This is a genomic window from Paenibacillus athensensis (assembly GCF_004514475.2).
Lineage (GTDB): Bacteria > Bacillota > Bacilli > Paenibacillales > NBRC-103111 > Paenibacillus_AL > Paenibacillus_AL athensensis.
The window spans coordinates 1-57,508 of sequence record NZ_MYFO02000008.1 but is presented as its reverse complement, the minus strand read 5'-3'; the positions used below and the strand labels follow the sequence as shown (position 1 = coordinate 57,508).

Genomic DNA, 57,508 nt, shown 5'->3' with positions numbered 1-57,508 from the left:
GCAGATTCAGGCAGGCAAGGAAGCTTAAAGGTGGCGGGTTGTGGGGGGGGCCGCGGGAACAGGGATGCCGGACGACTCGCCGTCGGGGACGGACGGAAGAACGATCCTCGTGAGTGGACGCGCGCAGGAGCGTGGGGCATGGAGCGTCGCGCGCGCAGTACAACGCTGGGGCCGATGCGGCGCAGGCTACAGCGGCCGGCTGGCGCGGCCCAGCCGCCAGCGTAGCTGCCGCAGCCGCTGGCGGCCGCCGGCAGAGCCGGCCGCGCGGCTCCCGGCGCGCTCGGACGCACGCGCCGCGACGGAGGCTGGGCGACGCCGTGCGCCCAGCGCCAGCCCCGCGGCGGCGAGGCCACAGGCCGCCGCCGCGTAAACCAGCGCCCCGCCGGAGGCGAAGCGGGGCGCAAGGATCGGCGCTGCGCCTTGCAGCAGCGCCATCGCCGCCGCTGCGCAAAGCGGCGCGGCCAAACGCGGCTGCGAAGCAAACGCCGCGTAATCGCCACGAACCGCGCGTAGCGGTTCGTCATAGGGCAGCGCCGCGAGCAGACGCACGCGCGGCCAAGCCCACACCAGCACGGCAGCGGCTGGTGCCAGCAGCAGCGGGAAAGCGGCGGCTCCGGCCGCTTTCCCGAAGGGCTCGGCGGCGTGGCTCCACAGCCAGCCGAGCCGGGCGGCGTCGGCGGCGAGCAGCAAGCCGCCCAGCCGTAGCCAGCCGCCCAGCGCACGGGCTGCGCGGCGGCGTCGGCTCCACGTGCGGCGATGCGGCAGACGCACGGCGTGCCAGCCCACGACAGCGCCTGTGGCGACTATACATAAATGAAGCAACAGCGAGAAGCCGATTGGACCGTGGATCATGGGGCCGCCTCCGTTTTTCCGTCAAGATTTTTTCCACGAGGATGGTCTTCCACCTGGATCTGCTTCTATGCTACCAAGCCCTGCCGTTTGCGGAAAGCGGCCCTGGACCAGTTGCAGCCACGACCTTGGTCGGGGAGCCGCACCCGCCACGAGTCTGACCAGCCTGCAGACGCAAGTACGCACGGGGCACTGGCCTGTCCTTTCCGCCCTTTTCCAAATACAGGCACAACGATCGAAAAAAGCTCGCAGCAAAACCTTTTCCAGCTAACACACGCTTTTGCGTTAACATGATTCCTCAACGCGCTTCTGACTTAGTAAAGCCGCTAAGCCTCGCTTCCTCCACGTACTGGGACCGACTCCGCCCTACCCAATCCCGCAACCTGAACCTCACTTTTTAGAGCCCACACACTTGTATCCACACCGGCGCCATCCTGCCCTCTGCCCAATCTCACTGGCAGCTATATACCTGTTGCAACCGCTGCGCCACTGCTCCTGTCCACAGCTGCAACCTGCTCGCTGCTCCCCTCGCTTATCCTCGTGTCTTTCTCGCCGCCTTTGAAGACAACTGCTTTTTGCCTCCGCGCCGCCCGCCTTCCTTCCAAATAAAAAAATCTGCCCCGGAAGCTCCGGCAGGCAGATCGTTGCTGGTGTATGTGGGTTAAATCCACGGTTGGATCGCTTTGCTGTATGCGACCAGCTCTTCCGGACGGAAATAGTTGCCGATTTCGCGTTCGGCGCTTTCCGGGGAATCGGAGCCGTGAATCAGGTTGAAATTCGTATGTACTGCGTAATCGCCGCGAATGGTGCCGGCAAGGGCCTCCAGTGAATTGGTTTTGCCGATCATGGCCCGCGAGAGCGCAATCACCTGATCGCCCTGCCAAACCATCGCAAACACCGGACCCGAAGTAATAAAGCTGAGCAGCGCATCATAAAACGGTTTGCCCTTATGCTCTGCGTAATGGAACTCGGCCTGCTCCTGGCTGACGGCAAGCAGCTTGGCGCCAATCAGCTGGAACCCTTTTTGCTCGAACCGCTTTACAATCTCGCCTACAAGCCCGCGTTGTACGCCGTCCGGCTTCACCATCAAAAATGTTTTCTCCATGCAGGAATGCCTCCATCTCTCTGTAGTGTAATCCGATTCCCCCCTAGTTTACACTTGTTGGAATCATTTCACAAATCGATTGGGCCTCAAGATCAATACGAACGATTGCCGATAAAATGCGCAACCTCGACCAGATCCTTTTTGGCCTGCATGTCGGGCAATGTCTCCAGCGCAGCAATCGCTTTGTCGATATAAGCCTGCGAAAGCGCGTCCGCTTGGCGAATCGCATCGCTGCCGCGAATATAACCCAGGAAACGGCTGACGTCCGTCTGGCCGTCCAGTTCATGAATGCGGGCCAATTCCGCGAGCAGCTTGTCCTTCAGCTCCGGCTGACGCAGCGCCAGCAGCACCGGCAGCGTGATGTTGCCTTGCTTGATGTCGCTGCCCGGCGGCTTGCCGATCTGCTTCTCGGTACCCGTCAGGTCGAGAATGTCGTCGCGAATCTGGAACGCCATACCGACATTATAGCCAAACGCGTACAGCCGATTGCTAACCCGGTCCGGCGCTCCAGAAGCCATCGCCCCAAGCTGGCAGGAAATCGCGATCAGCAGCGCGGTCTTGCGCTTGATGCGCAGCAAATAATCGCGGATCGTTTGCTCCGTTTCAAAAAAGAAGCGGATTTGCTCCATTTCGCCGATGCACATCTCGACAATCGCCTTGGACATGATTTGATGCACCGCCGGATTCGGAATCCGCGTCACCACGCCAAGCGCTTTGGCAAAAATATAATCGCCCGTATACATCGCAATCCGGTTATCCCACTTCGCCCGCACCGTCAGCTGGCCGCGCCGCGTGTCGGCGTCGTCGATCACATCGTCGTGTACCAGCGTCGCCATGTGAATCAGCTCCAGCGGAACGGCAACGTTTTGCATCGTATCGAGCCGGTAGGTGCCGAATTCGCCGGAAAGCAAAACAAAGACAGGGCGAATCCGCTTCCCGCCTGCCTTCAGCAAATGCACCGACGCTTCGCGCAGCAGGGAATGGTCGGAGTAGACGCTTTCCTCCAGCACCCGTTCGATCGCGGCGATATCTCTTTTTTTCCTCGCATAAATCTCCAGTAGGTTCTTCATTCCGTCACCCGTGCTATTGTATTCTCGGACCAGATCTCAATGGCCGCCGGCTTCGGCAGGAAGCCGAGCTCATGGCAATAGCGGTAATACAACTGTAAGCCTTGCCACTGCTCACGGCCAAAATCGTAGCATAATGTATGAAAATAATGTCGCCAGTACGTTTTTTCGCCGCCAATCGTGCGGCAAGCCTCGTGGATCATCGCGCTTGGATCGTCATGAGCCTTGGCCTTGCTTTGCACGAACGCGCGGAACGCTTCCTGCACAAGCTCGGGATGGCGCTTGGCGGCGTCGCGGCGCAAAGCCCATACGGCAAAGGACATCCACTGGCCTGTCCATTTGGCCCATTCTTGCCCAAGATCGGTGATCATATACTTGCGGTTGCGCCAGCTTTCGCGAATCGCATCGTCGCCGATCAAAAGCGCAGCGTCGTGACCTTCCATCATCGTCTCCAGGACCGGAGCCGCGTAGCTGTAGGTCGGCTGACCGCCGTGGAATTTTTCCAAAATGATTTTCAGTAGATTGACCGAGGTTGCCGACGTTGTGGGCAGCGCGATCGAGCCGCTGGCGATTTCGCGCAGCGGTTTTTCGTGGAACAGCAGGATCGAATTGACTTCGCCGTACGCGCTTACCGACAAGTCGGGGTACAACACGTAATCCTCAAAGCATTCACCGTAAGCAAACGACGAAATCGGCCCCATATCGATCTCGCCAGCCGCCATCGCGCGGTTGAGCCCTGTCGGCACCATTTTGACGATAGCGACCTTGCTGCTGGCGACGAGCTCGGGAAAATAATAATAAATGGGCCACACATTCGTAAAATCGATCCGGCCTATACGCAGTTTAGCTTCCTGGTTGTTCATCTTGTTCTCCCCATCTTCGGTACAAGGGAAGGTCAAGCTCGATGTGCATGCTGTCCAGCACCTTCCCCACCAGAAAATCGACCATCTCGGCGAGCGTCGCCGGTCGGTTGTAGAAAGCCGGCATCGCCGGGAGGATGCGCACGCCAAGGCGCGCAAGCGTCAGCATATTTTCCAAATGAATCGCATGAAGCGGTGTTTCCCGCGGCACGATAATGAGCGGACGCCCTTCCTTGAGCATGACGTCGGCTGTGCGCTTGAGCAAATTATCCGAAGCACCGTGGGCGATGCCCGACAAGGTACCCATCGAGCACGGCACGACGACCATGCCCTTGGTGCGAAACGAGCCGCTCGCCACCGATGCGCCGATATCGGCAATCGGATGATACACATAAGCGCCGGGCCGACCGCCGAAATGCGTCTCCAGCATCTCCTTGCGCTTGGCGGCATTCCAGTCCAGTTCGTCGTGCAGCACGCGCCAGCCGGCTTCTGTAATCAGCACATGCAGCGTGTAGCCGTGATCGAGCAGCACCTGACAGAGCCTCACCCCATAGATCGCTCCGCTTGCTCCCGTAATGCCGATGACCCAATTCGCACTCATGAGTGGTGCGCCATAAAGACGTCAAGCAGCGTAAACACAAACACCACCACGCTCAAAACGCCGTTCATTGTAAAAAAAGCTACGTTCAGCTTGGACAAATCCTTGGGTGAGACAAGCCTGTGCTCATAAAACAGGATCGCGTAAGCAATGACGAGACCGGCCAAATACCACCAGCTCAAATGGGTCAGGAAAAACAGTGTCACCAGGCCGACAGCAGTCAGCACATGCAGCGTACGCGCTGTGTTCAACGCGGCTGCGATACCAAAGCGGCTCGGCAGCGAGTAAAGTCCTTCCTGCCGGTCAAACTCGGCGTCCTGGCAAGCGTAAATCAAATCAAAACCCGCACTCCAGCACACAATCGTGAGAAAGAAAATAAACGCGGCCGGCGACACCTCGCCCGTTACCGCAACCCAGCCGCCCAGCGGCGCAAGGCCCAGCGTGATGCCGAGAAAAAAGTGGCAAAGCCATGTAAAGCGCTTGGTATAAGAATAAAAAACAAGAAAAAAGACTGCAATCGGCAGCAGCTTCATGGACAATGCGCTTAAATGATAAGTAGCCCAGAACAGCAAAGCAAAAGAAAGAATGACATAAATGAGCACTTGACGGGCCGATAGCAGCCCTGCGGGAATCGCCCGCTGCGCGGTACGCGCGTTTTTGGCGTCGATGGCTTTGTCAATCACGCGATTGAGCGACATGCCGGCCGTTCTCGCGCCGATCATCGCCAGCGTAATCCAGCCGATCTGAGCCCAAGTCGGCAAGTCTCCGGTCGTCACGACCGCGCCGAGAATCGCGCCCATAAACGCAAACGGCAAAGCAAAGATGGAATGCTCAAACTTGATCATTTCCAGAAAAATTTTGATTTTCGTCAGCATGTACGTCTACACTCCCGGTTTAGTTTTCCCCTTGGTGCCGATGTGCAGTGCAGCAACGCCCCCGAAAAGCGGATAAGCTTCGACTTCAGTAAGGCCCGTTTCGGCAAAGATCGCGGCCAACTGCTTATGGTCAGGGAAGTGAATCAGCGACTCCGGCAGCCATTTGTACTGCTCGTAGCGCTTGGCAATCAGCTTGCCGAGCAGCGGTAGCACTTTTTGGAAATAAAAATAATACAGCGACTTGAACGGCTGCCATGTTGGCTTGGACAGCTCCAGCGATACGACAAGGCCGCCCGGCTTGACGACCCGCTCCATTTCGCGGATCACCTGCTTCAAATCCGGCACGTTGCGCAGCGCAAAGCCGATTGTAACGTAATCGAAGCTGTTGTCTTCGAACGGCAGGCTCATCGCGTTGCCGCGCATGAGCTCGATCTGCTGATCCAACCCCAGCTCCTTGATCTTGACCGCGCCATAGTCGAGCATATTCTGGCTGAAATCCAGACCGACGACCGGGCCTGTCCCGCTCGCCTGCGCCAGCGCAATCGTCCAGTCGCACGTGCCGCAGCACAGATCAAGCGCGGTTTGACCGGGCAACACGTTCATTTTGCGCATCGTGAACTTCCGCCACGCTTTATGTCGCCGAAAGCTCAAAATATCATTCATCAAATCGTATTTCGGGGCAATGCTTTCAAAAACGGCATGGACAAATTGTTCTTTGGATTTGGTCTGCATCGGGTCGATTCACCTCAAATTTCCTCAAGCGCTTTAGGCTTGGACAAATAACGAAGGAACGGCTCGCCAATGTGAAACAGTTCACTTATCAATTTATCGGAATCGAGCTGCTGCACCTTGGCGAAAAGCTGCTTGACTTGATGGTCGAGCATTTGATAAAGCTGCGAGCTGACGTTGTACTTGTGCAGCAAGGAACGGATTTTCACGCTGTCCGGCTCGGCTGCGCTCAGCTGCTTGCGCTCTTCCTTCGAGCCTGTTTGCATAATGTGCCAGAAACCCCAGCTCCCTCGAAAGTCGGCCGTCGATTCGGCGCGGAAAATCTCCTCGAACAACACCTCGCAGCGGGCAAAGCCGGTCAGCAGCTCCGGCCACATCTGACGATGCACGTCTTCCATCAGCTCCGAAAAAAACAAAAACAGCTGCGTTCGGATATCGACGGAATGCTGCACGTACTCCTCCGCGGATACTTTGAGCTGCTTCATCAGCGTATACAAATTCATCTTTAAACGGTTGACCTCGCAAATCGCCGACGAAAGCTTTTTGACCATCTCGATTTGTCCGGCTTGGGCCAGCAGATGATAAAATCGCGAGCTGAAGTAGTCACCGGCCAACACCTTGAGCTGCCGCGAACGCGCCGATTTCTTCTCTTTGCTGTCGTTGTTGACATCGACCAGCTCATGCGTATCGAGACCAAGCTGAACCAGCGAGGTGGCCAGCGCGTACAGCTCCCCGGTTCCGGCGGCGTCGTTTCTGCCGAGAAAAGCAAACAACAGCCGCGTGCGGAACTCGGGAAAGCCCGGCAGGTCCGTATGGGCTTGAATCATGTCGTATTCCGTATATTGCTTGGCGATCTCTGGGATTCGATAAGGGTTCATACAAAAGCCTCCGTAACCGTAATGCCGAATTGCATTCGTGCATGTTCATCCAAGTAATTATAGCATAACCAGTTCCCCGAGTCATAATTAATTATAACGGATATCTTTGTCTCCACTTCATTGTGTACGTTATGTGAAACCGATTTTGCAGCTGCGCTTCCATCTCCGTTTGACTCAGCGCTCCGGCATCCGGCTCCATATCCTTGGCTTCGCCGCGTCCCGCTTCCAGCGCCAGAACCAGCTGGCCCGATGCCGTATCGGTCGCGCCCGTATAGTCCAGCACGCGCACCAGCACCTGATTGATGTTCGTCGTGCGCGTCGTCATCGTTTGCGTCAGCCGGTACAAATCGCGGTATACCGCTTCCGGCTCGGCGTTTTTCGGCAGACTCAGATCAATCGAAACGATCGAATGATTCAGCTCCACCTTGCGGATGCGCAGCTGCAGCGGCACCTGCACCAGCAGGTCGACCATATTGCGCTCCGTCATTTGCGCGGCCCGCTTGCCCGACCATGATTCGACCGTCCCCTGGCCTCCGCTTTGCTCCAATTGCGGCAGCAGCGACAGCCCTACGGCCATTGCAGCCGATACCGCGGCTACAATCCCTATTCGTACAGCCCATTTCATTTGTACATGGCACCCCCCGTTACGCGATCGCGCTGGATAAGCCTATACACCATTGTACAAAGAAAAAAAGCAGGCTATGCCTGCATCCGCAAATTATTCCTCGGTGTCGATCGTGCCGAACTTCGTCATGATGATCGCTTTCCCCCGAACTTTTACGGCCGACGTATGCTCGGTAAACTGCGCAATCATCACCTCGCCCTTGTCCAGCTTTTCGGTATGGTGAAATCGCGTATCCTGACCGCGCGTCAAGCCGATCACGTGAACTCCGTTGTCCTTGGCCTTGATGACAAAATAATCGTTGCCCGAGCTGCTTGTTTGATTGTCCATGCTCCAACCTCCCGTTCTCAAGTCGGCCTCCCAAGGCCTCTTGTTCCATATTGCGCAAAAAAAGCCCGTTCGTCAAGGTTGCTGCTGTCGCAACCCTGCCGCCAGCGTCATAAAAAAGCCTCCCGATCAGATGTCCGGCATCTGACGAAAGGCTGCATGTCGCTTTATCGGAGTAGCGGGATTCGAACCCACGGCCTCATCCACCCCAAGGATGCGCGCTACCAGGCTGCGCCATACCCCGTTGCTTCTCTGACCGCAAAACAAACGGTATTCCCTCGTTTGACCCGCGGTGCTTTCGTATTATAGCATGAGACTGCCTGATCTGGCAATATTCTGCAAAGGGTTGAAAAAGCCGCCCCCGCGTAATCGCGGAAGCGGCTTGTCGCTCATGTATAAATGTACGATCGTATGTAAAACTGACCTTATTGAATTCCGTCTCTCAGCGCTTTGCCTGGCTTGAAAGCCGGGATTTTGCTTGCCGGAATTTCAATTTCCTCTCCGGATTGCGGGTTACGTCCCTTACGAGCGGAACGTTCACGAACTTCAAAATTTCCGAATCCGACCAGTTGAACTTTGTCACCGCTTTGCAGAGCTTCGGAAATAGCGTCAAATACAGCGTCAACCGCTTTCGTCGCATCTTTCTTGGACAGCTCGGAGGTTTCAGCAACCTTGTTAATCAATTCAGATTTATTCATGCCATTCACCTCCCCCCAAAAAACTTAATCGCGTTACTTTCTGTTTTCACCGTTTCGTCGGAAAATATACATGAAGGCTCAAGAAATCCCTTGATTTCATTGGAAAAAATCGGCTTCCCGACTGACGAACAAACTTATAGTAATACACCCTTCGGTCAATTTCAAGTCCAGTTTACGTTTTTGGGTCTAACTTTTGCTAGGAAACGACAAAAAACACTCCAAAGAGTGTCCTTTGTCCTATTCTTTACAGGATGATCGCAATCAGTCCGCCGGAGCCCTCGTTAATAATTCGGCCCAGCGTTTCCTGCAGCTTGTAGCGAGCATTGTCCGGCATCATCGCCAGCTTGCCCTGAATGCCTTCGCGAACAATGGAATGCAGCGAGCGTCCGAAGATATCCGATTCCCAAATTTTCAGCGGATTGTCTTCGAAGTCTTGCATCAGATAGCGCATCAGCTCTTCGCTTTGCTTCTCCGTGCCGATGATCGGCGAGAACTCGGATTCCACATCGACGCGAATCATATGGATGGATGGCGCTGTCGCCTTCAACCGGACACCGAAGCGCGGCCCCTGACGAATCAGCTCAGGCTCGTCAAGCGCCATTTCGGCCAGCGTAGGCGGCGCAATGCCGTAGCCGGTCGTTTTGACCATTTCCAGCGCTTCGGCGAATTGGTCGTATTCGCGTTTGGCGTGCGTAAACTCCTGCATCAGCTGCAGCAGATGATCCTTGCCGCGGATTTCCACGCCCACGACCTCCATGAGAATGCGGTCATACAGCTCATCCGGCGCATACAAATCGATCTCGGCTACGCCCTGCCCCATATTCATATCGGCCAGCGCCGCCCGGTCGACAAAGTCGTATTCGGCAAATTGGCTGACAACGCGTTCAACGTCGCGCAAGCGGCGAATGTCTTGTACCGTATCGCGCACCGAATTCTCAAAGCGGCCGCGCAGCCAGTGATTTTCGCCCAGTACCATGACCCAGCTCGGCAGATTCACGTTCACCTCGTGAACCGGGAACTCGTACAGCACCTCGCGCAGCACAGACACCATTTCTTCTTCCCCGGCGCTGGCCACGCTCATCGTGACAACCGGCACGTCATAGCGGCTTTGCAGCTCGCTGCGCAGCTCCAGCGCCGGCTCGCTGTTCGGCTTCTGCGAGTTGACGATGACGATGAACGGCTTGCCGACTTCCTTCAGCTCGTTGATCACGCGCTCCTCGGCCAATACGTAGGACGAACGCGGAATATCCGAGATCGTGCCGTCCGTTGTGACGACGACGCCCAGCGTGGAGTGCTCCAGAATGACCTTGCGCGTGCCGATTTCGGCTGCTTCCTGGAACGGAATCGGCTCGTCGAACCACGGCGTATTGATCATGCGCGGTCCATTTTCATCTTCATAACCTTTTGCTCCGTCTACCGCGTAGCCGACGCAATCGACGAGCCGGACGTTGACGTTCAGCCCCTCGGCTACGGAAATTTGCACCGCTGTGTTGGGTACGAATTTCGGCTCCGTCGTCATAATCGTGCGCCCAGCCGCGCTCTGCGGGAGTTCATCCGTAGCCCGGACCCGATCCGCTTCGCTTTGAATGTTGGGGAGCACGACAGATTCTACAAAACGTTTGATAAAGGTCGATTTTCCCGTGCGGACCGCGCCCACTACGCCGAGGTAAATATCGCCCCCCGTACGCTCTGCAATGTCCTTAAAGATATCCACTTTCTCCAAGAGAATCCCTCCTACAGTTTGGTGGTCAACGGATTGTGCGACGGTACCATTGACTACTCGTACATTCCTTTGGACTAGTAAGAAATATATGTGCCGCTGCCGGAAATATGATCGGAGCGGCGATTTTTTTTGCCGTCCGCGCCAAGCCGCTGTTTCCTTGCACATACCGCTTTCCATAAAGCCTCTGAAAAAATATATGCCGGATGGATGGGCCTTATGCTTGCAAAAATAGCAAAAAAGCCCCCGCGCTTCCCGCAGGAAGCCCAAGGACTTTCGTTGTGCGCCGATCTGGCGCTGTCATTATTCGGCTGCCGGAACCGGCGCGCCGTCCTTCCAATGATAGGCGAAGCTGCGCGTCGGCACGAACAAGGAATCCGCAACCAGAAGCTCGCGCAAGTCCCGGCCCGGCTCCAACGCGTTTTGCAGCCCCTTCGCTTCAATCACTTTCATCAGATCGGGACCGTAGTCGAGCATGACGACGCCTGTCTTTTCTTGAATCAGGTAGCTGTACGTGTTCTGCCGGTTGTAGTCCGACTTGATCTCCGGCGCCTTCGTGCCGAGCTTTTCAAAATCGACGTAATAAAAACCGGGCGCCGCCTGGAAGCCCAGTGGCAGCTGACCGCCATGCTTGGCCTGATAATCGGCGGCAAGCTTCTCGACATCGCCCGCGGACTGATAGGCGCTCAAATCCATCAGCCTGACTTCCGGCTTTGTCTCGGGGTTCACAAGCACATACATGAAAATGCCGCCCTTTTCGAACGCGTTCGCCGGCACGGAGCTGAGCAGATTGGCTCGCTGCAGCTTGCCGAAATCGATCACATATTTCTCGTAAAGCGGCGTATTCATATCGCTGTTTTTGATCGGCAGCACGTCGTGCTTTTCGTGATATTGATCGATCGCCTGCTGCACGACGGTAATAAATTCCGCCGGATTGATTTTATTTTCCTGCCGCATCTCCTGCGGGTACGCACAGCCGCTTAACACAAGCAGCAGCGCCAGCGCCAGCACGCCTGCGCGCAAACCGCGGTTCATTTGCCTCCACATGCCAAACCTCCTGTAGCGTCTTAAAATAAATCGTCGTCGTCCTGCTGCCGGGCCAGCTGCGCACGAATGGCCGCTTTGAGCGGGTCTTCGGGCACAAGCGCTTCAACGCGGCCCGTGACGCGCGCCTGGCACGCCAACCGATAGCCTTGCGCCAGCTGCTCCATCCCGAGCTTGAGAATCTCGTTCTGATTCGGCGGCGTCAGTCCGCTTTGGTCCTCGACCAGCAGCTTGCACATCAAGCAAGCCGCCTTCGCGTCGCAGCGCGAACGAATCCCGGCCTGTGCCCTGCGTCCGGCTTCCAGCAGCGTGGCGCCCGGACGAACCTGGACCTTTTTGTTACCCGGGGCAAAACGCACTTCCGTTTGCGCCATCGCCATCCCTCATTTTGTGCAAAATAAACGCTCGTTGCCCTAGCGCGCCGCTGCGCCGCCGGCAGTCAGTCCCAAATCGGCCAGTTGGCCGAGCAGCTGCTCGCTCCAGCGGCCGCGGGCCAGCAAAGCGGCAAGCGCAGCCATATGGCTGGCCGGGTCGCGCCGCATCGCCTCGGCGATCGGCTCATAGCGGTCCGCTCGCCCGCGCAGCAAATTGAACAGCAGCTCGTGTGCCAGCGGCGTCAGCCTGATGGTTGATGCTCCGCCGTCCGACATGTGCTGCTGCGTGATCTGGGCGGCCCACTTCGACCACAAATAGCCCGCTTCCACTTGATACGTCGAGCCGTTGGCCGCAACGCGGAACGCGCCGACCAGCTCCACCGTCACACCCGCGACCTCATAATGGCTCAAAATCGACGCGTAGATGTCCGTTTCACTGTAAAACGGCACATCCAGCGCATAGTCGCGCAGCGCTCCGTATGCCACCGCCACGTCGCTTCCGTCTATATACAGATCAAGATCGCGCGGCTCGCCGGCGAGCGCCACGCGCTGCAGAATCAGGCCGCTGCTGCCGCCAATCAGCCAGCGGACGCCCGTAGGCGCCAGCAAACGGCTGACCGTGCCAATCGCATCCTGCAAGGAAATCGTCAGGCTCACGCAGGTTCACACCTTTCCGCATGCAATGTTAGAAGTAAGGCTTGTGAGTTACGGAAATGTCGCCCTGTTCGCGAATCACGCATTGGCAGGCCAGCCGGTAGCCAGCTTCCAGCTCCTCCGGCTCTAGTCGCGACTCCTCGGCTTCCGTCGGCGTTGCCAGATGCTCCCTGCCGGCCGCTACATAGCAGCGGCAGCGGGCGCACGTGCCCCGCGTACAGGAGAAGCCCCAAGCCACGTCGTGCTTGATCGCCATGTCCAGCAGCGTCAAGCCGGTTTCGGCTCCAACGTTTTTTTGCATTCCTCGCGCTTTCAATTCCAGCATGTATGACCGATTCCTTTCGTTTACGTCAGGGAAACGAGCATGAGCAGCAAGATCGGTAAAAACAGCAAAAACGCAATCAGCGACAAGATGCCGCGCACCACCGGGCTCTTGCGCCTTCTTGCATATGTAATGAGAACAGAGGCTACCGCCATCAATCCCATCGCGATCAGCGAAGCCCACATTTTATCCATGCTTGTCATCGTTTGCTCTCCTAACGCTTGGCTAATAAAAAGACTGCCATTTATTATACCATAGCGCATGAAAAAAAGCATAAAGGGGAAGCCCCTTTACGCTTATTTTTTGCCCAGCATCATGCTCATCAGCTGCTGCATATTGTTGGTATCCAGCTTGCTGCTTTTGACCGCCTGAACAATTTCATTGATGGTCTCTTCCGATACTTTGACATTCACCAGCGACGACACCTGCTTGATCAGCTGGCGAAGCTGGGTCTCGCTTTGCAGCGTAGATGGCTTCACGCCGCTGGCGATTTTTTGAATATCCTGTCCGGTAACGGATTTGCCCGTTTTTTTCTTGACCACATTCAGCACGTCTTTGGAAAAATCCTTATTAGCCAACGAAGCCGCCTCCTTAGTACCTTGAACTGATCCAGCTAAGGTATACTATGAAAGCGGCCTGCTTGTTGTGTAGGCTCCCGGCTATTCCAGCCATTTTGTCGCTCCGGTGTCGGCGACTTCCTCGATTTCATGCGTGCGGACGCGGCCCATCAGATCCCCAACGGCGTCCTTCGGCCGCTTGCCGGCGAACAGCACGCTGTGCAGCTCGTCGGTGATCGGCATCTCGACGCCATAACGGCGCGACAGCTCATACGCGGCTTTCGTCGTCTTGACGCCTTCGACGACCATGCCCATCTGCTCCAGCACGCGCTCAAGCGGATCGCCTTGGGCCAGCATATAGCCGGCGCGCCAATTGCGGCTGTGACGGCTCGTGCACGTCACGATCAAATCGCCGATGCCGGCCAGGCCCGCAAACGTCGGCGGGTTCGCGCCCATCGCCGCGCCAAGCCGGGCGATCTCCGCCAAGCCGCGCGTCAGCAGCGCCGCTTTGGCGTTATCGCCGAAGCCAAGTCCATCGCTTAGGCCTGCGCCAAGCGCAATGATGTTCTTGAGCGCGCCGCCGACCTCGACGCCCGCCACATCCGGGTTCGTATAGACGCGGAAGTACCCGTTCATGAACAGATCCTGCGCCGCTTCGGCCGCAGACAGCTCCTGCGCCGCGACAACGACCGTCGTCGGGCAGCGGCGGATGACCTCCTCGGCATGGCTTGGGCCGGACAACACGACGATCCGTTTGGGATCGTAGTCCGGCAGCTCGCCGGCAATGACGTCGGTCATACGCGTCAGCGACCCGGCCTCGAAGCCTTTGGTCGCGTGAATCACCAACGTGTCCTTGCCCAGATGCGGCCGCATTGCCGCCGCGACCTCGCGCATCCCCGCCGACGGCACGACCAGCACAACGGCTTCCGCCCCCTGTACGGCCTCCTGCAGCGACGTGGTCGCCGTCATGCGGGCCGACAGCTCGATATCGCCGAGAAAACGGCGATTGCGCCGCGTTTCATTAATTTCGCGAGCCTGCTGCTCATTGCGCGTCCACAGCAGCACGTCTCTTCCATTATCCGCCAGCACCGATGCGAGCGCCGTTCCCCAGCTTCCCGCTACCAGCACCGACACTTTGCCTGATAATGTCAATGTACAAGTCCCTCCTTGCCAGCATACAACGCGACTTGCGCCCGTTGTTTACGCCTTTTTCGAGCCGAGCCTGTTTTCCTTGCCCTGGATCATCTTGACGATGTTCGTGCGATGGCGCACGAAAGCGAATACACAAAGCAACATAGCCAAAATCACATACGCCAGCGGACGGCCCATCCCGAGCAGCAAAAACGGTAAGAGTGCAGTAAGCACAAGAGAGCCCAGCGAAACGAAGCGCGTCAGCGCAATGATGACAATGGCGCAAAGACCGGCAATCAGCGTTGGCAGAAACGCCAGCGTCGCCATGACCCCTACAGTCGTGGCAATACCTTTGCCGCCGCGAAAGCCGAAATAAACCGGCCAGTTATGGCCGATAATCGCCGCCAGTCCCGCCAGCGCGTGAATCCAGACGTGCTCCGGGCTGGCCCAGTAGCCCAAAGCTACGGCAAGCACGCCCTTGAGCGCGTCCAGCACGAGCACAAGCACGGCCGGGCCCTTGCCCAGCACGCGCAGCGTGTTCGTCGCACCGGCATTGCCGCTGCCGTGCTTGCGGATATCGATGCCGCGAAGCCATTTGCCGAACAAATAACTAAAGCTGATCGAGCCGAGCAAATACCCGGCCACTACGGCTAGAATCGAAAACAACAATTTCCTCAACCCCCACTACTCGTCGTCCGATGATTTTCTCCTGCTGAAGATGCGGATCGGCGTGCCTTCAAAGCCGAACGCAGCGCGGATGCGATTTTCCAGATACCGTTCATACGAAAAATGCATCAGCTCCGGCTCATTGACAAAACAAACGAAGCTCGGCGGCTTCACCGACACCTGCGTCGCATAATTAATCCGCAAACGCTTGCCCTTGTCAGTCGGAGGCGGGTTGTAAGCGACCGCATCGGAGATGACGTCGTTCAGCGCAGAGGTTGTAATGCGCAGCGCATGCTGCTCGGCGACCTGCACGACAACGGGCAGCAGCTTGTGCAGCTTCTGTTTCGTTTTGGCCGATACGTAGACAACCGGCGCATAGCTCATGAACAGGAAATGATCGCGGATTTTTTGCGTAAACTGGTGCATCGTCTTGTCGTCTTTCTCTACGATATCCCATTTGTTCACGACGAAAATAGCCGCTTTCCCGGTATCGTGGGCAAATCCGGCCACGTGCTTATCCTGCTCGATAATCCCTTCCTCGCCGTCAATGACGACCAGCACGACATCGGCCCGTTCAATCGCTTTCATCGCCCGCATAACGCTGTACTTCTCCGTATTCTCGTACACCTTGCCGCGCTTGCGCATGCCCGCAGTATCGATAATGACGTATTTCTGGCCGTCGCGCTCAAACGGCGTATCGATCGCATCGCGCGTCGTACCGGCGACATTGCTGACAATGACCCGCTCCTCGCCGAGAATCGCATTGGTCAACGACGACTTGCCGACGTTCGGCCGGCCGATCAGGGCAAAGCGAATCACCTCTTCGCCGTACTCGTCGTCCTTCCGCTCGGGAAAATGAGCGCAAGCCGCTTCCAGCAAATCGCCGATACCGATGCCGTGCGAGCCGGAAATCGCCAGCGGTTCTCCAAAGCCCAAGCTGTAAAACTCGTAAATATCGTCCTGACGCTGCATATTGTCAACCTTGTTGACGGTCACAATAACCGGCTTCTGCGAACGGAACAACAGCTGCGCCACTTCTTCGTCAGCAGGGGTCATTCCCGCCTTCGCATCCACCATAAACAAAATCACGTCCGCTTCCTCAATCGCAAGCTCCGCCTGCGCCCGCACGGAACGCATAATGGCATCTTCGCCCTCGATTTCAATGCCGCCGGTATCAATTACGCTGAATTCCTGATCCAGCCATTCTCCGACCCCGTACAGCCTGTCGCGGGTTACACCCGGTTTATCTTCGACGATTGCAAGCCTGTCGCCGACAATCCGGTTAAACACCGTCGACTTGCCGACATTCGGGCGGCCTACAATCGCAATTACTGGTCTGGCCACTGGTTGCTCCTCCTAATCTCCCACAGCATGCTCCACAATCAGCTATGGAAAAATTCACAACTTACATCATAACAAAAAAGCCGCGGCTTGGCTAATCCCATTTGCCGCTAGCTGTGTTTGACAAGAATCATCGTCCCGTTTTTCAAATCGTGCGCGGCCGCGTCGAGAATTTTTTCCAGCGAAAATGACAGCTTTTCCCGCTCCTCGGCATCCTTGACGATAAAAATCGGCGCTCCGCCCCCGACGCTGTCGCGTTCCACCGCCACGACCGCTACAATTTGCGCCATCTACTCCGCCCCCTTCTTCTGATTCGTCAGCGCCTCCGACGGCATGCGCACCGCACTTTCCAGCACAGGCACGCGCTCCAGCGCCTTGAGCATGCGCGCTTCGTCCTTTTCCTGGGGCAGCAGCAGCAGCGCCAGCGTCCCGTCATTCATGTCGAGCTTGGCCATCGGTATAAGCGAAGGCTCGCCCGAGTCGCGGTATACGCCGAAAATCGTCGATACATCGTGTAAAATCGCCTGCCGTTGCCCCAGATTGGCTATAGTGACCCGGCAGTTGCGGTTTTTCGGCTTGACGACAAAGCCGATGCCGTGCTCGGCGATTCGCTTGCGGCTGTCCTCCAACCCGACATTCATGATATAAATCGTTCCGACGAACAAATCCGGCCCGTCCAGACGAAGGGGCGCCGGAGCTATATCGGCGATCGCGGCCAGCGAATTGCCGGACTTGAAATGATTGGCGATCAGAATCGAGCCGATGCCGGCCAGCACACCCCAATACCAGGCAAACAAAATGCAAAACAGCGCCGCCGAAAAGGCGGAAAAAATAACGAGGTAATTGCGCCCTTCAAACACCATCGCAATCCCTTCAATATAAGCAGCTCCACGCGGCACCAGCTCCAGATCGTCGATTTTGGACAAGCTTTGCCGCTCCATATTGCGCACATCGCGAAACTGCTGGGCAGCCAGCGCGAGAAACGTGACGGCAGTATAGTTTTTGTCGAGCAGCGCCGGCACGGCGACTGCGCCAAGACCGGCGGCAATGACGCCAAGCGAGATGTGGATGATGCGACCATGCGGATACGTGGGATACTGACGATAGTCGGTCCGCAGCATGTTCAGCCGCGAGAGCACGCCAAAGATCACGCCAACGACGATGCCCACCGTATATCGATGCGAGAACACCCAATCCATTATTTTCTCCAGCCTCCTCTGCGTTCAAGCCAATCCTTCAGCAAGCTGCTACAGCCCGCATACAGCGATTGCAGCACAACCGTCATCGTTCTGGCCGCGAATACAGCCACCCACCACTCGTCCTGAAAATCGGATCCCCCGTATACCCGGACCGCAACGCCATGATGCATGAACGTTTCATAGCCCTCGCCAAGCAAAAAACCAATCGTCAAACAGCCGATTTGCGCCAGCTCCTGACGCTGCACGAGCAAGGTCAGCACAGCGAGCACAAGCGACGCGTCCAGTCCGCCCTTGCCGACCGCAAATACGGGGTCCATTTCCAGCACCTGATGCAGCAGAAAATGAAATGAACCGAGTAGCAGCCCGAGCGACAGCAGATGCAGCTTTTGCACGAAGCCTTCCATCATCAACAAAATCGCGAAAGCGGCCAGCGTCAGCCATATTGCAGACAAATTAACGCGAATGCCGTGCCAAGGAACGGAAAACCGCGAGCAGACGGCCCAGCCGACAAAAAAAAGAAGTATGCCTTTGTGCGAAATACTTCTTACATACACTTCCTTCCAGCCGCTGGCGAACAAAATCAGCGTAATGCCCAAAAGGAGAAAAGCCAAATAACCCGAGTTCATCGTTTCATCACCCTGCGGATTTGCCGCTTGCACGAACGTCGCCGCGCCGCCCCTGCCGTGATCGGCAGACTGCAGGCGCTGGCGCGTCCATGAAAGCTTGCTTGCTCCTTAGTATGGCGAAAAAACGATTAATTACTCCGGTTAGCTCTTCTTGCATATTCAGTTATATCGATACCTCGCGCCGAACACCATTCCGCTGTTTCGCCGGTAATGACCGCCGGCACGCTCCACAGCGCCTCAACGCTTTCAGCGCCCAGCGCAGTCATCAGTAGCGTGATCCCTGTTTGCAGTTCTCCGGCAAAACGGTGCAGGGCTTCGACCCCTTCCGTGCGCAGCACCTTGAGGAACGCTCCGGCCATGCCGACAGCCGATGCGCCCAGCACCAGCGCTTTGATCGCTTCCAGCGCATTGGTGATGCCGCCGGTGGCGATGACGGAGCCGCGCGGAAACACGGTCAGCGTCTCCAGCAGCGCAACAGCGGTCGGATGGCCCCAATCGTCGAGCCACCCTAGCGCCGTGGAACGCCGCGCATTTTCGATCGCTGCGAAATTCGTGCCGCCCGCGCCGCCGACGTCGACGATCGTCACACCGGCCTCGCGCAGCTGCCGAGCCTGCTCGCGGAGAATACCGAAGCCGACCTCCTTGACGACCACCGGCACATTCACCTTGCGGACGATGGCTTCTATGCGCTGCAGCATGCCGCTGAAGCAACGGTCGCCCTCCGGCATGATCAGCTCCTGCATGACGTTGAGATGAATTTGCAGCGCGCTCGCTTCAATCATCTCGACCGCCCGCTCGGCCTGCTCCACCGTCGCTTCGCTGCCGAGATTCGCCAGCACGACACCGCGCGGATTCTCACGGCGCACGACCTTGTAGCTGCTTTCTACCTCGCTGCTCTTGAGCGCTGCCATTTGCGAGCCGACCGCCATCGCCAGCCCCTTCTCGCGGGCCACAATCGCCAGCTCGCGATTGATGCTTTCGGTCTCCGCCGCCCCTCCCGTCATCGCATTAATGAAAATCGGCGAACTCAAAGTGAGATCGCCGATTCGCGTATCAAGTGCGATGTGCTGCATGGAGGTTTCGGGGAGACAGTTATGCGCAAGCCGAACGTCAGCTAGTCCTTGCCGGCCGGATTGGCCCAGCTCCAGAGCATGATAAACATGCTCCATCTTGCGGGAAATGCGCATTCTGCCGCCTCCTTCCTGTCAGCGTCGCGTGCTTATTTCCATTTCGACAGCTTGTCGCCAAAGCGCTCGCCGAGCGTCATCGACATGCCTTGATTGCTCAGGGACACGTTCTCGTTGCCGGCGATTTCCTTCTGGTGGTTGGCGCTGGAACCGCGATCACCACGATCGCCGCGAGGTTGTCTTTCCTTCTCCGGCTTCGCAGGAGCCGCTGGAGCCTCTTCGGTTTCCTTGATGCTCAGCGAAACGCGTTTTTCAGCCGTGTTGATTTCAAGAATTTTCACTTGAACCTCTTGGCCTTCTTTCAACACTTCGTGCGGAGTGGCAATATGACGGTGTGCGATTTGCGAAATGTGCACAAGGCCTTCTACGCCAGGTGCGATTTCCACGAACGCGCCGAAGCCCGCCAGACGTTTAACAGTACCTGTCGTAATGTCGCCCGCTTTGAATTCGCGGTCAACCTTGGACCAAGGACCTTCTTGCGTTGCTTTGATGCTCAGGCTGATTTTGTCGTTGGCAGGGTCCAGCTTCAGTACTTGCACCTTCACTTGATCGCCTTCTTTAACGACTTCGGACGCCTTCTCAACATGGTGCCAAGCCATTTCGGAAATGTGCACCAGACCGTCGATGCCGCCGATATCCACGAACGCGCCGAATTGCGTCAGACGTTGAACGGTACCGTCCAGCACCTGACCGACTTTCAGGTCGTTCATGATTTGTTTTTTGTTCGCTTCATGCTCTTCGTCAAGCACGTCTTTTTGCGACAAAATCACTTTGTTTTTCTCGCGGTCGATTTCTTTCACGCGCAGGCGCAGGCTGCGGCCTTTGTAATCGCTGAAATCTTCTACGAAATGACGCTCAACCATCGAAGCCGGTACGAAACCGCGCACGCCCAGGTCTACGACCAGACCGCCTTTGACAACTTCAGCAACCGTTGCTTCAATAACTTCCTTGCTGTCCATTTGAGCTTGCAGCGTATCCCATGCTTTCTCGCTGTCTACAGCGCGCTTGGACAAGACAAGCGTTTCTTTCGCATCGTTGATTTGCACAACGCGCAGTTCTACTTCCTGGCCGATTTCAACGGCTTGGCCAGCATTTTCCAACTGCACGGAAGACAGCTCGCGAACCGGAATTACGCCGTCATACTTGTAGCCGATATCTACGAAAGCTTGGTCGGCGTCGACTTTAACGATTTTACCTTTAACGCTGTCGCCCTTCTTCAGCACGGCGACGTTGCTCATCGCTTGCTCGGCTTCGGCTTGGGATACGGCGTTTTCTTGCGTTTCTTGAACTTCTTGAGCTTGATCCTGTACTTTTACTTCTTCTGACATGGATATACCCTCCTCAATTAAACAACCTATCAATAAATAGTTTATAAGTCACAAAGCAGCTGCTCGTGGCGTCTACTCTGTTCAAAACAAAAACTTCCAAGCTCTTGTATGGATAGTATAATTCCAAGCTTTCATTTCCATACATCCGCTTGCGTTAACGGCCGCTGTGAGCGGCATGCAAGGCGCGAATGGCCTTCATAATCGCTTCCGTCGCCAATTCCAGATCCTCGGAAGTCGCGCCGGAATAGGCGCTGATATCAACCGGGGGACCGTAGACGATCGTCATGCGGCGAAAGAGCGCGTAATTGCCGATAATCGCCACCGGCACGACCGTAGCCCCCGACTTCAATGCAAGGCTTGCGGCGCCCTTCTTGCCCATACCGCCCGCGCTGTTGCGCGTCCCTTCCGGGAAGATGCCCATCATGCTGCCGGACTTCAACAGCTGAATCGCCAGGCGAATCGACTCCTTGCTCACGCCGCCGCGCTTAACGGGAAACGCTCCGACCTTGGTGATCAGCGCGCCAAACAACGGAATGTCAAACAACTCGGCCTTGGCCATAAAATGCACCTTGCGGCTCAGCGGAGTGCCGAGCAGCGGCGGATCAACCATGCTGATATGGTTGGAACACAGCACGACAGGACCCTCGGCGGGGATGTTCTCTCTGCCGATGGCCCGCAGCCGGAACAAAAGCGCAAATAATACGCGGAACATAGCTCGGCCAATCAGATACAGCATGCTACATGCCACCCCCGACCTTGTCCTTGCAAAGTCCGAGAATCTCATCCACGACTTCCGCGATCGTCATCGTCGTACTGTCCATAAGAATCGCGTCGTGGGCCCGGACAAGCGGAGAAATTTCTCTTTCCTGATCCATCTGGTCGCGGCGGGCGATATCCTGCTCCAGCTGCTCCAGCGTCATCGTACACGAGCCGCTGTCCAGCATCTCCTTATAGCGCCGTTCCGCGCGTTCCTTGACGCTGGCCGTCAGGAAAATTTTGATTTCGGCGTCAGGCATCACCTGCGTGCCGATATCGCGCCCGTCCATCACCACACCACGGCTCGCCGCCATCTGCTTCTGCTTGGCGACCAGCACCTCGCGAACGCCGCCAATGCTGGCGATTTGCGATACGTGATCCGTAATATCCGTCGTGCGGATCGGTCTGGTCACATCGACGCCGTCGACCAGCACCTGTTGCCCTTCCGGGCGCGGCACCAGCTCGATGCCGATACGTTCGGCAAGCGCCGTAACCTCGTCCTTTTGTTCGGGAAGCAGCCCTTGCTGCAGCACCTTCCACGTTACTGCCCGATACATGGCCCCCGTGTCGACATAAACAAACCCGAGCGCTTCCGCCACCAGACGGGCGATCGTGCTTTTGCCGGCTCCGGCGGGTCCATCTATGGCAATATTGTACTTTTCCAAAGCTGCCCTTCCTCCTAACAGTACCTTACGAACAAAAAAGCAGGCACTGCCTGCTGACGTAGAAAATTATACCACAGCCATGTAGCAGATGCAAAATCTGGACCAACGCCGCACAGAGCCGTCCGGCAGCAGCTAGGGAGCCGCCGGCTGCTCTTGCCGGTACGGCTTGCCCTCCAGCTGCTCGACTCGCGTCAGATGCAGCCGGACATAAGGAACCTGCAGCAGCAGCTGAACGGCTACAAGCAACACAAAAAAAACGAGCATCGTCCGGATCAGCGCTTTCTCCACCTTCGCTGAAAACCGGATGAACAGCTGCTCGTACAATCGTCTTTTACGATCGGAACTCACCTGACGCCACCTGCCTGAAGCTGGTTTATGTTCGCAGTATGCCCCAATCGCCGCGCCTTCATGCCGTTATCTTTTGCGAAAATCCATCTGCCGCTCGAAACAAAAGCGAATCAGCTTCTGCCGGTCCCGGTCGGTGATCTCGATAAAGCGCACCATGGCCAGCTGCTTGCCGCTTTCCAGTTTTTTGACGCGGACGATTTCTCCCTTGAGCGGAACGTGCTCAATCGCTCCGTTTTTGTAAGGCACCAGCACCCAGCAGGAAATCGGGGCCTGCACGCCCAGCGGAATGTAGCCGTCGCAGACAAAGGAGATGCCGCCGCCGCCGACGTCTTCGGTCAGAGCTACGAATTGCAGCTGCTCGGAGAACTTGACCGCGATCTCCAGCTCCGCCGGCACGCGCAAAAAGCTGCGCCGCTGCACCTGCGTAATCGCCTCCGGCTCAGGCTTGCGGATTTCCACCAGCCGGATCACATCTTCCCTGAAGCCGCTTACCGACGTCGTAAAATAGTTCTTGACCCCGCCCTGCGACACGAAGTAAGCGCTGAGCTCGTCGCCCATATACAGCTTCTTCAGCCGGCCCGTCTTGTCGTTCAGCGGCACTTCCATGACAATGACCTCATCGGAAATATCGGCAATTCTCGATTTATATTCGATCTTGGCTTCTTCCTCGTCAATCGTGTTTACCTGTAAATGCAAAATCTGGTTTACTTTAGGAAGCATTACGTGCACCTCCGCGCTTCTTCTGCCAAAATCCTGGTTCCTAAGATCTACGTTAGTAATTATACCATGACAGGACGATTTAGGAAGCAAAAAAAGCAGAAGCGGCTCCGGCCGCCTTCCGGCGCGATAGAAGCCGCATTGGAGCGTCTGAGTCGCGAGTCGCATGTCCCGCGGCGCAGGGGCCCGGGCGCGGCAAAAGCCTGCTTTGTCAGCAGGCTGTACCGACCTTATTGTGCTTGGCGCTTGCTTACGCAGCCACTCAGGTTTTTTTGCCGACGGCATCGGCCTCCTGCGGCCTGATCGAAACGATCTTTTCTTCTTCACCCGTATCCGCGTTCACGAATACCCGATACAGCTGGCCGTTGAACTGGCCCAGAAACTCGTGGCACAGCACCTCCTGATCGAGATCGTTTTTGATGATGGCCAGATTTTCGCTTTTGACCTCCATGCCCGGATTCAACGTTTTCTTCGCTGCCGCCACATCGATGCGCGGCTTGCCGATCTTCCGCTCGCCTTGCGCGAACACGTAGTCCGATGCCTGAATGCCGGTCACCTCCAACGTATCGAGCGCCACCTTGACGCTGACACGCTGCGGATACACCGTCACATCGTTTTGCCGCTTGGCGAAGATGATATCGGCCACGTTCTGATACTGGTCAAAGCTGACAGCGCTCATGTCGGGAAAACCGTGCTGATCGAGAAATTCGCCGGCAATATCCCGGGCCTGCCGCCAGGTATATTTACTTTCGGTGACCGTGCGGGGCTTCATATAATAGATCAGCTGGCCGCCTTTTTTGGTAAAATCCATATGCGTATCGCTGCCGCCGGCCTGACCGGAGAGCAATACACTGAAGCTTTGATACTCGGGCGCGCTGCTGCCGTTTTCGACAACCGTCATGGCCGAAGGATCGGCGCTCTGACCCCCTTGGCCGAGAAACTCCACCGCCTTGGCCTTGATTTCGTCTGGCGTCATGTCCTTGCCGTTCAACGCCTGCACATTGTTTGCTTGAAAGACATTCAGATTGGCCGGTCCCCAATTAAGCTCGGGATAGGCCGACACCTTTTTGTCGACCGTGGCAAAGCCGTCAATAATCGCGTTATCGCGCACTTCCTTTTGCGAGGCCAGCGCCGACTCGACATCCATCCAGCGCAGATTACTGGCAATAACCTTGTCCTGCACCCCGCGGATTTCCCCTGTAAGGTCGCCGGCATGCTGATACAGCGCATTCAACGTCTTCAGCTCGTCTTCGCTCAGCGGCTGCCTGGTCGTGTCGCGTACCGCCATCCGATAGGAGAAGTTGGCCATATTGGCCAAAAAATCTTGCGTTTTATTGAAAGGCAGCAGCGTCAGCGGCAGTTGATTGATGTCGCTTTGCGCCTGGCTCGTCAGCCGCCACACGTTCACCAGTCCCTTGCGGTACGAGGGCTCCGTCGGGGAGTTGACCGCCAGCGTATTACCGAGCTCCGTATGCAGCTTGTCGATATGGTACGAAAGATCGTGGAACGCGCGCTGATACTGGTTTTCCGCTTTGATCAAAATCGTGTTTTTCTCCTGATGCTCCAGATATCCCCAGACTCCCGCGCCGATCAGCGCAATGGCCAGAAAAGGGAACATAACAATACTTAGCCGTTTGTACATATCCGTTCGCAAACTCCTTTCGCTTACCATACTGGCATGGCGTTAGTGTCTGCGCGGAATAAAAGGTTTATACATGCAAAAAAGCCAGCAAAAAAGAGCCTGCTCACAAGGAACGGCTCCTATTCGTCGGTCTCCATCTCAAAATCGTGCTCATTGCTGCAAATGCATTGGCGAAAGCCGGTATCGATCTTGCCTTTTTCCTTTTTGCCCTTCAAGACAAAGCGCTCGCCGCATTGCTTGCAGCGGATCGTCACCTTCACTCTGGTCGTCACCACGGACATGTCTGATTCCTCCCGGTTCATCCGCTTCCGGACAAGCCGGATGCAGAAGCATCTACTGACCATTATCGCCACGATCAGCCGGTTTTAATCTCTTCCTCCGCATGCAAAACGCGAAACGGCGAGCGCTCGTTGGCCCGCTTGACTCTAAACAGCGTACTGACCCACAAAAAGCCCATCACCGGCAAAATGAACCACACCCAGTTCGCTTTGGCTACGAGCAAAATGTAGTCGAACGAGCCGTGCCAGACAATCGGCAGCAGCAGCGACATCCATAAGTAGCGGTTGCGGCGCTCCGGCGTAAACTTCGCTTTACCCATGTAATAGCCCATCAGCACCCCGAACAGCGCGTGCGCCGATACCGGCAGCAAGGCGCGCAGCAGTAATGCCGAGAACGACGACGCATTCAAAAACGCGTACAGGATGTTCTCCAGCGTCGCGTAACCGAGGCTGACCGCTACGGCATAAACGATGCCGTCATACGGCTCGTCGAAGGAGGCGTGACGATAAATCAGATGATACAGCACGAACCATTTGAAAAATTCCTCCAGACCGCCCGACAAAAAAAACGCCGAAACGAAGGTGCCTTTGCCGACCTCATGAATGAAGGCGTGCTGCAGCACCATTGTCGGAAATACGATCAGAAAACCGAAAGCAAACATGCGCAGCACCAGATGAATCGGCTCCGACTCGTAGCGGTCCTTCAAATAAAAATAAGCAAGCAGAGAGAGACCGGGCGCCACTGCGGCCAGCAGCACCGAAACGATGTGCATAGATGCTCCCCCTTCTTCCCGAATCGAATGCAAGTAATACCAGCGGGCTTGTCCTAAACCCAACCGCGAAAGCGCGACGCCTCGGCCATTTTGCGCACCCCGACCATATAAGCGGCCAGACGCATATCTACACCGCGCGTACTATGTACATTATAGACAGTTTCGAACGACTTTTCCATGACCTCCAGCAGTTTGTCATGAACTTCCTTTTCCGTCCAGTAATAGCCCTGGTTGTTCTGCACCCATTCGAAATAGGACACAATCACCCCGCCGCTGCTCGCCAGCACGTCAGGCACCAGCAGCACGCCGCGTTCGGTCAAAATTTTCGTCGCTTCCAGCGTCGTCGGGCCGTTTGCAGCTTCGACTACAATACCCGCGCGGATGCGTTCGGCGTTGTCGAGCGTAATCTGGTTTTCGATGGCCGCCGGCACGAGAATGTCGCATTCCTGCTCCAGAATCTCTTGGTTCGTCAGCGTTTCCTTGAACAGCTTCGTGACCGTACCGAACGAATCGCGGCGGTCCAGCAGGTAGTCAATGTCGAGTCCTTCCGGGTTATACAGCGCGCCGTGCACGTCGGAAATGCCGATCACTCGCGCGCCGGCGTCGTGCATGAACTTGGCCAGATAGCTGCCGGCATTGCCGAAGCCCTGAATGATCACGCGCGCATCCTGCAGCGGTATGCCCCGCTTCTGCAGCGCCTTGTCGATCATGATCGTCACGCCCTTGGCCGTGGCCGTTTCCCGGCCGTGCGAACCGCCCAGCACGAGCGGCTTGCCGGTGATGAAGCCGGGCGCGTCGAACTCGCGGATACGGCTGTATTCATCCATCATCCAGGCCATTATTTGCGAGTTGGTCATCACGTCCGGCGCCGGGATGTCCTTGGAGGGGCCGACCAGCTGACTGATGGCGCGGACATAACCGCGCGACAACCGCTCCAGCTCGCGGAACGACATGTCCCGCGGATCGCAGATGATGCCGCCCTTGCCGCCGCCGTACGGCAGGTCGGAAATGCCGCATTTCAGGCTCATCCAAATCGACAGCGCCTTGACCTCGTCTTCATTGACGTCAGGGTGAAAGCGCACGCCGCCCTTGGTTGGCCCCACCGCGTCGTTGTGCTGCGCCCGATAGCCGGTAAATACCTTGACCTTGCCGTCATCCATACGTACCGGAATGCGCACCGTCAGCACGCGCAGCGGCTCCTTGAGCAGCTCGTACATGTCTTCGCCGTAGCCGAGGCGCTTGAGCGCCTCGTGAATGACCGTTTGCGTCGATTGGAGAACGTTGAGATTTTCTGAATTTGCCACAGGAACCACCTCGCGGACATTGGTTTTAAATGAACAGCGCTTTATCGTTAAAAAACTGCAGCGGAATCGCCCCTAACGGGCCGTTGCGGTTTTTGGCCAGCTCCAGCGTCAGCTGCGCTTCGCCTTCTGGCTCGGCAGCGCCCGGCTTCAGCAGCATCACGACGTCGGCCGACGCCTCCACGCCCTCAGGCAGCCGCGCCATGTCCGGTTCTAGCGCCGTAGCGGCGATCACCGGACAATTCCACTCGCGCGACCACTGCTTGAGCGTGTAAGCAATCGCCGCCTGCTGCTGCTGCCACGTCAGCGCCGCGGCCAGCTTGCCGGCAGGCACCCGCTGCAAATGGTCGACGAACACCACCGGCTCGCGGCCGACGATCACGGCGATGCGCTCAATCGACGTGGCCACCTGCTCCAGCGAGGTGTCCAGCGAGCATTCGAGCGTCCAGAGCATCTTGCTGATCGGCGCATACGCCTTGTTCGCTTCGACGACCCGCTCCGGCTCCAGCTTGCCGGCCAGCACCTGCTGCGGCGCAATGCCGATCAAGCGGGCAATGCTGCGCGCCCACAGCTCGAAGCCGGTCATATCCCACGTCACGAATACGACGGGCGTTTGCTGAAGCGCAATATGATCGGCCATTTGCTTGAGCAGCATGCTTTTGCCGCTTGCGCCCGGTCCGGCCAGCAAATACAGGCCGCTGGCAAAGCCGCCGAACAACAACGCGTCCAAGCTGGCAAAGCCGCTCGTCAGCGTCGCGACCTGTCCGCGGAAACGCTTCATGTATTCTTCAATATAAATGGTTGTGTTTTTGGCGTCGGGAGCCACAGGAGCCAGCATCGTTTCCTCGACCGTCTGGTTGACGATTTGCAGGAACGTCTCCGCGGGATTTTGCGCCCGGACAAACAGGTCGTTAATATCGCGGATCGCTTCCGGCAAATTGACGATATAGGTTTCTTTAGTGTGCTCGCGCAGGATTGTCTGTATGCGGATCGATTCGCGTCGCCCCGTTTCGTCGTTGCCCATGCAAATGTAGACGCGTTTGTCGGCCAGCAGCGCCGCATGCTGCTCGCGAAAGCTGGCGTAATCCGGCACGCACACAGCAGGCAGCCGCGCCTGCGCCAGTGTCAGCACGTCAAAGATGCCGTGGCAGAGCACGACCTCGTCCGTTTCCTCCAGCGCCTCGTAATTGAACAATACATGCTCTACACCGTACAACGGCTTATATTTGGGCTCGCGGTGGTCGATGGAGCGCCCGATTAAATCGACGAGAGCGCCTTCATGATTACGGATCGGCACGATCACACGATTTTCAAAATAATCGCCCAGCTGGTTCTGATCGACGTAAAACCCGATTTTGCCCAGCTCGAAGCCGATCCCGAATTGCTCGACCGTCTCCTCCGTAATGCCTCTTTTTTCCAGATAAAAATACGCCTCTTCCCTCATCTGCTTTTGGTAATAGGCAAGCAGCCCATCCAAATCGACAGCCGAGGGAGCAGGCGCTAAAGGTTTGCGTTCCATGTTCATCATTCCATCATTCTCCCATCAAAAAAGCATCCTGCAAAAACGGACGTTTTTGAAAGATGCTTGTTCTTCTTGTTGCCTGCAAGCTCAATGTATTAGCGGAAATGGTGACAAAGCACCTTCACGGCATCGTCGGCGATAATAACCTTGCCGTACTCCTCAAGCACAGCCGACGTCACAGAAGCAGCTTCTCCATATTCGGAAAGCACAGCAATCAACGCCTGGTATTTCGTGTCTTCCAGTTCAACCGGCTCCAATTGCAGAATATACTTGCCCTTATACGAATAAAGGACGCCGCCTTCCATCAACAGCGGATTAATAATCTTGGCTACGCGCAGCAAATCTTCAAAATCGCGGAACGCATAACAGATCAAATCGCTTTGCTCCAGCGTGACTTCCATCTCGTATACTTCTTCGGCTTCCTGATCGTCGTAGTTGTCCGAGCCGCTGTACAGGTCCATCTTGCCGCGGGTCACAATGACGACCATGCCTTGCGCCGGAAGCGCGAACACTTCAACCGCCAGCGGGCCGGATGGATCGAACCCGAGCTCCGAATAAGCTTGGTCCATCATTTCGCTGAACAGCTCGTGAACCTTCGGAATCTCGCGCCACATGTCATCCTTTTGAATCCCGCGTTCGGTCAGATCGTCAAATGTAAGGAAAATCCGTATCTTATCCTGACTTAAGCGCTCAATTTTCATGATAGGATCCTCCTTCGAGCTTTCCACCCGGAAAGCATGTTATTATAACAGAATATGACGGGGAGAAGGAAAAGGTGAGCGGGAAAAGCGGTATGCACCCATAAGCCATACTCCTTTTCTCCTATCATGTTATCATTTTTCGAAGTAAAATGCACGCGGAACATTCGGTTATAATAAAAAAAGCACAGCCGGCACTGTGGATATGCCAAGCTGCGCCCGAAGCGGCCGCTTACTGGATCGTGGTCGCCTGTTCCTTGTTTTCCTCCAGAATTTCATTGACCGTTTGCTTCAGCGACGAATCGTTTTTCACGATGTCCTCGACCTTGTCCAGACCGCTGCCGGACGTTTTGAAGCTTTTGGCGGAAAGATCCGTAAACGATTTGCCCGAGAACGTATCCTTCGTTTTCCCGACTGTCTTGCCCATCGAATCGCTGGTCGAGCTGAACGCCGACATCAAGAGCGATCCGCCTGTTTTCCGGTTCAGATAAACAACCGCTGCCGCGCCCACTACGCCGCCAAGCAAAAAGGTTCCGATTCGCATGCATATCCCTCCAGTATACAAGTATGGTCAACCATGCTTTAGATTGCGTCGATTGTCCTGCTCCCATACGCCGCCGCCGCAGGAAAACATAGGAGAAGCGAAGCTCGAAAGAAGCTCGCCAGATGTGATACACTATAGAGCACAAACAAATCAAAGGAGCCTGGAGCTATGACCAAAGCAAGTATGTCCCTGCTGCTGATCGGCTTGCTGCTCAGCGCATGCAGCGGCGCGCACGACGCGCCCGCCCAGTCGGCTGCCGGTTCCGGCGAGCAGGCTGCGTTTACCGCAAGCCCGTCCCCTACGGCAACGCCTACCCCAACGCCGACAGCGACGCCAACGCCCCAGCCAACGCCAGAGGAGGTGGCCAAGACGTACCACATGAACAAAAATTACGATATCGTGCCCAATGATCCGAACGGCAACAAGAAGGTCGTACTGCTGACCTTTGACGACGGTCCTAAGGACAAGGAAACGAATGAAGCGCTGATCGCCACGCTCGCCAAGCATAACGCCAAAGCGATCTTTTTCATGAACGGCTACCGGATCAAGCAAAAGCCGGAGCTGGTCAAGCTCGTGCACGACAGCGGGCAAATCGTCGGTAATCATTCGTGGGACCATATCGATTTGAAAAAGGAAGCGAACGCCAAGGTCGACCAGCAAATCGGCGACGTTCAGCAGATCGTCAAGGAGCTGATCGGCGAAGCTCCGGTCTTCTTCCGCCCGCCTTACGGCTCGGGCAGCGACTACGTCCGCGCCAAAGCCAAGGAAGAGAAGCTGCTTTATATGACCTGGTCCAACGGATCGCTCGACTGGGAAATGACCAACAGCAAAAACGATCCGAACAAGGTGGTCGAAAACGTGCTGAACCAGTTGCACAATGGCAGCAATATCTTGATGCACGAGCTGCCGTGGACGGCGCAGGCGCTGGATACGCTGCTGTCCAAGCTGGAAGAAAAGGGCTACACCTTCGTCGACCCGCGGGCAATTGAACCGGAAATGAGATAAATGGAAATAAAAAAGAAAGACCTGCGTCATCGGCTGCAGCCGATGGAAACGCAGGTCTTTTTGCCGTTGACGGCTGCTTCGAAAACGAAGACCGCAACGCGCCCTGTTTTAATAGGTAATCACAACTGTTCGGGTGCTGTCCACATAATCCACCTTCGCGCCGAGCGCTTGCGACAGCAGTCTGACCGGAATCATCGTCGTTTCGTTGATCAGCTGCGCTGGCGATTCCGTGGCGTATTCGGTGCCGTTGATAGCATACGCCGCGCGATTCGTATAGAAGGTAATCGTCTGATCCTTCTTCTTGTAAATCGCCGCTTTGTTGGCGTCGTCCCATGCTACTTCGGCGCCAAGCGCCGCGGCCAAATCGCGGATGTACAAATACGACGTACCGTTGACGATATACGGCAGCTGGCGCATCGGATACGCCACATCGTCCAGCGTATACTGATCGGCATCGAGGCCGAATTTGACGGTATGCGTCTGCGTCAGCCCGAAATTAACCAGCTGCATTTTATAGGTAACCGCATCCTCGTGCAGCTTCTGTGCCCCGATACCCGGCGTCGGCTCCGTCCGGAACTGCCAATCCTTCTGGAACACCTGCGTCCCGCCGCTGCTCATGCTGACGTTCAGCTTCACGTGAGCGCTGTATACAGCATCCGGCTGGAGCGGCTTATCCGCCATAAAAATGACTTCATTGGTTAAATGATCATCTTTGTCCGGCTCGTTGGTCAACAAGCTGACGTTGTTGCCCTTTGCGTCCTGCAAGCTGACTTCGAGGATGCTGACCTTCTCGACGTTGGAACCGTACACCCCGGCCATCATCGGGTAGCCGACCGGATATTCGGCTTTGGGGTGCAGGCGCAGCGGGTCGGGCGATTCATGCCCGTCGAAGGAGGTCGGCACGTACGGGTCGGAGCTGGCAGGCGATACGACCATTTGCGGCAATCCGCCGCTGTCGTAGCCGAACTCGACGACATGATAGTCTCCGTCGCGGTACACGCCGATTTCTTTCATATCAGGCATCATAAACGGCGAACGGTGGTAAGGGGCGTTAAACAAGCTGTCGATCGCTTCGACCAGCGTCGATTGATTAAACGCGACGTCTTCGCCGCCGCCGCCCATGTAGCCGACGTATTCCAGCCGGTCGCCAAGCGATGCTCCGATATAGCCCGGCTTGCCCTTTTGCTCACTGTGGAGCGACACGTTCGTATTAATCGCGTCCACGGCATTTTGCGCCAAATATTGCGCATGCTTCATCGCAGCCGTATTCAGCGCCGTGTTAAACTTCACGGCCGGCAGGCCAAGCAGCTTGCGGTAATCGTTGATCGCCGCCAAGCCCTTCTCTTGCTCCTCGCTGATGCCATCGGCCAGCGCCGAAGCGTTTTTGGCCACGGTAAAGCTCCACTGGAGAATCGCCGGCTGATAGCCGTCCAGTTGGAATTGCAAGCGCACCCGGTATACCCCCGGCTGCAGATCCTTGTCCGGCTTGTAGAGGAAGGTTGACGTATCCTTGTCAAACGTAATATCCAATTGCTCGTCGTTAATGAAAAATTGCGAGAATTGCACAGGGACATATTCGCTCAGATTGATCCGCACGCCGATGTCCGGCCGCACGAGCCCGATGGTGCCCTGCGGGAAATTGGAATAACCATACGATAACGCATAGGTCGGCTTGGCCGGCACAGCAATCAACGCCAGCAGCAGCGTGACAAAAACGGCAGCTTGCACATAAGCCCTTTTGCTCAGGGTTGCTCTCATCGGTTCGACTCTCCCTTCCAAATCTGGCAAAGAAAAAAAGCTATGAATCTATCATAGCTTCTTGGCAGATGTTGCACAACCATACGCGCGTGGAATTTACTGCTAGCATTGGCCGGAACTTCCCGGCTCAGGAATAGCGTACGCCCCAAACCGTTAAGCCGACGACCAGCGAAATAAATAGCCACAGCAGCGTCAGGTAAAATATTTTCGTCCATTTGCCCTTTTCGGTCGGGTGTACCGCCATGCGGGGCGGCAAATAGGTTTCGTCGCGGCGCTCCGCGGCTTTGCGGGCGGACCGCGGCGGAATCGGCGCCTGATCGCTCATCACTCCGGCTCATTCCTCCTTACCGTAGCGTAGCACGCAGCCCATCGTGAAATCGATCACGAAATGGGCGGCAATCGGGGTCCACAACGTCCCGGTATGGATGTATATCCATCCGAGACCGTAGCTGATGGCAAACACCATGCCCGTCATCAGCCAATGCTGCAAATAGCGAACGTGGATGGCCGCAAACACAATGCTTGTCCAATACGGTCCCCACATATACTGGACCGCTCCCCGAAACAGCAGCTCCTCGCAAATCGCAACCACCAGCGAAATCACGGCAATATGCCACAAGGGACGCTTGGCAAAAATCATCTTGTTGATACCGCCGTCATCGGTAATCTCCTTGGGCACCCAACGCGAAATGAGCATATCGCCGCCAAGTACGGCAAGGCCGAATACGACGCCCCACAGGACGATCCGCCAGCCGGACGCGAAATCAAACAGAGGAAGCAGCTTGTTGTGCTTTTGTAACAAAATGATAATCAGGCCGAGCGCCAGCGTCAATAGCTGGGTGATATATAAATTGAGCAGCAGCATGCGATCGTCGATCGTAGCGAGATCCACCTTGCCGAAGCGGATGTTTTTCAAGTCAAACTTTTTCATACCCATGTCCTTTCCGCTGCGCGTATTCCCTTTTCCGGCTTTTTCACCTATACTTAATTACATGAAAAAGAGAAACTGAGGAGTTCGATTATGGAGAAGCGTCTGACACGCACCGACTATCTATTCGCCCTTATGTTCATCTTCATGCTTGTCTGTATCCTGGGAGCGTTCTTCTACGGCTTGCGCGTCGGCCAGCAAAAATCGGACCAGAAATACGAAAAGCTGCTGCACGCCGGCGAAGCCGAAGTCGTTCAGGAGCCGGGAGCCTATGACCAGCAGGTGCTTGTCTCCTACTACCATACCATTTATTTGCCGTTTAGGGAATTTCAGAATAAATGGTTCGAGCAGCTGGGTCAGATCGAGGTTGGCGGTTCAACGGTTGATGCCTCCGATCTGCTGAAGGAACTGGGCAAGCTTGCGGATGAGAAATACAAGGTGCTCGAAGCGAAAAATATGCCGGCGTCTTCGCCGCTGCTGGTGCAGTCGCATCAGAATTATTTGAAAAGCCTCAAGCTGTACGGCGACGCGTTGCGCTCCTTCCAGTCGAAAGCCAACGCGATGCGCGGTCCGGAGCTGATCGACGCCATGAACGCCGACGCGTTTTTCCAGCAGGCCAAGCAGTTGGCGCTGACCGCGCAGAACAACTACTATGAGTCCATCGTCAAATGGAATCAGACCGTTTCCTCAGAAGTCGTCGTTTTCGATCCGAAAGCGAACGCTTCCTTTGACGAATGGCGGCAGATGAACCTGAACGTCAAAAATTTCTACGTGTCGGCCAAGCTGCTGCAAGGGATGACGTTCACGCCTTATTACCCGCAGGATCTCGTCATTCGCATGGACGACTTCATCGCTTCGGGTCAAGCCAAGAAGCTGAACGCCGCCGACGTCGATCAAACGATCAACCTGCTGATCAGCACCGACGCCGTCCGTACCGGAGACTTTGTCAAAGGTAAAGCGAAGTGGTACGGCAATGAGCTGCTGCCGCAGCTGCCGTTTTTCTTTGACGCCAATTAACGGCAAAAAAGCTGTCCGCTCCTCCCTCTGTCGAGGGTTGGGGGGACAGCTTTTTGTATAAGCGGCGATAGTGGCGCTTTGCTTTTGAGTCAGCAGGCCGGCTTAAGTCGCAGGCGCTGCGGCCCCGGATTGATTGCCAGCGGCTCCTTGTACACATCGCTCCAGCCGCGCACCTTGCAGGTCTGCAAGCGGAAGCCGCCCAAATGATTCAGCGCCTCTGCGCAAAAAACGGCCTTGTCGGCCCAAGCCGCCGGGACGGTAGCACACTGACCGCTGGCAAGCTGCCCCAGCAGCAGGCGGACGCGCGAGAAGTAGCCGGCACTCATTTACGCTCGCTTGCGGGATGGACGCTTACCCGCTTACCTTCTTACGTTCCGTCCGCTTCAATCGTACGCAAATCCGCGCAGCATGCCGATTGCCGCCATGCCGCCGTCGACGTTAATGACCTGCTCGAAGCCGCGTTCCTTCATAAATTCGCACACCATATAGCTGCGCACGCCATGCGCGCAAACGACGTAAATCGGCTTGTCGTCCGGCAGCTCGCCCAGCCGTCCCGGCAGCTGGTTCATCGGCACCAGCACCGCTTCGTCCAAATGATAATAGTTCCACTCGTGCTGCTCGCGCACGTCGAGAATCAGGCTGTCCTCCAGCTCCTTGCGCTCCAGCGCTGCGACAAACTCGCGCGGATGCACGCTTTCCACTTCCATCGTCCTTCCTCCTCCCGGCAGCAGTTGTTGCCGCCACCGTCTGATTCGTCTTATTTGAAGAATATCGAAATTTTTCGGCAAGTTCAAGACGTACCCCGTTGCATTGTCGTCCTCCATGCTTTAAAATGATAAAGGCTGGCCGGAAGTGGCTTTGCCGTGCGGGAACCTCCCGCGTGAAAGTGAGTTTTGTCTTTCATGTGAATTCGGTTCGACATCTATTGACACACCTGAGCCTGCATGTTACATTTATGAAAATTTGATATTCCAGTAAAGCATTGACGGAGATAAGCAAACAGAAACGTCGCTTTCAGAGAGCCGATGGCAGGTGCGAATCGGCAGCGAATCTTTTGCGGAGCACTCCAGAGTAACTGCGTCGAACTCCAGACTTGGGGCCGTAGGCGCAGTCGGATTCGGAACCCGTTATCGTTCCCGGTCGCAAGACCAATGGAGGCTGTCCGTGCGAACGGCTGGCGAATCAGGGTGGTACCACGAAAGCAAACAAGCTCTCGTCCCTTTGGCTACAGATGAATTCGATCTGTGTCGAGGCCGGGAGTTTTTTTAATGATATTTTTGAGGAGGAAGAGAAACATGTTTAAAGTTTTAGTGTCAGATCCAATCAGCGACATGGGGATTCAACTGCTTTATGATGCCAGCGACGTTGAAGTCGTGAAGCAAACCGGCTTGTCCGAGGACGAGCTTGTCGCCATCATCGGCGATTACGACGCGCTGCTTGTGCGCAGCCAAACCCGCGTTACCGAGAAAATCATGAATGCCGGCACGAAGCTGAAAGTCGTCGGCCGCGCCGGAGTCGGCGTCGACAACATCGATCTCGAAGCAGCAACCAAACGCGGAATCGTCGTCATCAACGCTCCGGACGGCAACACCATTGCCACCTGCGAGCACACGTTTGCCATGATGATGTCGGTCGCCCGTTCCATTCCGCAAGCATATAAGAAAACCGTAGGCGGCGTGTGGGACCGCAAAACGTTCGTCGGCGTCGAGCTGCGCAACAAGGTGCTTGGTATTCTCGGCATGGGCCGCATCGGCAGCGAAGTCGCCCGCCGCGCCAAAGTATTCGGTATGGACGTCATCGGCTACGATCCGTTCCTGACGGAAGAGCGCGCCGAGAAGCTGGGCGTGAAGCTGGGCTCCGTCAACGAAATCGCCGCACAAGCGGATTTCATTACGGTACATACGCCGCTGACGCCGGAAACGCGTCACCTGATCGGCAAGCCGCAATTCCAGCTGATGAAAAAAGGCGCTCGCATCATCAACTGTGCGCGTGGCGGCATCATTGACGAGCTGGCGCTGGTGGAAGCGATCGAGCAAGGTATCGTCGCCGGAGCGGCCTTCGACGTTTTCGAAGTCGAGCCTCCGCAAGCGGATCATCCGTTCCTGAACAACCCGAACATTATCGTCACGCCACACTTGGGCGCTTCGACCATTGAAGCACAAGAGAACGTGGCCATCGACGTATCCGAAGAAGTGCTGCACATCCTGCGCAACGAGCCGTTCAAGAACGCGGTCAACATGCCGCCGGTTCCAGCCAACGTGCTGAACGCGCTGCAGCCATATTTCAACCTTGGCGAGAAGATCGGCGACGTGCTGGGCCAAATCGTCCAAGGCGCCGTTCACGAAATCGTTGTGAGCTATGCCGGCGACCTGATTGACGTCGACACGAGCCCGTTGACCCGCTACATCGTCAAAGGCGTGTTCGCGAAGCAGCTCGAATCGGTGAACGTCGTGAACGCGATGCACTTGGCCAAATCGCGCGAAGTGAACATCGTCGAGCAAAAATCGAGCCTGTCCAGCAGCTTCACCAACCTCGTAACGGTGACAGTGAAATCGAAACAGGAAGAAAAAACACTGGCCGGCACCCTGCTGGCCGGCGTGGGCGAGCGCATCGTGCGCATCGACCAGTATCCGGTTGACTTCGCGCCAGGCGGCAACCTGCTGCTGATCTCGCACAACGATAAGCCGGGTATCATCGGCCGCGTCGGTACGCTGCTGGGCAACAACGACGTGAACATCGCGACTATGCAGGTCGGACGCAAAGGTGTCGGCGGTTCGGCGATTATGGTGCTGACCATCGACAAGCCGGCTCCGCAGGACGTGCTTGGCTCGCTGAACGAGCTGCCGGAGATCGTCAACGTTCGTGCGCTGACGCTGTAAATAGCGGCTTTCGCTGCCGTTCCGACGGCAAAGTGTTTCACGTAGAACAAGAATTTACCGGAAGGTTCAACAAAAAAGAGGCGTTTGCTGCGAAATTTCTCCAGCAAACGCCTCTTTTTGATGTCGAATCGCTTGTTGCCTTATTTCGGATCGCAAGGCAGCATAATCGTAAAGGTCGTGCCCTGCCCGACCGCGCTTTGCGCAGCGACGCTGCCCTGATGCGCGTCGATGATGTTCTTGACGATGGCCAGGCCCAGCCCTGTGCCGCCCGACGTACCGCGCGTTCGCGCTTTATCGGCTTTGTAGAAGCGCTCGAAGATGAACGGCAGGTCGTCCGGCGGAATGCCCTGGCCTTCGTCCGTCACGGCGATGCGGATCGCGCGGCGGCCACGCAGCATCGCCTTCTCCGCCTTGATGGCAATACTCGCCCCGCCGGGCGTGTGCCGAAAGGCGTTATCGAGCAGGTTGGTCAACACCTGCTCCAGCCTGTCCTCATCCGCGCGCCGCAGGATGAGGTCGTTGGCCGGGAGCGCCGCGCTCAGCGCGATGCCGCGCTCCTTCGCCAGCACCGCGAATTTGCGGTGCATGCGGCGCACCAGGGAGGCGACTTCGACCTCCCTGAAGTGCAGCTCGAGATGGCCGGCCTCCATCCGAGCCAGATCGAGCAGGTCGCGAACCAGCCGCCCCATGCGGAGCGACTCGTCGTGGATGACCTGCGCCAGCTCCTGCCGCTCCTCGGGCGTCCCGGCAATGTCGTCGAGCAGGGCTTCGCTGTAGCCCTGCAGCATCGACAGCGGCGTGCGCAGCTCGTGCGAGACGTTGGCGACGAAGTCCTTCCGCAGCTTGTCGAGGCGGAACTCCTCGGTCACGTCGCGCAGCACCGCTACAGCGCCGCGTACCTGCTCACGCGAGTACAGCGGCGTCATCGCCACCGACCAGACGCCGCTTTGCACGTGCAGCTTGTCAGCCCGCGCCTGCGACTCCTCGACGACCGCTTCAAACAGCGGACGCAGCGGGTCGGGCAGCGGCTCGTAGGCGCTGAGCTGATTGCCCGCAGCGAGCCCCCAGTCGCCGAGCGACGTGTCCGGCTTCAGCCGCTTCTCGCCGTCTCCCCATTGGATCGCGCTCCATTCCTGAATAATCCGCTCGCCCTGTGGGTTAGTCAAGATCACATACCCGTCCGCATCAATCGTGATCACCGCATCGGTCATACTGAGCAGCACGCTCGACAAATGCTCCTTCTCCTGGCTGAGCGCGCGGATGCTGTCCTGCAGCTCGACGCCCATATGGTTAAACGTCTTGGCCAGTTCGCCGATCTCGTCATTGGTCAGAATCGGCACCCGCGTGCCGTACTCCCCATGCGTAATCAGATCGGCCGCTTTTTTGAGCTGCTGCAGTGGACGCGTAATCCGTGAGAATAAGAAAAACGCGAAAAACGTCGTCATCAGAAAGCCCATCAGCGACACGTAAATGAACAACCGCAGCACGTAAGCCTGCGTCGCTTTGAGCGACTGCAGCGACTGGTAAAGCACGGTTGCCCCCAGCACACGGCCCTCCGATGTTTGCAGCGGCACAGCGACTGCGATGTACTCCGTACCGGAGCGGAAGCGGGTCGTCGCTTGCGCGTCAATTTGCTTGGTCATCACCTGACCGGCAAACACCTTGCGCAGCTCGTCGGCTGTAAAAAAATCGGCGATATGGAAATCCGCCAAGCTGCTGACGGCAACGCTCGGCATCGGCAGCTCTTGCAATTCGGTATCGACGACGAGCAGCCTCGCATCCTGATAACCGAGCAATTCATTGCTCTGGCGGTAAAATTCGGCGTCGGCCCAATGCCGCGCCGCTTCCGAGGAGTAGCGCATCGCCAGCCGCTCGATATTTGCTTTTTGATCCTTCGCCTGCGAGAAATATTCCCCAATGTAATTCACAAGAAAAAGGCCCAGGATGAGCAGCACAACTGCAACCAGGCCGATAATCGTTAACCATAGCTTGCCTACAACGCTCCGAAAAATAAACACTTATTTCGGCACCTCAAGCTTATAGCCTACTCCCCACACCGTCGTAATCATCGCCGCGGCGTCCGGGGAGACTTTGTTTAATTTTTCGCGCAGCCGCTTTACATGCGTGTCGACTGTGCGCAAATCGCCGAAAAATTCGTAATTCCAGACATCCTTGAGCAGCTCCTCGCGCGAAAACACCTTGTCCGGCGAAACCGCCAAATAATGCAGCAGCTCATATTCCTTGGGCGTCAGCGCAACCTCCTGCCCGCCCGCCGTTACGCGGTGCGCGTCGTGCTCGATGATCAGATTCGGGAACACAATGTTGTTGCTGGAGCCGGCCTCCTTGGACAAATACGCCGTCGCCGACGAGCGGCGGAGAATCGCCTTCACGCGGTAAATCACCTCGCGCGGGCTGAACGGCTTGACGACGTAATCGTCGGCGCCGACCTCGAACCCGTTGACGCGGTTCGTCTCCTCGCCTTTGGCCGTCAGCATGATCACCGGCGTCGACTTCACTTGTCTAAGCCGCGCGCACACCTCGATGCCGTCGATGCCCGGCAGCATCACATCCAGCAGCACCAGATCAAAGTCGGCGTCGGTCGCCATCCGCAGCGCGCTTTCGCCGTCTTCGGCCTCCTCGATGCGGTAGCCTTCTTTTTCCAAATACATCCGCAGCAAGCGGCGAATGCGTTCTTCATCGTCCACGACCAATATGCTCGGTTTCACTTCCATCGGCGTCTCCTCCTTGTTCCTTACAAGCTTGCCGGTGTTAGACCCCGGCGTACGAATGCAAGCCGGCAATGACCAGATTGACGCCGACGAGCGTAAACATCACCACGAGAAACCCGATGACGGACAGCCAGGCCGACCGTTTGCCCTGCCAGCCGCGCGACAGGCGCAAATGCAGGAACACCGCGTAAAATAACCACGTAATCAGCGCCCATACCTCTTTAGGGTCCCAGCCCCAGAAGCGGCCCCAAGCCTCCTGCGCCCAAATCATCGCAAAAATCAAGGCGCCCAGCGTAAACACCGGATAACCAATCGCAATCGCCCGATAGCTGATCTCGTCGAGATCCTCCGGGTCCATGCCTTGCACAACCGGACCAATCACCGCACCCAGCGGCTTGCGCGCGATCAGGCGCAGCACGCCGTAGAGCACAAGCCCGATCAACAGCGACCACAGCACCGTGTTCAGCTTGCGTCCCGCGCTTGCTCCCGCCATCCACGACGGCGCTTCGAACAAGGGCTTGTCGATGCCCAAGAACGACTTCATCTCCACAACGGTCGAGCCATGTGGCTGAACGATCGGCGGCAGCACGTAAGTCTCGGTCTGATCCGTCGATTGCGACGCGCCTTGGGCGTCGGTCGACACGACCGTTTTGCTGAATACAGCTTTATACCCCGTACCGTGGAACGTGAAAATCGAACCGATAAACGCAATCAGCATCAAAATGATAAACAGCGTAAACTCGACACCCCGCTGCTCGCGTTTGCCGGCTTTCGACGTCTGACCAAAATCAACCGTGCGCAGCAGATACATCAGCCCGCCCGCGAAGCCTACGGCGAAAAACGCCTCGCCCGACGCCGCTGTCGTGACGTGAATTTTCAGCCAATAGCTTTGCAGCGCCGGAATCAGCGGCTGCACCTCGCTCGGGAATACCGAAGCGTACGCAATAATAATGAAGCCAATCGGCAAAGCGAACACGCCGAGCACCGGCGCACGGTAGATCAGGTATACGATCAGGAACGCGCACATGATCATCATGCCAAGGAAGGTCATAAATTCATACATATTGGCCGTAGGAATATGACCGCCCGTATACCAGCGGGTAAAGAAATACGTCACCTGACAAATGAAGCCGACGACCGCTGTGCCGAACGCGACCCGGCTCCAGCTGCGGGTATGCTCCTCCGGCTTGCGGTTGCTCCACCTTTTACCCGTGATCGAGATCACAAAGAGAAAAAACGCGAGAATATAAACAACAAAAGCGATGAGCAAAAACGTGCTGCTGACTGAATTGACGTTCACGCCATTTTGCCTCCCTGTTCCAATGATTTCGGTGATACCTCGATGCCGGTTTTCGCCAGCATCGCCGCCGTTTCGTTGCGCAGGCCGAACCAGTTTTTGTTCGTGTGCGCGCCCAGCGTCAAGCGCCCGGCGTCAATACGCAGCCAAATGCGGCGGTGCTGCCAGTAAAAGCCCATGATCAGCCCGATCATTGAAATGGCCGCGCCGACCCAAATGTACGGCATCGCCTTGTCGACGCGAATGTTCAAATAAGATGTGTACGTGGAAAATTTGACGCCTTCCATCGAGCCGACCGACAAATCGAGCTTTTGCCCGATCACTCCGTTGATTTCATCCTGACGGAACGTCTCCTTGTCGACTTGTCTGGGGAAGTACAGATAAGGCTCTCCGCCCGCAGCGAGCCCCGGCCCGCTGATGTTGAAAATAAACGCCGGCGCCTTAGGCTCGTTGGACAAGCTCGACGGCTGGCCTTTGTCGTCCAGACCAAACTCCGGAAAGTAGCCCTTCAGCTTCAACGTGTACGGCCCTGCCGTATATTGATCCTGCGGGTTGGTCATCGGCAGCTCGAAGGAGCCGTACGACTCGCCGGTCGTTTTATTTTTCAGCGACGGCTGTACCGAAATGAGCAGCGGCGTCTGCTTGAAGTCAAATTGATAAGCCTTGAGCCCTTTGTAATCCAGCGGCTTATTGACGAAAATATCGGCTTCGTGCACCTTCTCCAGCACCGGCTGCTTGGTCGGATCGTCGCAATCGGCCGTGCAGTGGTACAGCACCGCTTTTGTTTCGTACGTTTTCGGAACCAGCTGGCCTTTTTCGCGGAACTCGTCGGAAAGCTCTTTGTCGCTGTACAGCTCAACCGTAAATTTGGCATTCTCCAAATAATAGGACGTGTCGGGAATTTGCTTGATCGCACCCTCCGGGAATCCGATGTACTGATCCATATGCCAGCCCGGAATGCTGCGCATCAGCACCCCGATCAGGAAAATAATCAGCCCGATATGGTTAATATACGGCCCCCAACGGCTGAAGCGATATTTCTCGGCCAGCAGCGCCGAATCCTCGGTGTACACGCGGTAATGCTTTTTGCGTAAAAAAGTCGCTGCACTTGTGAGCCATTCGGCTTCCGCTTGAGGCAAGCTGGCGCTTGCTTCGGCTGCGCTTGACGCCACGCCGGCTTCAGTCGCTGGTGCGGGGCTGCTGCGCTCGGCAGACGGTGCCGACCGGATGGCTTCGCTTGACGTGAAGCTTGCATCCGGCCGGCCTTGCGCCATCTCGGCAGACGCTTCCGGCTTGCGCAGGCTGACGCTTGCTTCGGCTGCGGACGCGCTGCCCGTTAACCCGGCCTCCACCGGAGCGTCTGCGCCCTGGCCTGCTTCCGCGCCGCCAACCGGCAAATCGCCGGAATACGTCACCCGCTGGCGGGTCAAAAACTGCGGATGCTTGCGCAGCTGCTGCTTCGACAGCGCGCGGTAGAGCGGAAGCACCCGATCAAGACTGCACACGACCAGCGACGTGCCGATCATAAACAACAACGTAATGAACCACCAGGAGCTGAAGGTATGCGTCAGCCCGAGCAAATAATAAATGTGACCGAGCGTACCATAGGTCGTTTTGTAAAACGTCGACGGGTCCATGTCGAGGAACGTATTTTCTTGCGGATAGATTGTGCCGAGCGCCGAAGCGAGCAGCGTAATCGCAATGATGTATACCGCTATTTTAACCGAAGAAAAAAAGTTCCAGACCTTGTCCACAATCGATGGATTCGCTTTCTGTGAGCGGCGTGCCGCGCCGTCGTAGCGCATCTCCAGCGGCTGCTGCTCATCCTCATCGGTTTGCGGCTTGCCGCAAGCCTCGCAGAGCACCGTACCGACCGGGTTTTGATGGCCGCATTCGCATTTCGTGTTGGCAAACAATTCTGATGCACCTCATTCCCGCTTCACGCAAGGCGTCGCCTTGGATAGCGTTTACCCTTTCGTGGCAGCGATCGTTGTGTCGATAAAGCTTTCATCCATTTGACCGATTTTTTTCACCGTAATTTTGCCGTCCTTACCGACAAAAAACGTCGTTGGATAGTCCATCACGCCGTACATTTTCCGCACCTTTTCATTGGCGTCGAGCAGCACGGGCAAGCTCAGCTTGTACTGATCCATAAAGCCCTGCACCGTCACCTTGTTCGTGTCGACATTCACTTCCAGGAACACCACACCCTGCGGACTCCACTTCTCATACTGGCGCTGAAGCGCGGGCATTTCCTCCTTGCACGGCGGACAAAACGTTCCCCAGAAGTTGATCACGACCGGCTTGCCCTTGAAATCCGCCAATTCATGCGTCTGACCGTCCAGCCCGACGAGCGTAAAATTCAGCGCTTTACCCCCGACCTGCGGGTAGGACTTGCTGTCCGACGACGACAAATTGTTGATAATCGTCAATATGCCCACAACCAGCACTACAGCAAAAATCCCCAGCTGTACCCAACGTTTATATGTACCCAAATTCACTCACCTACCGTTTGTTGAAGTGTGGGGCTGTGCAAAAAATCACACTACAAATTCATTATAAACAAAAAGAAGGCCAATTCTCTATTGGCCTTTTTGAACTTTATGTGTCTGGAGCGCCGCGTCGCGCAGCTCCTGAATTTCACCCGGCGTCAAATGCCGGTACTTGCCGCGGGGCAGGCCCGTCAGGAAAATCGGTCCGAACTTGATCCGCTTCAGCTTGATCACCGGAAACGAGATCGACTCGAACATCCGCCGCACCTGGCGGTTGCGTCCCTCGTAAATCGTAATTTCGACAATCGACTCGTTTTTCTCCGGATTGATGTCCGCATACTCCACCTCGGCCGGGGACGTCATCCCGTCCTCCAGCTTCACGCCATCGCGCAGCTTGTCCAGCAACGTGCCGTGCGGCACGCCCTTTACCGTCGCATGATACGTTTTGGGCACATGATGCTTGGGATGCGTCAGCAGATGGGCAAACTCGCCGTCATTCGTCAGCAGCAGCAGCCCTTCCGTATCGTAATCGAGCCGCCCGACCGGGTACACCCGCTGGGTAATCCCCGGCAAAAAGTCCGTCACGACCTTCCGGCCCCCCGGATCGTTCGCGCTCGTAATCACGCCCTTAGGCTTGTTCAGAATCACATAAATCTTCTTCTGTTGATTGATGGCCCGTCCGTCCACCCGGATCTCATCCTGCTGCGGGTCCACCTTCACGCCGAGCGTCTTGACCACCTCGCCGTTCACCTGCACCCGGCCGGCCGTAATGATCTCCTCGCACTTGCGGCGGGACGCGATCCCCGCCTCGGCCAATACTTTTTGCAAACGTTCCATGTTCCGCTTTCACCTCATCCCTAATGATACAGTTGGGGGAGGGAAAGTACAAGGGTGGAAGGCAAGCTTTTGAAGATGTCACAAACGCGATGACGGCTGCTCACGGCAAATAGCTTTATCTTCCTAGGGTCCTGACGCTAGTGACATAAAACACCAGACTGGTTCCGTTATCGTGGCAACAATAAGAGAAAGTTCCAAGACAGATCACAGGGCAGTTCATAATATTACAAAATATTGATATACCCTCTATAACTATGTGTTTGATAGTTTGGTTATCATTTTCTCTAAATCCATTCTACCAGACTTAACAGTAAATAAGCAGCAATCATCTTGATGGACTGGCTCGTATCCAAATCTCATTTCATCGATATTGTATTTTTGTGCTAATTTTTGTAAGAAATTCATCAACATTATGAATTGTGTTCTATTAAGTTGTCTCTTCTCCCAAAGATCAGAAAACGGAAAACTACAGTTTATTTTCCCAATGCTATCCATAAATGAGATTACAACCGTCAAAGAGGAGAGCCTGCATCCATCTAGATCAATTGACCTGGCTGTGAATGTCGCATGATCACTTGCTAAGAAATGGATGCTAAAATCCAAAACATCTTCATATTGCAAATCTTGCTTGGAAACATTGTCAAAGAAATGGGAATTTAGATCTCCATAAACATGGTTGCTTATTAACTCACGTAGCAAACCATCTATCGACGAAATATCAATATTAAATAAAATTTCGTAGTATTCCATGTTCCACCTCGGATTATTTATCAATAAAGCCTTTAAAAGTTCCATCCATATTTAATCTTATTCCACGACCATCAGACAAAGTTTTCTCCAAAAAGGTAACTCCATTACCCGATTGAACGACTTGGAAATTCCCCTCTCCATTAAGTATATCTTGTAAATGCTGATTAGCCCTTTGATTTAAAACATCCGTATTTCCTTTTGGTTTGCCCCAAATGTCTGGTTTTCTTGACATATGCTTAGCCAGAGAGTGACCCACTTCGGTTTCAGTTTCTGCATAAATACGATTAGCAGAAGTAATTACTGATTGATTATTTACAGTAACCGACATTTTAGCATTTCTATTAACGAAAAATCTCACACCACCAACAGCCATAAGCTCAAATGAGGCTTCTACAGCTACTAATCCAAAATAAAGACCTGATGCAGTCCAAGACAATGCATCCTGAATTGTCCAATCCGATTTGGCCATAGTCCACATTTTTTCTTGTTTGGATTCACCTGCACTTGTAAAGGCACTCGCGTCACCTAATTTCCACCTTAAATACCGAACTTCAACTGGATAATTAAATACAGCTTGTACAGGCTCAAAACCATTATATCTTTGATTATCTCCATCATGATACATGTCATCACTATATCGATCGTCTCGGATGCCATTATCACACTCGCCAGCATGTGCCCATTTGCCATCTGCTGATTCGCACCAATGTCCCGAAGGATCAATATTCGTAAGTGGATTGTTGTGAACGTAGGTATACAAATTCAAACTCAACGGATTATCAATCTGTCCCTCATAGCTATCTTCACTAATAAATCGTCCTACACTTGGATCATAATACCTCGCCCTGAGATAAATCAACCTCGACTTATCATCCTGCAGTTCACCCCCATAACGATACGGCTGCGGCATTGCCTCTGTTTTTGCTTGTCAGATTCCATAGTCATACGTATTAAATTTAGTGCCACTGGTATCCTTCACCGCCACCACGTCGCCGTAACCGTTGTTTGTACAGTATCTTGCTTTAAAAAAGAAATCGCCAAGCGATGGATCGCGAGGCGGCAAAATTAATAAACAAAATCTATTGTTCTCTATAGAGCATACTTACCGTTTCTAGTCCAATAAAAGATTCGTCTCCCATCAAAATTAACTCACCTGTAAGACCTGAATTCAGTTCAGAAATAATTTTCCTGTAAATCATGATCTGTTTAACAATAAATGAGAGTCGCTGTCTCTCATTTGTAAAGCAGACCAGTTCTTCGCCAATCTTAATATCTTCATATGCTCTTCCTATTGCTGACCATGTATTAAGCATCGTTTCTTCAATTACACCAACACTGAAAGCTTCAACTAATTTCATTTAGTCACTCCTGTACCCATTTTTTTGCCACTTCCACAATTTGTTTTATTTGCTCTGGCGTCAATTTTTTAGTGGAACGCAAGGCGGACTCCAAGGCGGCTAAGACAAGACGGAAAGAAACAAAAAGACAACGATACTGAATTCTCCGTCTATCACGAATTTAAATCAAAGCAAAGAATGAAAACATTACCACGACCAAAAGAAACCGCCTAGCGGTAATCGCAAGACGGTTCGTAAGGTTTACAAACACGATTCTTGACAGACCCTTAAATCCCCACTGTCAGTAAAATATCCTCATGAGTGATCACTATTAACCAACTAAAGCTCGAATCAAACAAGTATGCATCTACGTTGTCCCAAGGCTCCAGATTTTCTACAAATTTTAGTACTTCTTCAAAGTTTGTACTATAAAGTTCTTTTTTTCTTTCGTCATAGAAGTACAATCCCGTTTTTACCAAACGCTCAAACTCTTTAAGATTCTCAATCGGAAATGAACTTGATTGTACTCTTAACGAATTCCAGATAAGATTGCCTTCCCTGATAGCTTCATTTTCAGCAAATTTATTAATTAGTTCATTTACAATGGTTCTTTTTTCTTCTTCCGCGAAGGAAGTGCCAAAGATAGCTCGCATACTATTCTCCCTCGTAAAAAATATGACCTGCTGGATTGTCAACAGTAAATCAAACAAATTTTATAAAAGCAGCATGACGATATTGAATAGGAGTCAAGTACCCAATGTGCCATGAATACGATGCTTGTTGAACCAGTTGACGTAATCGTACAATTCTAGTTTCAGTTGGTGCAACTGCGGAAGGTGATGAAGGGCAAAAGCATTTACCCAAAGCGCTCCTCTAAATGCTCTATTTGGCAACGATGGACGTTATTCGTAAATGATGGACAGGCCGTGTCCAGAACTGGGGGCCGAATGCTGCTCCAACTCTCTGCATTCTTTCCCAACCACATCGGCTGGATCGGCTACACTGAATTGGACAGAAAAAATAAGGGCTTGTAGAATGAACCTATCATGCTAAGGAGCGGAATTCTACAATGACTAAAAAACAACGACGCACGTTTACAACCGAATTCAAGAAGCAAATGGTGCAGCTCTATAACAATGGGAAATCCCGATCAGCCATTGTGGAGGAATATGACCTTACAGCCTCTGCTTTAGATCGCTGGATTAACCAAGCGCAAACAACGGGCTCCTTCAAGGAGAAGGACAATCGGACGTCGGAAGAAGAGGAACTGCTCGCCTTACGGAAAGAGAACCAACGTCTGAAAATGGAGGTGGATATTCTAAAGCAAGCCGCGCTGATCATGGGACGAAAGTAGCTATCATTCAAAACAATCGTGATAAATACTCGGTATCAGCAATGTGCGAAGTCCTGCAAATCGCAAGAAGTACCTTTTATTATGACGCCCAAGAACGGGCTACGGAAGACGCTATTACCGAAGCGATTGTGGATATCTTTCACAAGAACCGAAAAGCCTACGGCACACGCAAGATCAAAGTGAAGCTTCACGAGCGTGGATTCATCGTCTCCAGACGCCGCATTGGCCGCATGATGAGCGAGCAAGGGCTTGTTTCCACGTACACCGTAGCGCAATATAAGCCCCATAAAACGGCATGTAACGAGTCGAGGACGGCTAATATTCTACGACGGGAGTTTGAGCAAACGAAAGTGAAACGCTTCGTCGTCAGTGATTTGACGGATGTGAATGTCCAGAACCGATGGCATTACATTTGTGTTTGGGTGGATCTATTTAATCGAGAAATTATTGGTCACAGTGCCGGCCCGAACAAGGACGCGGCTCTAATTACCCGTGCCTTCGCGACCGTTAAGGGCGATCTAAGCCACATTCAATGGTTTCATACGGATCGTGGCAGCGAGTTCAACAACCAGAAGATGGACGAGCTTTTGGAAACCTTTCAAATTGGGCGATCACTAAGTATGAAGGGCTGCCCGTACGACAACGCGGTGGCTGAAGCTACATACAAGATTATGAAAACAGAGTTTGTGAACCAGAAGAACTTCCAAAGCTTTCGTCACCTGGAATTGGAGCTATATGACTATGTTAACTGGTTTAACAAGCATCGGATTCATGGAACCTTAGGTTATTTGACGCCTGTTCAGCGGAGATAGCGCAAAAGCGTTGAAATCCGGCCCCACCTATCCTCGTTCATGGAACAAAATGGCTTGTTGAAGGTAGGCGCTCCCACCCAACTGACCTAAGTACCTGCAACCTCCTCCACTTATTCCCTCCGAAGCCTACTCAACGAAGCCAGGAATAAGTGAAGGTGCGCCCCCGCGATACAATGAGATTACGCATCAACAAGCCCGTTCCATGTTCGACAGATAGGTGTAATCGCCGGATTTCAACTCCTATTTGCGCTCTTGCTCGGAAAGGCACTGTAAACATCAGTTTGGAAAGACATGTTCATCATGAACGTACCAGGAATCGCAGGGGAAGCCTGCTGGTTCGTGGATCAGGGTCTACGGGTGAGGGGCAAGCCAGTCGAGCAGGAGCGTATCCAGCCCCAACGAACGGAAGGAGCCAAGGACTGCGGAGCGATGGGCGTTTGTAAGCAAACGAAGTTTGTCTGTGGGATAAGAGCCAGCGATGGCGTTGCCCCGAAAAGCCGCGAAGCACGAGCCAAGTTCGATCGCGAAAGCGAAGGGGAGCCGGAAGGATCAAAGCCGCAGGCGGCGGCAGCCAGTGGCCTCACCGAAAGCGCCTTCGGATCAGCGGCCTGCCGCGTGGCTTCCCCCTGCGCCGGGGCGCTGGCTGACTGGCCAACCAACTCGAACGGCGCAGCCTGTTCGCTCAGGGGCCAGTCGCCAGCACTCCCGGCGGGGAAGCCACTTGTGGCAGGTCGCTGATCCCGCCGAAGGCGCGGTGAGGCCGTAGCTGGCTGCCGAAGGCATCGGCTTTGATCCTTCGGGGGTTCCGGCGCTTGTAAACCATGAAGCGCCTAAATAATGATTCCGTTGTCATCACACCCATGACAATAAAGAAAAAACCGCCAAGCGAGATCGCAAGACGGTTTCAGCACAAACCAACACCAGTTAACTTAAATAATTATCATCAAATATTGCCGCCAAACCAATGGTCAATCTTGAGTATACTTCATTTGTTTGTTCAGACGTAGGGATAAAGCTCAATGCCTTGTTGACAGAAAAATATAAAAGAAACAGTTTGCTGACCAAGCTTCTCGGAATATCGGTCTTTTGATGCATGTATTCTTTTAAATCGTCCAAGCATATAAAAAGTTGCTCAAAGTCTGATTCGTTAATGATCTGTTCAACCTTTAAGCGCGGAAGCATCTGGATACATATACGGGAAAGTCTTTTCTCCAAATCAATTAATTTCTCACTGCTCATGGAACATACCCCACAATCGCACTTTGCGGAATATATTTGTAAACTGATATTTCTTGTTCTGCAAAACCGTAAACATCGGCAAGTCCCCCTTCCAGATCATCGTTTCCCCAAAATTCGTACATCGGAATTTTCTTTTCTGAATTAACCTTATTTAAATCAATAACGACAATTCCGTTTCCAGAATTAAATCTCTGGGCTACACTGAAATCTTTTGTTGTTGCAATCCAAGGATCATGACCTATCGAAATATCTTTACCTTTGGAATCTGCTCCTCCCCATGTGCAGTGTTGAAGCAATGTCCATTCTAAATTTGGCGGTGTATATTTGGATACCAAACCTTTTCCTTGCAAAAGGCTACCTCTATCAAAGTCTGTTATTGCTCTAAAAACATAATTTCCATTTTTGTCGTCCTTATAATTTTTGGCTTGATCAGCAGTCAAAATTGAAAACCCACTGTCGTTTGCAAACAATTTGTTGGTATCCTCTACGCTTTCCCCTGCATGTTCTGGTTCAAGAAATAGAGCTCCTATTACTGCACCAACTACTACACCGATCAAACCGCCTTTTCCTGCTCCTTGTTCGGCGCCCTGCGCTCCACCCTTAATAACGCTTAGCCCTTGTCGTCCGATAGAACTCCAATCAATCTGAGGCGCAGCTTCATGTCCGCTGGGGTCAATATGCGTCAGCGGATTGTTACTCACATACGCATACAAATTCAAACTCAGCGGATTATCGATTTGCCCCTCATAGCTATCTTCACTAATAAACCGCCCCATAGACGGATCATACCAACGTGCGCGCAGGTATTGAAGATTGGTGCTGCTATCCCACATCTCCCCGCTGTAACGGAACGGTTGTGTCACCGCTTCACTGGTCGTCAGCGGATTCCCCCACAGATCATACGCATATTGGTTGATCACGTTTCCGCTTCCATCTGCCAGCCCGACAACGTCTCCGTGCCCGTTGCTTAGATAGTATTTCTTGCTTCCTGCTGCATCTACACGCGCTGCTAAGCCGTTCCCACGGACATAACGCGCTTGTAGAGTTGTCGTCCCTCCGGTCACGGCAGCCTCAGCGATCATGTCGGCTCCGTCGTAATAATACCGCGTTGTCGCCCCGTTTTCCGTACGTTCGTACAACATCCCATCTCCATTATATCGATACGAGACGGTTTTTCCATCTTCTGTCGTCACTTGTGTCAGCCGGTTGCGTTCGTCATACGTGTAACTCGCCCCATCCAGATTCATCGCCTTACTGGTCTGCATGGTTTGACGATTGCCCCGGGCATCGTAGCTGTACTGCTCCTGAAAAGGACTCGCGGTACCGATCCGGTTCAACGGATCGTACGTATAGGTGCTGCTCGTGCCATTCTCCGTTTTGCTGGTTTGATTAAAATTGTTGTCATAACCATAGCTAAAGCTGTTGACAACCGTGCTGCTGCCCTTGCGCTGCATCAGGTTTACCAAATTGGCACCGTCGTACCCGTAGGTCCAATTCATCCCATTGGCTTGTTGGACACCGGCCAGCAGATCATTCTTTTTGTAGGTGTAGGCTGCATCCCAGTTGCCAACGCTACTTCCTACCCCGGTCAAGCGATTGCGCGTATCGTAGCCATATACCGTAGTGTTGCCGAACGGATCGGTCATTTGCGTCCGATTGCCCTGCGTATCAAACTGATACGCAATGCTTTTGCCGTCCGGGAAGGTTACAGAGCTCGCTCGTTTGGTTACAGGGTCATACGCGTACGTGGTCGTTCCCGTTGCGTCCTTCATCGTCAACCGGCGACCTGCTGCATCGTAGCTATACGTGATCGTTTCCGCACCAAGTTGGCTGCCGGTGAGCAAATTGCGGTTATTGTAGGTATTGGTTTGTACTTGACCTTTGCGATCCACGTGTTGGGTCAAGTTACTGTTTGCGTCGTAGAAGTACGTATCGATCTGACCTGCCGCATCGATGCTTTTGATCAGTCGACCCGCTTCATCGTATTGCTTCTGCAGCGTATTGCCATCGGCATAGCGAACCTGTGTCAGCTTGTTAGCTAAGCTGTAGGTATACGAGGTCGTTTGCGACATCGCATCCTTGACCGCCGACAAGCGACCCAGCACGTCATAGGAATAATTCGTCGTCTTTTGATTGCCGTCCGTGCTTGTCAACAGATTGCCGGCAAAGTCATACGTATAGCTGCCCACGGTCACCGGACCGCTTGCTTTCAACCAATCCTTTTTCACCAACCGCTTGCGCACATCATACGTTTCTCGGGTCTGATTGCTTTCCGCATCCGTCGTCGTTACCGTAAAGTGAACGTCATCATAGGTCACTCCCGCGCTGAAACCGTCCGGATATACCGTCTGGGTCAATCGTCCCCAAGCATCGTAACCGAAGGAGGTTCGGTGTCCCAGTGCATCCTGCGTCCATACGGTTCTCCCATAGGCATCATACCCGTAAGTTACCGATCCGCTGCCGCTAATTCCCTCTGAGGTTTTCCGGCCGAGCGGGTCCCATTGGGTGACCGTCGTCAAGCCCGTTGGATCTACAGCCGTTACTTTGTTATTAACGTCATCGTAAGTCACATTGACCTGACTGTTATCAACAAAGGTAGCTTTCGTCAATCGCCCCAGCACATCGTACTGGTAGTTGGTTGGATTCCCCTTGCCATCCGTGTATTTCGTCATCGCCCCGGTCGATGCGTTATATTGCATACTTTCCGTGATCGTAGAGGCTTGTCCGTTGACATCCGTTACACTGGTGGACTGGCTGGTCAAAAACCCGCTGCTGTAAGCCGCACCGTAGCTGCGATTGATCACGGTATTTCGGTTATTGTCATCCTTGAGCGTGACCGTGACCGCATTGCCGAAGCTGTCGTAGGCGTAATTGACCTGCGACTTCAACTCTCCAGCCGCTCCGGCTGGCGAAGCGTCGCGAATAGCAAGCTGTGTGACGCTGCCCTGTACGTTGCGCTGGTATTGAACCAAACGTGACAAGTTGCTGTTAATCGGTTCGAGCTGACTGAGCAGCAGGTGTGTATTCACGTCATAGGTGTAGATGCTCGTATGATTGTCCGGATCGGTTTCACTGGTCACGTTACCATAATCATCGTAGGTACGAGTAATTGTCGTCATCGGGGATACCGTTGTACCGCTTGTATGCGTTACGGTCACCTGTGTCGGTACGGCGCGTTGATGAGCCTCGTCAAAGGTTTGCTGGGTCTCCTGCTTCTCCGTCCCTGCTTGCTGCGTGATTTTCTGGTTGTAAAACACCGAAGGCGTCGTATCGTTGAGATACGATTTTTTATACGAGTAGGTCGTTTGAGTTAATCCATCATTGCGCGTCGTGCTAAAATTCAACGGGTAGCGCACATTTGCCCCGCCATCTCCCGCGTAAGTGAAATTCACATGGTTAAACGTCTCGGTACTGCCATTGACATAATCCACCGCTTCCTCGCGCGATGCAATGCGACTCGTCTGCTCCTTGGCCGTTGGTCCCAGGCTACGGGTAAACGTTTCATACGTATACACCGAACGCGCTTGCGTCGGGTGATACACATTCTTGAGCAGCGCGGTGTAATTCTCTTTCATCGCAGCGCCAACCAAATCATAGGAGGCCGGGGCAATATCATACGTATACCGGGTGGTTCGTCCGCCGGCATCAACCACACTGGTGAGCAAATCCTTGTTGCCCTGCGGGTCCTTCGTCTTGATGTACTGTACCGTCCGGTCGCCCTGCGTAAGCGTCACCTGTCCCGTTGAGTACGTGATGTTGATTTCATTTCCAAGCGCATCCTTGATCTTGGTCAAGTTAAAGGGGGATGTCGAAGAATAGTAGAAATCTACCGCATTGCTATACGCATCTTGCATGCGCAATAATCGACCGTCTGATGAAAAGTATTGTCTTTGCCCACTGATAGAGATCAGCACGTAATAGGAATTGATGCCCCCTACAGTGACCGTGGAATAGTCCCGCTGCATCCGTAAATCCTTCCACGGATAATTCAGCAATTGATAAGAGGAAGCATCCAATTCATAGCTTGCTCCGCCTTGCAGATGCACATAACGAATACCGCCCTTGGCCTCCACGTACGGAATATCCCATCGCCAGCCTTTACCGATTGGAAAACGATTCTCAATATCTTGCGGCAGATTGTGATTGTAATAGCCAATACCTTGAAAGGAGGTTACAAAACCGGGATCTCTGATCAAATGCCCCGTCGGATACAGCTTCACCCGATACGTCACGCCATTCATGACGATATTCGATAATGTCGCATAAGGCGGATCGGTTGCTGCATCCCGCGCCTTGAATTCCGTCATTTCCCGATTACGCTGCTCTACAAACACGCCGTCTTCGACGTGGTCCATATCGTAGCGCGGATACGGGTTGTTGATCGTCGTGGTATAGCCATTATTTTGAAAGAACAGGTAGACATAGAAGGTCGTATCCTGATAGAGCGTATAGGTGTCCCCGCCCTGCCACTGCTCGATGATGGCCCGAAACTCCGGAAAACACTTCGTCAGGTAATACCCGGCACTATCCGCACGCCGGTCATAATAATTCGCATCCGAGCTGCTGTAAATCCGATTCAAAGCAAACCCCGTGCCGCCCCGTCCGGGCAACGTCAAGTCGGTCGATTGGATTTGCAGAGAACCGTCCACAGTGGAAATACTTTCTGCACCGGAGGACACGGAGTATGGCGCGCTGTCCACCTTGGTACTCGTTTGTGCCACAGCGAAAGCGTCGTAGCTGGTTGGAAAGTCCGCTGCAATCGACACTTGTTGCTCTGTACCATACGTATCGTCCGTTACACGAGCCGGAGCCTCCTCAACATACGACGGTACATACGTATCCGGCTGTGGCTCCAGAGCCGTGGCCGAATAGTTGTAGGCCCCGTTTTGCGCTTGAATCGCCGGATTCAGGGCATGCAATTGATCAGCCAGCGTCATCTCCGAGGAAGCTGTAGCTTGAGCCTGCAGCGCTTGACGGATTTCCTGCAGCGAATAACCGAGATTCAGTTGAGCGGCAATTTCACTCTCAGCAATGGCATATTGTTCAGCCAATCCTGCTACCGTTAATACATCGCCTGTAGGATCCGAACTGCTTTCCACAGGCGCAGGTGAAGTCGACGGAGTCGGCTGCGGCGTTGGAGTCGTTTGCTGCGAAAGATGAAGCGCTCCCGCTGCGTTAACCAGCCCGCTGCCGTACTGCTCCGACGGACCCAAAGGGGTGGCTGTATCCTTCAGCACGCTTCGCAGCTGCTGATTGGTGTAGTCGGGATGCACACTTTTCAATAGTGCCGCTACGCCGGCGACCTGTGGTACAGCCACCGACGTGCCGCTCAGATTGACATACCCTTGATGGAGGGAAAGTCCCTGTACCCCAACACCGGGCGCAACCAGTTCCACTTCAACGCCCGTATTGGAAAACGGAGCCCGTTGGTTGCCGCTGTCCACTGCGCCAACTCCAATGACGGAGTTAAACTTCGCCGGGTATGCGACTGTAGACGTGCCCGCATTGCCTGCTGCCGCAACCAGCAGAATACCGCTGTTGTAAGCATCCTGCATCGCTTCTTCCAAAGCAGCTGAATACTCGGTGCCGGCAAAGCTCATCACCACAACATCCATGTGGTTGTCGATGGCCCATTCAATCGCTTGAATAACTTGGCTGTAAGTGCCACTACCGCTGCCGTCGAGCACCTTTACATTGTAGAGGCTGGCATGAGGAGCTACGCCGACCAATCCTTGATCATCCTTCAACGCTGCCACAAGGCCAGCGACAAACGTGCCATGTCCGTTCATATCGTCGACCGAGGGCTCGTTGGGAACAAAGGAGGTGCTTCCAGCCAGGCGCAGCTCCGGCGAGGTAGCGGAAATGCCCGTATCCAGGACGGCTACCTTCACACCGTCGCCATAGAGCTGCTCTGCTTGGGCTTCAGGCACATGAATTTGCGTGAGGCTGGGCGGTACGACATCTCCGGCTTTCTCGACCAGACTGTCTTTTTCAATATAAGCCACATTCGGATCTTGGCGGAGCGACTGCGCCTCCTCGGGAGAAAGCGCCGCTGTCGCATGCTTGGGCAAGTGACGGAACGACTTCGTGTTCTTTTTATTCAATTTGCCAAGCGCTTTACGCCCTTTGTCCGCGTCCTTGAATTTGATAATATAACCTGTTGCATTATTGGCGCTCTTGTTGCTCTCCCCAGCTTTCGCTGGGGCTTGTGCCCACGCTGCAGGCGGTGCAGCAAAGGTAAATAACAACACAAAAAGTAGCAATATCGATATTAATCTTTGTTTCATTTTAACCTCCACAAAGTGATTAAATTTAATAATGGACGAGACAACAGATTGAATGATGAAGGTAGTAATAGGAACGATTTGCTTATAAGGACATTCCATAATATTCTTTACGCCGCTTCTCGTAATCAATATAACGGTTGCCAAGTAGCTCCCATTACAGTTCCATCTTTACGATTATTGGTAAGATCATATACTGTAGTTCCAAATCCTTCATTTAACATCCATCTTCCTGCTAGTCCGGATTCATTTGAACTGATCTCATTCATCCCAGCAATAATTTGGTTCTGGGAACGAGCCACATTCCAGATGCGGATATCTTTCATATTTCCCTTAAACCATCTGTTTGGAGAAATAGAGAGACCGCTTCCGAATTTGACATCATTGAACGTAGTGCTCCACAGTGTCTGGGCCTCGCCACTGAACATGGCTTTTCCGTTCAAATATCCCCATACTTTATTCTGCGATGAATCCCATACCAGGGCGACATGATACCAAATACCCGGAGATAAAGGATTACTCTGGGGCCGATATGTGTGAACCGAGTAATTTCCGGTATCATCCCCCATCACTACAACAAAGGAGTCACCACTGGATGATTGTTCGAATCGAATTCCAATATTCCCATCATTAGTCGCAAACGGGTTTCGATAATCTTGCACATCGCTGGAGTTTAACCAAAACTCAATTGTTCCTTGCGTAGGTCTGGGTCCCAAATTGCCTACCGTCACTTTATCGTCTACGCCATCGAAACTTAATGTCCGTTGAGGATCTTGAGCCCATGTCGCT

General features: G+C 54.5%; 59 protein-coding genes, 1 tRNA gene, 2 pseudogenes and 1 other annotated feature. Of the genes and pseudogenes, 5 read left to right on the top strand and 57 right to left on the bottom strand.

Translation table 11 applies throughout. The features are described 5' to 3' along the window. Positions 1-186: 186 nt before the first annotated feature. The 38 genes from B5M42_RS15505 to B5M42_RS15320 all read right to left on the bottom strand — a co-directional run bounded on the left by B5M42_RS15505 (position 187) and on the right by B5M42_RS15320 (position 30,001). On the bottom strand, positions 187-852 hold the full coding sequence (locus tag B5M42_RS15505) for a hypothetical protein (protein WP_134750164.1): 666 nt from the start codon (positions 850-852) through the stop codon (positions 187-189). Positions 853-1,510: 658 nt separating this feature from the next. After that, a complete protein-coding gene (ndk, locus tag B5M42_RS15500; RefSeq protein WP_134750162.1) occupies positions 1,511-1,954 on the bottom strand; it encodes a nucleoside-diphosphate kinase in 444 nt (147 codons plus the stop codon). Between the two features lie 92 nt (positions 1,955-2,046). Next, positions 2,047-3,024 (bottom strand): polyprenyl synthetase family protein, encoded by a 978-nt coding sequence (locus tag B5M42_RS15495; RefSeq protein WP_134750160.1) that lies wholly within the window; start codon positions 3,022-3,024, stop codon positions 2,047-2,049. Further along, the gene (locus B5M42_RS15490) at positions 3,021-3,884 is read right to left on the bottom strand and encodes a menaquinone biosynthetic enzyme MqnA/MqnD family protein (RefSeq protein ID WP_134750158.1); all 864 of its coding nucleotides are present in this window, start codon (positions 3,882-3,884) and stop codon (positions 3,021-3,023) included. The genes B5M42_RS15495 and B5M42_RS15490 overlap by 4 nt, the downstream gene beginning before the upstream one ends. Beyond that, on the bottom strand, positions 3,865-4,482 hold the full coding sequence (locus B5M42_RS15485; RefSeq protein ID WP_134750156.1) for a UbiX family flavin prenyltransferase: 618 nt from the start codon (positions 4,480-4,482) through the stop codon (positions 3,865-3,867). Before B5M42_RS15485 ends, B5M42_RS15490 begins: the two co-directional genes overlap by 20 nt. Continuing rightward, positions 4,479-5,354 (bottom strand): UbiA-like polyprenyltransferase, encoded by an 876-nt coding sequence (locus tag B5M42_RS15480; protein WP_134750154.1) that lies wholly within the window; start codon positions 5,352-5,354, stop codon positions 4,479-4,481. The genes B5M42_RS15485 and B5M42_RS15480 overlap by 4 nt, the downstream gene beginning before the upstream one ends. A gap of 6 nt (positions 5,355-5,360) precedes the next feature. Further along, complete coding sequence (locus tag B5M42_RS15475; RefSeq protein ID WP_134750152.1) at positions 5,361-6,086, bottom strand: demethylmenaquinone methyltransferase; 726 nt, start codon at positions 6,084-6,086, stop codon at positions 5,361-5,363. A 14-nt stretch (positions 6,087-6,100) separates the two neighbouring features. Further along, on the bottom strand, positions 6,101-6,961 hold the full coding sequence (locus tag B5M42_RS15470; protein ID WP_134750150.1) for a heptaprenyl diphosphate synthase component 1: 861 nt from the start codon (positions 6,959-6,961) through the stop codon (positions 6,101-6,103). Between the two features lie 91 nt (positions 6,962-7,052). After that, positions 7,053-7,586 carry a hypothetical protein gene (locus B5M42_RS15465; RefSeq protein ID WP_134750148.1) on the bottom strand — a complete coding sequence of 178 codons (534 nt, stop codon included), beginning with the start codon at positions 7,584-7,586 and terminating at the stop codon, positions 7,053-7,055. A gap of 93 nt (positions 7,587-7,679) precedes the next feature. Further along, complete coding sequence (gene mtrB, locus B5M42_RS15460) at positions 7,680-7,913, bottom strand: trp RNA-binding attenuation protein MtrB (protein WP_134750146.1); 234 nt, start codon at positions 7,911-7,913, stop codon at positions 7,680-7,682. A 167-nt stretch (positions 7,914-8,080) separates the two neighbouring features. Beyond that, positions 8,081-8,154 (bottom strand) — tRNA-Pro (locus B5M42_RS15455). Positions 8,155-8,335: 181 nt separating this feature from the next. After that, the gene (locus B5M42_RS15450; protein ID WP_134750144.1) at positions 8,336-8,608 is read right to left on the bottom strand and encodes an HU family DNA-binding protein; all 273 of its coding nucleotides are present in this window, start codon (positions 8,606-8,608) and stop codon (positions 8,336-8,338) included. A gap of 244 nt (positions 8,609-8,852) precedes the next feature. Next, positions 8,853-10,331, bottom strand: coding sequence for a stage IV sporulation protein A (gene spoIVA / locus B5M42_RS15445; RefSeq protein WP_134750142.1), 1,479 nt, complete (start codon positions 10,329-10,331; stop codon positions 8,853-8,855). A gap of 300 nt (positions 10,332-10,631) precedes the next feature. After that, positions 10,632-11,375 carry a hypothetical protein gene (locus B5M42_RS15440; protein WP_134750140.1) on the bottom strand — a complete coding sequence of 248 codons (744 nt, stop codon included), beginning with the start codon at positions 11,373-11,375 and terminating at the stop codon, positions 10,632-10,634. Positions 11,376-11,395: 20 nt separating this feature from the next. Beyond that, complete coding sequence (locus tag B5M42_RS15435; RefSeq protein ID WP_134750138.1) at positions 11,396-11,752, bottom strand: 2Fe-2S iron-sulfur cluster-binding protein; 357 nt, start codon at positions 11,750-11,752, stop codon at positions 11,396-11,398. Between the two features lie 33 nt (positions 11,753-11,785). Further along, positions 11,786-12,403 carry a hypothetical protein gene (locus B5M42_RS15430; RefSeq protein WP_134750136.1) on the bottom strand — a complete coding sequence of 206 codons (618 nt, stop codon included), beginning with the start codon at positions 12,401-12,403 and terminating at the stop codon, positions 11,786-11,788. A 28-nt stretch (positions 12,404-12,431) separates the two neighbouring features. Continuing rightward, positions 12,432-12,725, bottom strand: a complete 294-nt coding sequence (locus B5M42_RS15425; protein WP_134750134.1) for a 2Fe-2S iron-sulfur cluster-binding protein — start codon at positions 12,723-12,725, stop codon at positions 12,432-12,434. A gap of 20 nt (positions 12,726-12,745) precedes the next feature. Then, a complete protein-coding gene (locus tag B5M42_RS15420) occupies positions 12,746-12,925 on the bottom strand; it encodes a DUF2768 family protein (protein WP_134750132.1) in 180 nt (59 codons plus the stop codon). A gap of 93 nt (positions 12,926-13,018) precedes the next feature. Further along, a complete protein-coding gene (locus tag B5M42_RS15415) occupies positions 13,019-13,300 on the bottom strand; it encodes a stage VI sporulation protein F (RefSeq protein WP_134750130.1) in 282 nt (93 codons plus the stop codon). An 81-nt stretch (positions 13,301-13,381) separates the two neighbouring features. Further along, on the bottom strand, positions 13,382-14,431 hold the full coding sequence (locus B5M42_RS15410; RefSeq protein ID WP_134750128.1) for an NAD(P)H-dependent glycerol-3-phosphate dehydrogenase: 1,050 nt from the start codon (positions 14,429-14,431) through the stop codon (positions 13,382-13,384). A 48-nt stretch (positions 14,432-14,479) separates the two neighbouring features. Further along, positions 14,480-15,079, bottom strand: coding sequence for a glycerol-3-phosphate 1-O-acyltransferase PlsY (gene plsY, locus B5M42_RS15405; RefSeq protein WP_134750459.1), 600 nt, complete (start codon positions 15,077-15,079; stop codon positions 14,480-14,482). Positions 15,080-15,094: 15 nt separating this feature from the next. Then, a complete protein-coding gene (der, locus tag B5M42_RS15400; RefSeq protein ID WP_134750126.1) occupies positions 15,095-16,420 on the bottom strand; it encodes a ribosome biogenesis GTPase Der in 1,326 nt (441 codons plus the stop codon). A 107-nt stretch (positions 16,421-16,527) separates the two neighbouring features. Then, positions 16,528-16,707, bottom strand: a complete 180-nt coding sequence (locus tag B5M42_RS15395; protein WP_134750124.1) for a capping complex subunit for YIEGIA — start codon at positions 16,705-16,707, stop codon at positions 16,528-16,530. Then, complete coding sequence (locus B5M42_RS15390; RefSeq protein ID WP_134750122.1) at positions 16,708-17,616, bottom strand: YIEGIA family protein; 909 nt, start codon at positions 17,614-17,616, stop codon at positions 16,708-16,710. After that, positions 17,616-18,242: a YphA family membrane protein gene (locus tag B5M42_RS15385; RefSeq protein ID WP_134750120.1), complete on the bottom strand. Its 627-nt coding sequence runs from the start codon at positions 18,240-18,242 to the stop codon at positions 17,616-17,618. The genes B5M42_RS15390 and B5M42_RS15385 overlap by 1 nt, the downstream gene beginning before the upstream one ends. 128 nt (positions 18,243-18,370) lie before the next feature. After that, complete coding sequence (gene fni, locus B5M42_RS15380) at positions 18,371-19,429, bottom strand: type 2 isopentenyl-diphosphate Delta-isomerase (RefSeq protein WP_134750118.1); 1,059 nt, start codon at positions 19,427-19,429, stop codon at positions 18,371-18,373. Between the two features lie 32 nt (positions 19,430-19,461). After that, the gene (rpsA, locus tag B5M42_RS15375; RefSeq protein WP_134750115.1) at positions 19,462-20,757 is read right to left on the bottom strand and encodes a 30S ribosomal protein S1; all 1,296 of its coding nucleotides are present in this window, start codon (positions 20,755-20,757) and stop codon (positions 19,462-19,464) included. A gap of 154 nt (positions 20,758-20,911) precedes the next feature. Next, a complete protein-coding gene (locus tag B5M42_RS15370; RefSeq protein ID WP_134750113.1) occupies positions 20,912-21,493 on the bottom strand; it encodes a lysophospholipid acyltransferase family protein in 582 nt (193 codons plus the stop codon). Position 21,494: 1 nt separating this feature from the next. Next, positions 21,495-22,178: a (d)CMP kinase gene (cmk, locus tag B5M42_RS15365; protein WP_134750111.1), complete on the bottom strand. Its 684-nt coding sequence runs from the start codon at positions 22,176-22,178 to the stop codon at positions 21,495-21,497. A 132-nt stretch (positions 22,179-22,310) separates the two neighbouring features. Further along, entirely contained in the window at positions 22,311-22,526 is a 216-nt protein-coding gene (locus tag B5M42_RS15360) for a hypothetical protein (RefSeq protein ID WP_134750109.1), read from the bottom strand. Positions 22,527-22,592: 66 nt separating this feature from the next. Further along, positions 22,593-23,246, bottom strand: coding sequence for a flagellar brake protein (locus B5M42_RS15355; protein WP_134750107.1), 654 nt, complete (start codon positions 23,244-23,246; stop codon positions 22,593-22,595). Between the two features lie 259 nt (positions 23,247-23,505). Next, positions 23,506-24,885, bottom strand: a complete 1,380-nt coding sequence (ypeB, locus tag B5M42_RS15350; RefSeq protein ID WP_134750105.1) for a germination protein YpeB — start codon at positions 24,883-24,885, stop codon at positions 23,506-23,508. Positions 24,886-25,004: 119 nt separating this feature from the next. Next, complete coding sequence (locus B5M42_RS15345; protein WP_167689642.1) at positions 25,005-25,166, bottom strand: hypothetical protein; 162 nt, start codon at positions 25,164-25,166, stop codon at positions 25,005-25,007. A 74-nt stretch (positions 25,167-25,240) separates the two neighbouring features. Beyond that, complete coding sequence (gene prsW, locus B5M42_RS15340) at positions 25,241-25,936, bottom strand: glutamic-type intramembrane protease PrsW (RefSeq protein ID WP_134750103.1); 696 nt, start codon at positions 25,934-25,936, stop codon at positions 25,241-25,243. Between the two features lie 53 nt (positions 25,937-25,989). Beyond that, positions 25,990-27,240, bottom strand: a complete 1,251-nt coding sequence (locus tag B5M42_RS15335; RefSeq protein ID WP_134750101.1) for a Glu/Leu/Phe/Val family dehydrogenase — start codon at positions 27,238-27,240, stop codon at positions 25,990-25,992. A 25-nt stretch (positions 27,241-27,265) separates the two neighbouring features. After that, on the bottom strand, positions 27,266-28,765 hold the full coding sequence (locus tag B5M42_RS15330) for a DnaB-like helicase C-terminal domain-containing protein (protein ID WP_230632938.1): 1,500 nt from the start codon (positions 28,763-28,765) through the stop codon (positions 27,266-27,268). Between the two features lie 89 nt (positions 28,766-28,854). Next, positions 28,855-29,460: a genetic competence negative regulator gene (locus B5M42_RS15325; protein WP_134750099.1), complete on the bottom strand. Its 606-nt coding sequence runs from the start codon at positions 29,458-29,460 to the stop codon at positions 28,855-28,857. Between the two features lie 229 nt (positions 29,461-29,689). After that, positions 29,690-30,001, bottom strand: a complete 312-nt coding sequence (locus tag B5M42_RS15320) for a hypothetical protein (protein WP_134750097.1) — start codon at positions 29,999-30,001, stop codon at positions 29,690-29,692. A 168-nt stretch (positions 30,002-30,169) separates the two neighbouring features. Between B5M42_RS15320 and B5M42_RS15315 the strand changes: the two genes are divergently transcribed. After that, positions 30,170-31,006 carry a polysaccharide deacetylase family protein gene (locus B5M42_RS15315; RefSeq protein ID WP_134750095.1) on the top strand — a complete coding sequence of 279 codons (837 nt, stop codon included), beginning with the start codon at positions 30,170-30,172 and terminating at the stop codon, positions 31,004-31,006. A 108-nt stretch (positions 31,007-31,114) separates the two neighbouring features. Here the strand turns inward: B5M42_RS15315 and B5M42_RS15310 are convergent, their stop codons facing one another. From B5M42_RS15310 to B5M42_RS15300, 3 genes are all read right to left on the bottom strand, one after another. Next, the gene (locus B5M42_RS15310; protein ID WP_134750093.1) at positions 31,115-32,764 is read right to left on the bottom strand and encodes a stalk domain-containing protein; all 1,650 of its coding nucleotides are present in this window, start codon (positions 32,762-32,764) and stop codon (positions 31,115-31,117) included. A 127-nt stretch (positions 32,765-32,891) separates the two neighbouring features. Then, positions 32,892-33,089 carry a hypothetical protein gene (locus B5M42_RS15305; RefSeq protein ID WP_230632950.1) on the bottom strand — a complete coding sequence of 66 codons (198 nt, stop codon included), beginning with the start codon at positions 33,087-33,089 and terminating at the stop codon, positions 32,892-32,894. 9 nt (positions 33,090-33,098) lie between these two features. Beyond that, positions 33,099-33,695 (bottom strand): CPBP family intramembrane glutamic endopeptidase, encoded by a 597-nt coding sequence (locus tag B5M42_RS15300; protein ID WP_134750089.1) that lies wholly within the window; start codon positions 33,693-33,695, stop codon positions 33,099-33,101. Between the two features lie 90 nt (positions 33,696-33,785). Between B5M42_RS15300 and B5M42_RS15295 the strand changes: the two genes are divergently transcribed. After that, positions 33,786-34,709 carry a hypothetical protein gene (locus B5M42_RS15295; protein WP_134750087.1) on the top strand — a complete coding sequence of 308 codons (924 nt, stop codon included), beginning with the start codon at positions 33,786-33,788 and terminating at the stop codon, positions 34,707-34,709. Between the two features lie 89 nt (positions 34,710-34,798). On the opposite strand, the gene B5M42_RS15290 is transcribed toward B5M42_RS15295, so the two are convergent. Continuing rightward, positions 34,799-35,035, bottom strand: coding sequence for a hypothetical protein (locus B5M42_RS15290; RefSeq protein ID WP_134750085.1), 237 nt, complete (start codon positions 35,033-35,035; stop codon positions 34,799-34,801). 57 nt (positions 35,036-35,092) lie between these two features. After that, on the bottom strand, positions 35,093-35,416 hold the full coding sequence (locus B5M42_RS15285; protein WP_134750083.1) for a rhodanese-like domain-containing protein: 324 nt from the start codon (positions 35,414-35,416) through the stop codon (positions 35,093-35,095). 266 nt (positions 35,417-35,682) lie between these two features. Continuing rightward, positions 35,683-35,933, top strand: a binding site (T-box leader). Positions 35,934-36,004: 71 nt separating this feature from the next. Here B5M42_RS15285 and serA point away from each other — a divergent pair. After that, positions 36,005-37,588, top strand: coding sequence for a phosphoglycerate dehydrogenase (gene serA / locus B5M42_RS15280; protein ID WP_134750081.1), 1,584 nt, complete (start codon positions 36,005-36,007; stop codon positions 37,586-37,588). Between the two features lie 140 nt (positions 37,589-37,728). Here serA and B5M42_RS15275 read toward each other — a convergent pair whose 3' ends face one another. The 11 genes and pseudogenes from B5M42_RS15275 to B5M42_RS15225 form a co-directional block, all read right to left on the bottom strand. Beyond that, positions 37,729-39,606, bottom strand: coding sequence for an ATP-binding protein (locus B5M42_RS15275; RefSeq protein WP_134750079.1), 1,878 nt, complete (start codon positions 39,604-39,606; stop codon positions 37,729-37,731). Further along, on the bottom strand, positions 39,607-40,320 hold the full coding sequence (locus B5M42_RS15270; protein WP_134750077.1) for a response regulator transcription factor: 714 nt from the start codon (positions 40,318-40,320) through the stop codon (positions 39,607-39,609). Between the two features lie 37 nt (positions 40,321-40,357). Next, entirely contained in the window at positions 40,358-41,617 is a 1,260-nt protein-coding gene (ccsA, locus tag B5M42_RS15265) for a cytochrome c biogenesis protein CcsA (protein ID WP_134750075.1), read from the bottom strand. Next, positions 41,614-43,530: a cytochrome c biogenesis protein ResB gene (gene resB / locus B5M42_RS15260; protein ID WP_230632937.1), complete on the bottom strand. Its 1,917-nt coding sequence runs from the start codon at positions 43,528-43,530 to the stop codon at positions 41,614-41,616. Before resB ends, ccsA begins: the two co-directional genes overlap by 4 nt. A gap of 51 nt (positions 43,531-43,581) precedes the next feature. Then, positions 43,582-44,109 (bottom strand): redoxin domain-containing protein, encoded by a 528-nt coding sequence (locus B5M42_RS15255; protein WP_134750073.1) that lies wholly within the window; start codon positions 44,107-44,109, stop codon positions 43,582-43,584. 87 nt (positions 44,110-44,196) lie between these two features. Further along, the gene (locus B5M42_RS15250) at positions 44,197-44,943 is read right to left on the bottom strand and encodes a pseudouridine synthase (RefSeq protein WP_230632936.1); all 747 of its coding nucleotides are present in this window, start codon (positions 44,941-44,943) and stop codon (positions 44,197-44,199) included. 252 nt (positions 44,944-45,195) lie between these two features. Then, positions 45,196-45,693 (bottom strand): hypothetical protein, encoded by a 498-nt coding sequence (locus B5M42_RS15245; RefSeq protein WP_134757225.1) that lies wholly within the window; start codon positions 45,691-45,693, stop codon positions 45,196-45,198. Positions 45,694-45,706: 13 nt separating this feature from the next. Then, a complete protein-coding gene (locus B5M42_RS15240) occupies positions 45,707-46,603 on the bottom strand; it encodes an RHS repeat-associated core domain-containing protein (RefSeq protein ID WP_268999229.1) in 897 nt (298 codons plus the stop codon). Between the two features lie 169 nt (positions 46,604-46,772). Next, the gene (locus B5M42_RS15235; RefSeq protein ID WP_134757223.1) at positions 46,773-47,051 is read right to left on the bottom strand and encodes a hypothetical protein; all 279 of its coding nucleotides are present in this window, start codon (positions 47,049-47,051) and stop codon (positions 46,773-46,775) included. Between the two features lie 266 nt (positions 47,052-47,317). Beyond that, positions 47,318-47,683 (bottom strand): DUF6756 family protein, encoded by a 366-nt coding sequence (locus B5M42_RS15230; protein ID WP_134757221.1) that lies wholly within the window; start codon positions 47,681-47,683, stop codon positions 47,318-47,320. Positions 47,684-47,732: 49 nt separating this feature from the next. Beyond that, positions 47,733-47,851, bottom strand: a pseudogene (locus tag B5M42_RS15225) (IS3 family transposase); the annotation flags it as partial. A 3-nt stretch (positions 47,852-47,854) separates the two neighbouring features. On the opposite strand from B5M42_RS15225, the pseudogene B5M42_RS25855 reads away from it, so the two are divergent. Further along, positions 47,855-48,064 (top strand): annotated as a pseudogene (locus B5M42_RS25855) (hypothetical protein); the annotation flags it as partial. 35 nt (positions 48,065-48,099) lie between these two features. After that, a protein-coding gene (locus tag B5M42_RS15220; RefSeq protein ID WP_134757217.1) for an IS3 family transposase occupies positions 48,100-49,196 on the top strand; the annotation gives its coding sequence in 2 pieces (ribosomal slippage) (positions 48,100-48,349 and positions 48,349-49,196; 1,098 coding nt in all). A 924-nt stretch (positions 49,197-50,120) separates the two neighbouring features. Here B5M42_RS15220 and B5M42_RS15215 read toward each other — a convergent pair. The 3 genes from B5M42_RS15215 to B5M42_RS15205 form a co-directional block, all read right to left on the bottom strand. Next, positions 50,121-50,435: a hypothetical protein gene (locus B5M42_RS15215; protein ID WP_134757215.1), complete on the bottom strand. Its 315-nt coding sequence runs from the start codon at positions 50,433-50,435 to the stop codon at positions 50,121-50,123. Beyond that, the gene (locus tag B5M42_RS15210) at positions 50,432-56,722 is read right to left on the bottom strand and encodes a S8 family serine peptidase (protein ID WP_230632934.1); all 6,291 of its coding nucleotides are present in this window, start codon (positions 56,720-56,722) and stop codon (positions 50,432-50,434) included. Before B5M42_RS15210 ends, B5M42_RS15215 begins: the two co-directional genes overlap by 4 nt. A 125-nt stretch (positions 56,723-56,847) precedes the next feature. Next, positions 56,848-57,508 (bottom strand): LamG domain-containing protein (locus tag B5M42_RS15205; RefSeq protein ID WP_230632933.1); only part of this gene is annotated, 661 nt, incomplete at its 5' end.

Coding starts and splice junctions, on each gene's coding strand:
- B5M42_RS15385 (WP_134750120.1), bottom strand. CDS start 18,242: ATGAACTCGGGTTATTTGGCTTTTCTCCTTTTGGGCATTACGCTGATT.
- mtrB (WP_134750146.1), bottom strand. CDS start 7,913: ATGGACAATCAAACAAGCAGCTCGGGCAACGATTATTTTGTCATCAAG.
- B5M42_RS15425 (WP_134750134.1), bottom strand. CDS start 12,725: ATGCTGGAATTGAAAGCGCGAGGAATGCAAAAAAACGTTGGAGCCGAA.
- B5M42_RS15270 (WP_134750077.1), bottom strand. CDS start 40,320: ATGGAAGTGAAACCGAGCATATTGGTCGTGGACGATGAAGAACGCATT.
- B5M42_RS15285 (WP_134750083.1), bottom strand. CDS start 35,416: ATGGAAGTGGAAAGCGTGCATCCGCGCGAGTTTGTCGCAGCGCTGGAG.
- B5M42_RS15480 (WP_134750154.1), bottom strand. CDS start 5,354: ATGCTGACGAAAATCAAAATTTTTCTGGAAATGATCAAGTTTGAGCAT.
- B5M42_RS15435 (WP_134750138.1), bottom strand. CDS start 11,752: ATGGCGATGGCGCAAACGGAAGTGCGTTTTGCCCCGGGTAACAAAAAG.
- B5M42_RS15440 (WP_134750140.1), bottom strand. CDS start 11,375: ATGTGGAGGCAAATGAACCGCGGTTTGCGCGCAGGCGTGCTGGCGCTG.
- B5M42_RS15215 (WP_134757215.1), bottom strand. CDS start 50,435: ATGAGCAGTGAGAAATTAATTGATTTGGAGAAAAGACTTTCCCGTATA.
- B5M42_RS15210 (WP_230632934.1), bottom strand. CDS start 56,722: ATGAAACAAAGATTAATATCGATATTGCTACTTTTTGTGTTGTTATTT.
- ypeB (WP_134750105.1), bottom strand. CDS start 24,885: ATGTACAAACGGCTAAGTATTGTTATGTTCCCTTTTCTGGCCATTGCG.
- B5M42_RS15305 (WP_230632950.1), bottom strand. CDS start 33,089: ATGAGCGATCAGGCGCCGATTCCGCCGCGGTCCGCCCGCAAAGCCGCG.
- B5M42_RS15245 (WP_134757225.1), bottom strand. CDS start 45,693: ATGGAATACTACGAAATTTTATTTAATATTGATATTTCGTCGATAGAT.
- B5M42_RS15230 (WP_134757221.1), bottom strand. CDS start 47,683: ATGCGAGCTATCTTTGGCACTTCCTTCGCGGAAGAAGAAAAAAGAACC.
- B5M42_RS15310 (WP_134750093.1), bottom strand. CDS start 32,764: ATGAGAGCAACCCTGAGCAAAAGGGCTTATGTGCAAGCTGCCGTTTTT.
- B5M42_RS15420 (WP_134750132.1), bottom strand. CDS start 12,925: ATGACAAGCATGGATAAAATGTGGGCTTCGCTGATCGCGATGGGATTG.
- B5M42_RS15505 (WP_134750164.1), bottom strand. CDS start 852: ATGATCCACGGTCCAATCGGCTTCTCGCTGTTGCTTCATTTATGTATA.
- B5M42_RS15240 (WP_268999229.1), bottom strand. CDS start 46,603: ATGCCGCAGCCGTATCGTTATGGGGGTGAACTGCAGGATGATAAGTCG.
- B5M42_RS15475 (WP_134750152.1), bottom strand. CDS start 6,086: ATGCAGACCAAATCCAAAGAACAATTTGTCCATGCCGTTTTTGAAAGC.
- B5M42_RS15290 (WP_134750085.1), bottom strand. CDS start 35,035: ATGAGTGCCGGCTACTTCTCGCGCGTCCGCCTGCTGCTGGGGCAGCTT.
- B5M42_RS15355 (WP_134750107.1), bottom strand. CDS start 23,246: ATGCTTCCTAAAGTAAACCAGATTTTGCATTTACAGGTAAACACGATT.
- B5M42_RS15490 (WP_134750158.1), bottom strand. CDS start 3,884: ATGAACAACCAGGAAGCTAAACTGCGTATAGGCCGGATCGATTTTACG.
- B5M42_RS15485 (WP_134750156.1), bottom strand. CDS start 4,482: ATGAGTGCGAATTGGGTCATCGGCATTACGGGAGCAAGCGGAGCGATC.
- B5M42_RS15395 (WP_134750124.1), bottom strand. CDS start 16,707: ATGGCGCAAATTGTAGCGGTCGTGGCGGTGGAACGCGACAGCGTCGGG.
- B5M42_RS15315 (WP_134750095.1), top strand. CDS start 30,170: ATGACCAAAGCAAGTATGTCCCTGCTGCTGATCGGCTTGCTGCTCAGC.
- B5M42_RS15300 (WP_134750089.1), bottom strand. CDS start 33,695: ATGAAAAAGTTTGACTTGAAAAACATCCGCTTCGGCAAGGTGGATCTC.
- fni (WP_134750118.1), bottom strand. CDS start 19,429: ATGCGCATTTCCCGCAAGATGGAGCATGTTTATCATGCTCTGGAGCTG.
- B5M42_RS15325 (WP_134750099.1), bottom strand. CDS start 29,460: ATGAAAATTGAGCGCTTAAGTCAGGATAAGATACGGATTTTCCTTACA.
- B5M42_RS15235 (WP_134757223.1), bottom strand. CDS start 47,051: ATGAAATTAGTTGAAGCTTTCAGTGTTGGTGTAATTGAAGAAACGATG.
- ndk (WP_134750162.1), bottom strand. CDS start 1,954: ATGGAGAAAACATTTTTGATGGTGAAGCCGGACGGCGTACAACGCGGG.
- serA (WP_134750081.1), top strand. CDS start 36,005: ATGTTTAAAGTTTTAGTGTCAGATCCAATCAGCGACATGGGGATTCAA.
- B5M42_RS15390 (WP_134750122.1), bottom strand. CDS start 17,616: ATGGATTGGGTGTTCTCGCATCGATATACGGTGGGCATCGTCGTTGGC.
- B5M42_RS15495 (WP_134750160.1), bottom strand. CDS start 3,024: ATGAAGAACCTACTGGAGATTTATGCGAGGAAAAAAAGAGATATCGCC.
- B5M42_RS15470 (WP_134750150.1), bottom strand. CDS start 6,961: ATGAACCCTTATCGAATCCCAGAGATCGCCAAGCAATATACGGAATAC.
- B5M42_RS15250 (WP_230632936.1), bottom strand. CDS start 44,943: ATGGAACGTTTGCAAAAAGTATTGGCCGAGGCGGGGATCGCGTCCCGC.
- B5M42_RS15345 (WP_167689642.1), bottom strand. CDS start 25,166: ATGTCCGTGGTGACGACCAGAGTGAAGGTGACGATCCGCTGCAAGCAA.
- prsW (WP_134750103.1), bottom strand. CDS start 25,936: ATGCACATCGTTTCGGTGCTGCTGGCCGCAGTGGCGCCCGGTCTCTCT.
- B5M42_RS15450 (WP_134750144.1), bottom strand. CDS start 8,608: ATGAATAAATCTGAATTGATTAACAAGGTTGCTGAAACCTCCGAGCTG.
- B5M42_RS15370 (WP_134750113.1), bottom strand. CDS start 21,493: ATGCTGTATCTGATTGGCCGAGCTATGTTCCGCGTATTATTTGCGCTT.
- B5M42_RS15320 (WP_134750097.1), bottom strand. CDS start 30,001: ATGCGAATCGGAACCTTTTTGCTTGGCGGCGTAGTGGGCGCGGCAGCG.
- B5M42_RS15465 (WP_134750148.1), bottom strand. CDS start 7,586: ATGAAATGGGCTGTACGAATAGGGATTGTAGCCGCGGTATCGGCTGCA.
- B5M42_RS15295 (WP_134750087.1), top strand. CDS start 33,786: ATGGAGAAGCGTCTGACACGCACCGACTATCTATTCGCCCTTATGTTC.
- B5M42_RS15330 (WP_230632938.1), bottom strand. CDS start 28,765: ATGATGAACATGGAACGCAAACCTTTAGCGCCTGCTCCCTCGGCTGTC.
- rpsA (WP_134750115.1), bottom strand. CDS start 20,757: ATGTCAGAAGAAGTAAAAGTACAGGATCAAGCTCAAGAAGTTCAAGAA.